General features: G+C 69.3%; 51 protein-coding genes (1 of these 51 running past the window's edge). 20 read left to right on the top strand and 31 right to left on the bottom strand.

What is annotated here, in order from left to right:
• Nucleotides 1–531: 531 nt before the first annotated feature.
• On the bottom strand, nt 532–1233 hold the full coding sequence (locus EV647_RS21210) for a hypothetical protein (protein ID WP_134005464.1): 702 nt from the start codon (nt 1231–1233) through the stop codon (nt 532–534).
• 29 nt (nt 1234–1262) lie between these two features.
• The gene (locus EV647_RS21205; protein WP_134005462.1) at nt 1263–1838 is read right to left on the bottom strand and encodes a TetR/AcrR family transcriptional regulator; all 576 of its coding nucleotides are present in this window, start codon (nt 1836–1838) and stop codon (nt 1263–1265) included.
• Between the two features lie 73 nt (nt 1839–1911).
• Here EV647_RS21205 and EV647_RS21200 point away from each other — a divergent pair, with 73 nt between their 5' ends.
• Nucleotides 1912–2268: a DoxX family protein gene (locus tag EV647_RS21200; RefSeq protein ID WP_134005460.1), complete on the top strand. Its 357-nt coding sequence runs from the start codon at nt 1912–1914 to the stop codon at nt 2266–2268.
• A gap of 19 nt (nt 2269–2287) precedes the next feature.
• On the opposite strand, the gene EV647_RS43410 is transcribed toward EV647_RS21200, so the two are convergent.
• From EV647_RS43410 to EV647_RS21185, 4 genes are all read right to left on the bottom strand, one after another.
• On the bottom strand, nt 2288–2422 hold the full coding sequence (locus tag EV647_RS43410) for a hypothetical protein (RefSeq protein ID WP_255517873.1): 135 nt from the start codon (nt 2420–2422) through the stop codon (nt 2288–2290).
• 82 nt (nt 2423–2504) lie between these two features.
• On the bottom strand, nt 2505–3395 hold the full coding sequence (locus EV647_RS21195; protein ID WP_134005458.1) for a carbohydrate ABC transporter permease: 891 nt from the start codon (nt 3393–3395) through the stop codon (nt 2505–2507).
• Between the two features lies 1 nt (nt 3396).
• A complete protein-coding gene (locus EV647_RS21190) occupies nt 3397–4326 on the bottom strand; it encodes a carbohydrate ABC transporter permease (RefSeq protein ID WP_202871257.1) in 930 nt (309 codons plus the stop codon).
• Nucleotides 4323–5675 (bottom strand): extracellular solute-binding protein, encoded by a 1353-nt coding sequence (locus EV647_RS21185; RefSeq protein ID WP_134005456.1) that lies wholly within the window; start codon nt 5673–5675, stop codon nt 4323–4325. Before EV647_RS21185 ends, EV647_RS21190 begins: the two co-directional genes overlap by 4 nt.
• A gap of 268 nt (nt 5676–5943) precedes the next feature.
• Here EV647_RS21185 and EV647_RS21180 point away from each other — a divergent pair, with 268 nt between their 5' ends.
• Both EV647_RS21180 and EV647_RS21175 read left to right on the top strand, forming a co-directional pair.
• Entirely contained in the window at nt 5944–8331 is a 2388-nt protein-coding gene (locus tag EV647_RS21180; protein WP_238177313.1) for a glycoside hydrolase family 3 N-terminal domain-containing protein, read from the top strand.
• Nucleotides 8332–8335: 4 nt separating this feature from the next.
• On the top strand, nt 8336–9382 hold the full coding sequence (locus tag EV647_RS21175; RefSeq protein WP_134005454.1) for a LacI family DNA-binding transcriptional regulator: 1047 nt from the start codon (nt 8336–8338) through the stop codon (nt 9380–9382).
• On the opposite strand, the gene EV647_RS21170 is transcribed toward EV647_RS21175, so the two are convergent.
• The 3 genes from EV647_RS21170 to EV647_RS21160 are packed head-to-tail and all read right to left on the bottom strand — an operon-like array spanning nt 9383 to nt 12016.
• Nucleotides 9383–10039: a hypothetical protein gene (locus tag EV647_RS21170; RefSeq protein ID WP_134005452.1), complete on the bottom strand. Its 657-nt coding sequence runs from the start codon at nt 10037–10039 to the stop codon at nt 9383–9385.
• Nucleotides 10036–10851: an ATP-binding cassette domain-containing protein gene (locus tag EV647_RS21165; protein ID WP_134005450.1), complete on the bottom strand. Its 816-nt coding sequence runs from the start codon at nt 10849–10851 to the stop codon at nt 10036–10038. The genes EV647_RS21170 and EV647_RS21165 overlap by 4 nt, the downstream gene beginning before the upstream one ends.
• Nucleotides 10790–12016 carry an MFS transporter gene (locus tag EV647_RS21160; RefSeq protein ID WP_166680089.1) on the bottom strand — a complete coding sequence of 409 codons (1227 nt, stop codon included), beginning with the start codon at nt 12014–12016 and terminating at the stop codon, nt 10790–10792. The genes EV647_RS21165 and EV647_RS21160 overlap by 62 nt, the downstream gene beginning before the upstream one ends.
• 59 nt (nt 12017–12075) lie before the next feature.
• On the opposite strand from EV647_RS21160, the gene EV647_RS21155 reads away from it, so the two are divergent.
• Nucleotides 12076–13044, top strand: coding sequence for a helix-turn-helix transcriptional regulator (locus tag EV647_RS21155; protein WP_134005446.1), 969 nt, complete (start codon nt 12076–12078; stop codon nt 13042–13044).
• 21 nt (nt 13045–13065) lie between these two features.
• Here the strand turns inward: EV647_RS21155 and EV647_RS21150 are convergent, their stop codons facing one another.
• Nucleotides 13066–15465: a beta-glucosidase gene (locus EV647_RS21150; protein WP_134005444.1), complete on the bottom strand. Its 2400-nt coding sequence runs from the start codon at nt 15463–15465 to the stop codon at nt 13066–13068.
• A 46-nt stretch (nt 15466–15511) separates the two neighbouring features.
• On the opposite strand from EV647_RS21150, the gene EV647_RS21145 reads away from it, so the two are divergent.
• The 4 genes from EV647_RS21145 to EV647_RS21130 all read left to right on the top strand — a co-directional run bounded on the left by EV647_RS21145 (nt 15512) and on the right by EV647_RS21130 (nt 17967).
• On the top strand, nt 15512–16096 hold the full coding sequence (locus EV647_RS21145; protein WP_134005442.1) for a TetR/AcrR family transcriptional regulator: 585 nt from the start codon (nt 15512–15514) through the stop codon (nt 16094–16096).
• Nucleotides 16097–16099: 3 nt separating this feature from the next.
• Nucleotides 16100–16906 (top strand): CPBP family intramembrane glutamic endopeptidase, encoded by an 807-nt coding sequence (locus EV647_RS21140; RefSeq protein ID WP_134005440.1) that lies wholly within the window; start codon nt 16100–16102, stop codon nt 16904–16906.
• A gap of 84 nt (nt 16907–16990) precedes the next feature.
• Nucleotides 16991–17356 (top strand): hypothetical protein, encoded by a 366-nt coding sequence (locus EV647_RS21135; protein ID WP_134005438.1) that lies wholly within the window; start codon nt 16991–16993, stop codon nt 17354–17356.
• Nucleotides 17357–17412: 56 nt separating this feature from the next.
• On the top strand, nt 17413–17967 hold the full coding sequence (locus EV647_RS21130; protein WP_134005436.1) for a GNAT family N-acetyltransferase: 555 nt from the start codon (nt 17413–17415) through the stop codon (nt 17965–17967).
• A 27-nt stretch (nt 17968–17994) separates the two neighbouring features.
• Here EV647_RS21130 and EV647_RS21125 read toward each other — a convergent pair whose 3' ends face one another.
• The 6 genes from EV647_RS21125 to EV647_RS21100 form a co-directional block, all read right to left on the bottom strand.
• Nucleotides 17995–18726: an amidohydrolase family protein gene (locus EV647_RS21125; RefSeq protein ID WP_134005434.1), complete on the bottom strand. Its 732-nt coding sequence runs from the start codon at nt 18724–18726 to the stop codon at nt 17995–17997.
• Nucleotides 18720–19448 carry a hypothetical protein gene (locus EV647_RS21120; RefSeq protein WP_134005432.1) on the bottom strand — a complete coding sequence of 243 codons (729 nt, stop codon included), beginning with the start codon at nt 19446–19448 and terminating at the stop codon, nt 18720–18722. Before EV647_RS21120 ends, EV647_RS21125 begins: the two co-directional genes overlap by 7 nt.
• Complete coding sequence (locus tag EV647_RS21115; RefSeq protein WP_134005430.1) at nt 19445–20677, bottom strand: DegT/DnrJ/EryC1/StrS aminotransferase family protein; 1233 nt, start codon at nt 20675–20677, stop codon at nt 19445–19447. Before EV647_RS21115 ends, EV647_RS21120 begins: the two co-directional genes overlap by 4 nt.
• A gap of 16 nt (nt 20678–20693) precedes the next feature.
• The gene (locus EV647_RS21110; protein WP_134005428.1) at nt 20694–22652 is read right to left on the bottom strand and encodes a hypothetical protein; all 1959 of its coding nucleotides are present in this window, start codon (nt 22650–22652) and stop codon (nt 20694–20696) included.
• On the bottom strand, nt 22649–24556 hold the full coding sequence (locus EV647_RS21105; protein ID WP_134005426.1) for a PQQ-binding-like beta-propeller repeat protein: 1908 nt from the start codon (nt 24554–24556) through the stop codon (nt 22649–22651). Before EV647_RS21105 ends, EV647_RS21110 begins: the two co-directional genes overlap by 4 nt.
• 145 nt (nt 24557–24701) lie before the next feature.
• Nucleotides 24702–25916, bottom strand: a complete 1215-nt coding sequence (locus EV647_RS21100; protein WP_134005424.1) for a helix-turn-helix domain-containing protein — start codon at nt 25914–25916, stop codon at nt 24702–24704.
• Nucleotides 25917–26004: 88 nt separating this feature from the next.
• Between EV647_RS21100 and EV647_RS21095 the strand changes: the two genes are divergently transcribed.
• Complete coding sequence (locus EV647_RS21095) at nt 26005–26619, top strand: maleylpyruvate isomerase family mycothiol-dependent enzyme (RefSeq protein ID WP_134005422.1); 615 nt, start codon at nt 26005–26007, stop codon at nt 26617–26619.
• 92 nt (nt 26620–26711) lie between these two features.
• Here the strand turns inward: EV647_RS21095 and EV647_RS21090 are convergent, their stop codons facing one another.
• From EV647_RS21090 to EV647_RS21075, 4 genes are read right to left on the bottom strand one after another with little or no spacing between them, the layout of a single operon-like run.
• Nucleotides 26712–27272, bottom strand: coding sequence for a dihydrofolate reductase family protein (locus EV647_RS21090; RefSeq protein WP_134005420.1), 561 nt, complete (start codon nt 27270–27272; stop codon nt 26712–26714).
• The gene (locus tag EV647_RS21085) at nt 27269–28501 is read right to left on the bottom strand and encodes an FAD-binding oxidoreductase (protein ID WP_134005418.1); all 1233 of its coding nucleotides are present in this window, start codon (nt 28499–28501) and stop codon (nt 27269–27271) included. Before EV647_RS21085 ends, EV647_RS21090 begins: the two co-directional genes overlap by 4 nt.
• On the bottom strand, nt 28482–29330 hold the full coding sequence (locus EV647_RS21080; RefSeq protein ID WP_134005416.1) for an AraC family transcriptional regulator: 849 nt from the start codon (nt 29328–29330) through the stop codon (nt 28482–28484). Before EV647_RS21080 ends, EV647_RS21085 begins: the two co-directional genes overlap by 20 nt.
• 50 nt (nt 29331–29380) lie before the next feature.
• Nucleotides 29381–31336: a potassium transporter Kup gene (locus EV647_RS21075; protein WP_134005414.1), complete on the bottom strand. Its 1956-nt coding sequence runs from the start codon at nt 31334–31336 to the stop codon at nt 29381–29383.
• A 97-nt stretch (nt 31337–31433) separates the two neighbouring features.
• Between EV647_RS21075 and EV647_RS21070 the strand changes: the two genes are divergently transcribed.
• From EV647_RS21070 to EV647_RS21055, 4 genes are all read left to right on the top strand, one after another.
• Nucleotides 31434–32681 (top strand): MFS transporter, encoded by a 1248-nt coding sequence (locus tag EV647_RS21070; RefSeq protein WP_134005412.1) that lies wholly within the window; start codon nt 31434–31436, stop codon nt 32679–32681.
• Complete coding sequence (gene cpt, locus EV647_RS21065; RefSeq protein ID WP_134005410.1) at nt 32678–33205, top strand: chloramphenicol phosphotransferase CPT; 528 nt, start codon at nt 32678–32680, stop codon at nt 33203–33205. Before EV647_RS21070 ends, cpt begins: the two co-directional genes overlap by 4 nt.
• A gap of 86 nt (nt 33206–33291) precedes the next feature.
• A complete protein-coding gene (locus EV647_RS21060) occupies nt 33292–33666 on the top strand; it encodes a DoxX family protein (RefSeq protein ID WP_134005408.1) in 375 nt (124 codons plus the stop codon).
• 28 nt (nt 33667–33694) lie between these two features.
• Nucleotides 33695–34285, top strand: a complete 591-nt coding sequence (locus EV647_RS21055; protein WP_134005406.1) for a TetR/AcrR family transcriptional regulator — start codon at nt 33695–33697, stop codon at nt 34283–34285.
• Here EV647_RS21055 and EV647_RS21050 read toward each other — a convergent pair.
• Nucleotides 34272–35369, bottom strand: a complete 1098-nt coding sequence (locus EV647_RS21050; RefSeq protein WP_134005404.1) for an aldo/keto reductase — start codon at nt 35367–35369, stop codon at nt 34272–34274. The genes EV647_RS21055 and EV647_RS21050 overlap by 14 nt on opposite strands.
• A gap of 79 nt (nt 35370–35448) precedes the next feature.
• Here EV647_RS21050 and EV647_RS21045 point away from each other — a divergent pair, with 79 nt between their 5' ends.
• A complete protein-coding gene (locus EV647_RS21045; RefSeq protein ID WP_202876253.1) occupies nt 35449–37395 on the top strand; it encodes a GMC family oxidoreductase in 1947 nt (648 codons plus the stop codon).
• 109 nt (nt 37396–37504) lie between these two features.
• On the opposite strand, the gene EV647_RS21040 is transcribed toward EV647_RS21045, so the two are convergent.
• Entirely contained in the window at nt 37505–38020 is a 516-nt protein-coding gene (locus EV647_RS21040; RefSeq protein WP_134005400.1) for a VOC family protein, read from the bottom strand.
• Nucleotides 38021–38060: 40 nt separating this feature from the next.
• A complete protein-coding gene (locus EV647_RS21035) occupies nt 38061–38732 on the bottom strand; it encodes a LysR family substrate-binding domain-containing protein (RefSeq protein WP_134005398.1) in 672 nt (223 codons plus the stop codon).
• 33 nt (nt 38733–38765) lie between these two features.
• On the opposite strand from EV647_RS21035, the gene EV647_RS21030 reads away from it, so the two are divergent.
• On the top strand, nt 38766–39140 hold the full coding sequence (locus EV647_RS21030) for a DUF5997 family protein (RefSeq protein ID WP_134005396.1): 375 nt from the start codon (nt 38766–38768) through the stop codon (nt 39138–39140).
• A gap of 12 nt (nt 39141–39152) precedes the next feature.
• Here the strand turns inward: EV647_RS21030 and EV647_RS21025 are convergent, their stop codons facing one another.
• A complete protein-coding gene (locus EV647_RS21025) occupies nt 39153–39884 on the bottom strand; it encodes an alanyl-tRNA editing protein (protein ID WP_134005394.1) in 732 nt (243 codons plus the stop codon).
• A gap of 76 nt (nt 39885–39960) precedes the next feature.
• Between EV647_RS21025 and EV647_RS21020 the strand changes: the two genes are divergently transcribed.
• On the top strand, nt 39961–40665 hold the full coding sequence (locus EV647_RS21020) for a hypothetical protein (protein WP_134005392.1): 705 nt from the start codon (nt 39961–39963) through the stop codon (nt 40663–40665).
• Here EV647_RS21020 and EV647_RS21015 read toward each other — a convergent pair.
• Nucleotides 40646–41803, bottom strand: a complete 1158-nt coding sequence (locus tag EV647_RS21015) for a pyridoxal phosphate-dependent aminotransferase (protein WP_134005390.1) — start codon at nt 41801–41803, stop codon at nt 40646–40648. The two genes, EV647_RS21020 and EV647_RS21015, sit on opposite strands and share 20 nt — an antisense overlap.
• Nucleotides 41804–41853: 50 nt before the next feature.
• Between EV647_RS21015 and EV647_RS21010 the strand changes: the two genes are divergently transcribed.
• Nucleotides 41854–42738: an NAD(P)-dependent oxidoreductase gene (locus EV647_RS21010; protein WP_134005388.1), complete on the top strand. Its 885-nt coding sequence runs from the start codon at nt 41854–41856 to the stop codon at nt 42736–42738.
• Here the strand turns inward: EV647_RS21010 and EV647_RS21005 are convergent.
• Nucleotides 42681–44069, bottom strand: a complete 1389-nt coding sequence (locus EV647_RS21005; RefSeq protein WP_134005386.1) for an FAD-binding oxidoreductase — start codon at nt 44067–44069, stop codon at nt 42681–42683. The two genes, EV647_RS21010 and EV647_RS21005, sit on opposite strands and share 58 nt — an antisense overlap.
• A 220-nt stretch (nt 44070–44289) precedes the next feature.
• On the opposite strand from EV647_RS21005, the gene EV647_RS21000 reads away from it, so the two are divergent.
• Nucleotides 44290–49806, top strand: coding sequence for a carboxyl transferase domain-containing protein (locus tag EV647_RS21000; RefSeq protein WP_134005384.1), 5517 nt, complete (start codon nt 44290–44292; stop codon nt 49804–49806).
• A gap of 21 nt (nt 49807–49827) precedes the next feature.
• Nucleotides 49828–51948: a transglycosylase domain-containing protein gene (locus EV647_RS20995; protein WP_134005382.1), complete on the top strand. Its 2121-nt coding sequence runs from the start codon at nt 49828–49830 to the stop codon at nt 51946–51948.
• On the opposite strand, the gene EV647_RS20990 is transcribed toward EV647_RS20995, so the two are convergent.
• The 5 genes from EV647_RS20990 to EV647_RS20970 all read right to left on the bottom strand — a co-directional run bounded on the left by EV647_RS20990 (nt 51945) and on the right by EV647_RS20970 (nt 56100).
• A complete protein-coding gene (locus EV647_RS20990; RefSeq protein WP_134005380.1) occupies nt 51945–52280 on the bottom strand; it encodes a hypothetical protein in 336 nt (111 codons plus the stop codon). The two genes, EV647_RS20995 and EV647_RS20990, sit on opposite strands and share 4 nt — an antisense overlap.
• An 80-nt stretch (nt 52281–52360) precedes the next feature.
• Nucleotides 52361–52585, bottom strand: a complete 225-nt coding sequence (gene infA / locus EV647_RS20985) for a translation initiation factor IF-1 (protein ID WP_133787024.1) — start codon at nt 52583–52585, stop codon at nt 52361–52363.
• Between the two features lie 2 nt (nt 52586–52587).
• Nucleotides 52588–53343: a GNAT family N-acetyltransferase gene (locus EV647_RS20980; RefSeq protein ID WP_134005378.1), complete on the bottom strand. Its 756-nt coding sequence runs from the start codon at nt 53341–53343 to the stop codon at nt 52588–52590.
• Nucleotides 53344–53531: 188 nt separating this feature from the next.
• Nucleotides 53532–54371, bottom strand: coding sequence for an alpha/beta fold hydrolase (locus tag EV647_RS20975; protein WP_134005376.1), 840 nt, complete (start codon nt 54369–54371; stop codon nt 53532–53534).
• 118 nt (nt 54372–54489) lie between these two features.
• Nucleotides 54490–56100, bottom strand: coding sequence for a helix-turn-helix transcriptional regulator (locus EV647_RS20970; RefSeq protein ID WP_134005374.1), 1611 nt, complete (start codon nt 56098–56100; stop codon nt 54490–54492).
• A gap of 103 nt (nt 56101–56203) precedes the next feature.
• Here EV647_RS20970 and EV647_RS20965 point away from each other — a divergent pair, with 103 nt between their 5' ends.
• Nucleotides 56204–56715 carry the beginning of an error-prone DNA polymerase gene (locus tag EV647_RS20965; RefSeq protein WP_134005372.1) on the top strand. Its footprint extends 2920 nt past the window's final position, so the window shows 512 of its 3432 coding nt (coding positions 1–512); it begins with the start codon at nt 56204–56206; its stop codon lies off the right edge, out of view.

Here is a 56715-nt window from a genome sequence, read left to right as displayed (position 1 = left end):
CCGTGCAGCCGGATGTGACGGCGGCGTTTGACCCCCGAGCGGTTCGGCCGCGGTGGCCCGGTAGAACACTTGCGCGACGGGCGTCCGCCAGTCGATCAGCAGCGGGTTGTAGTCGTCGTCGAACAACCCGATCCGGCCGATGTGGAACCGGTCGCCGGCCGTCTCGTCGATCCGCCCGAAACACAATCCGCGTTCCACCGCCGACAATTGCGAGAACCGCCCGGAGAACAGATCCGTGAACGACTCCCGCTCCGACCGGGCCTGATCCGTCCCGGTAGTTTCCTCGACCTGCACCCGGCCCAGTTCGCCACGCGCCTTTTCGCGCAGCACATCGAGCCGTTCGTACATGATCGTCACTTCGCCTTGCTCTGCAGCGATCTCCTGCTCCAGCACTCCTGCCCCCGATCCCGTTGTTGCTTTCACCGAAAGGCTCTGATATTCTGAACCTAGAAGCCCGGAGAGGGCTTCTTTTTTGTTTTCCGGCACAAACACACAACGGTACCTATTTCCGCGGCGGCGGGCAACGCCGGGTCAGCCGGCGTTCCAGATGACGACGTCGAACGTGGTTTTGACCTCCAGCCCAGTGGCCACCGAGGTGACCTTGAGTCTGGCGATGTTCTGCTCGCTGGTGCGTATGCACAGCACGGTTCTCTTCGACAGCTTCGCCGGCTCCCGGCTGCCAAAGGTGTCGACTGCTGCCGAGCATTCGGCGTACCCCGGCAGAGTGCTGGTCGCGCCGGACCACTGCGCGACCAGAGTGCCGTTCGAGGACAGCAGTTCGTGGTTCAGCTCCATGGCCACGTCGCCGTTGTAGGAATAGCCGACACGCTCGGGTGGTGCGGCGTCCAGGTCCTTGGGCTCGGTGTCGAGCAGGAGCGCGCCCTTCCACAGTTGAGTTGCGACAAGAGAGGTGCTGGGGATCGCGGCCGGAGGCGAGGTCCGGCTGGGTGCCGGGGTCTGCGGCGGGGGCGGCGTCGTAGTCGGAGTGGTAGTCGGAGTGGTGGAAGGGGTCGTAATCGGTGCCGCTGGCGACGTAGGCGCTGAACTCGACGAAGTAGGTGCCACGGACGGGCCGGCGACGGTGGTGCTGTCATTGCCCGAGGAGACGAGGAGAGGTACCAACGCGGCGATCAGAGCGGCGACGATCGACGCCGCGGCAGCGATCCAGGCACTTCGCTGATGTCTGTCGAACCAGCTGTTCGCATCGGGTTTCTCGTCCGCCAAAGCACTCATCACCCCACTGGCCAACCGGACCGTCGAGGTTAGCAGTCCGTGAGTCCACGAGCACTGCCCGGATTCAGTACGCGGGTGATGACGTCTGCGACCATGCGGCGGGGGATGGGGCGGTGGGCGACGAAGTGGCGGTAGAAGAACGGGCTGGTGAGGAGGTCCGTGGTCAGTTCGGGGTCGGTGTCGGGTGGGAGTTCGCCCCGGTCGCGGCCGCGTTCGAGGACTGTGAGCAGCGGCTCGCGGCGGCGGTTCGTGAGGTCGGTGTGGAGTTTCGAGAGGGCGGGATCACGTTCGGCAGCGTCGATGAACGCCGCGAGCAGCCGGGGGAACGGCGTACGTTCGAGCAGCGTCACGAACGCGTTCAGGATCTCCGTGACGTCCTTGGCGACCGAGCCGGTGTCGGGCGTCGGGAACGGACGATAGGTCGCGTCCATCGCGTCCACCAGCAGCGCGCCCGTGGTCGGCCAGCGCCGGTACAGCGTGGCCTTGCTCGCGCCGGCCCGCCGCGCGACGGCCTCCATCGTGAATCCGGCCAGCCCGGCCTCGTCCAGTACGTCGAGCGCGGCCGTCAGCATCCGCTGTCGCGCGCCGGCTCCCCGCGAGACCATTAATCCACCTCCATCGAAACGCTATCGTACCGTTAGTGAAGAGTACGGGTCCGTTTCGATAGAAGGTGATCCGATGAGGACCACGACGTACTGGACAGTGACCTCGATCGTGGTGGGGGAGTGTGCCGTCGGCGGCGCGATGGATCTGTTCCGGATGGCGCCCTTCTACCCGATGCTGATCGACCTCGGATATCCGAGCTACCTGTCCACGATCCTCGGTACGGCGAAACTCGCAGCTGCAGTGGTGATCGCCGTACCGCGGCTGCCGCGGCTGAAGGAGTGGGCGTACGCCGGTGTGCTGATCAACATGACCGGCGCGGCGGCCTCGAACGCCGCCGCGCACAAGTACACCGGGATGATCGCCCCCGGCGCGTTCGCCGTACTGGCGCTTGCGTCGTGGGCGATCCGGCCCCGGAGCAGGAGGCTCTGACAATCTGCCGAAGCCGGCCTCAGCCGCCCAGCGAGATGATGCCCGCCTCGACGGGCCCGGACTTGCCGTACTGCGCTCCCGTGATCACGAAGACCAGACGCCGTGCCGGCGTCGGGTACGGCGCTCTGCTTGGCCCGCGTCCGGCCGCCGTCATCACTGCGGTAGAGCGGAAACCCGGGCCTCCACCGCCTTGGTAGGTCGCGAGCAGGCTGTGCGAGTTGCCCGGCGCCGCGGCTCTACCGGCTGAAGCCGGCGGTCAGGCCGCCGAGCAGTTGCCGGCGACTCACGGCGTACAGAATCACGATCGGTAGCGTGGTGAGGACGACCGAGGCGAGCACCGCCGGGACGTTCACGCTGTACTGACCCTGAAAGCTCCACAGCGCCAGCGGAAGCGTGCGCTTGTCGGGACTCTGGGTGAGGATCAGCGGCAGGATGAACCCGTTCCACACGCCGAGGCCGTTGTAGATGCTGACGGTCACCAGGGCCGGGCGGGTCAACGGCAGCGCGAGCTTGCGCATCATGCCCCACTCGGTCGCGCCGTCGACCCGCATCGACTCGAAGAGTTCCTTCGGTACGTCGCGGATGAAGTTCGCGAGCACGAGTACGGACAGCGGGATCGCGAACGCCACCGAAGGCAGGATCAGCGCCAGCAGGCTGTCGTACAGGTGCATGCGGATGATCAGCAGGTAGACCGGGATGATCGTCGCCTGCAGCGGGATCGCCAGCCCCATCAGGAACAGACCGTTGACCCCGGCAAGGAACCTGCTGCCGGCGCCGCGGATGATCGCGTACGCCGCCATGAACGAGATCGCGACCGCCGGGATGATCGTGCCGACCGTGACGATCACGCTGTTCAGGAAGTACCGCGGGAAGTCGGACTCGATGACCAGCTTGTAGTTGTTCGTGGTCGGCGCGGACGGCAGCGCGAACGGGTTCTGGCTGAAGTACGCGCTCTGGTCCTTGAAGCTGGTGACCACGATCCAGTACAGCGGGATCAGCACGATCGCCAGCCAGATCCAGCCGGCCAGTCCGCCGAACCAGTTCAGCTGGAGCAGTTTGTGGGCCCGGACGGGTCCGCTGCGCCGGGCGCGGGTCGTCGTACCGCTGCTGGTGGTCGCCACTGCCATGTCACGCACCTTCCTGCTGGCTGGCCGTCGTACTGCCGCCGAGGCGCCGCAGGATCAGCGCGAGCGCGAGGCCGAGCAGCACGATCAGGGCGGCGATCACGCTCGCCGGACCCATCTGGTTGGACATGAAGCCGCGCTTGTACATGTCCAGCGCGAGCACCCGGGTGGCGTCACCGGGACCGCCCGCGGTCAGGACGAAGATCAGGTCGAAGAACGTCAGCGAACCGACCACCATCAGCGTCGACGACGTGATGATCGTGTACTTCAGTTGCGGCACCGTGATGCTGAAGAACTGCCGGATCCGCCCGGCGCCGTCGATCGACGCCGCCTCGTACATCGTGGTCGGGATCGCCCGGACGCCGCCTTGGTAGATCAGCGAGTGGAACGGGATGAACTGCCAGGACACGATGAAGATCAGCACGCCGATCGCGAGGTCGCTCCTACCGAGCCAGTCCTGGGTGAGGAAACCGATCTTCAGGCCGGCACCGAGCCCGAAGTTCGGGTCGAGCAACGCCTTGTAGGTGATCGCGATCGCGGTCGAGCTGAGCAGCAGCGGGATGAAGTACAGCACCGCGAGGAACGCGCGGTACCGCTGCCGGCCGGCCAGGAAGGTGCCGAGCAGCAGGCTCATCGGGGTCTGCACGGCCCACGAGAGGATCATGATCTCGAAGGTCACCAGGATGCTGTGCGGCAACTGGGAGTCGGAGAGCACGGACTTCCAGTTCGACAGCCCGGCGGCGTGGATCGCGCCGAGTCCGTCCCACTGGGTGAAGCTCAGGACGAGTACGCCGATCAGGGGGATGACGCCGAACAGGACGAACAGCAAGAGTGCGGGCAGCACCATCCAGGCGACGGCACCGCTCCGCCCGACGCCGGACGACGGACGTTGTGCGGTGGCCGCCGGCGCGACGGGCGGAGCGGTTACTGTCACTGGCCGATCACCGCGTTCATGTTCGTGGCGAACTGCTGCGGGGAGATCGACAGCTGGAAGAGCTTGGCGATGTTGTCGAGCAGCGTCTCGGCCTGGGTCGGGCTGAGGGCCTGGTCCCAGGACTGGGCGAAGTTCTTCGCGTTCGCCGCGGTGTCGTAGACGAAGTTCAGCCACGCGGAGTCGTTCTTGTCGGTGATCGACGCGAGCTTGTCCTTCGCGCTCTTCACGACCGGGATGTTGCCGGACTTCACCCAGGCCTCCACCGTGGCGTCGTCGAGAGTGTTGTTCGCGATGAACTTCTTCGCGGTCGCCTTCTCGGCGTCGGTCGCCTTGGACGAGATCGACATGTACTGACCCGGGTTGCCGACCGTGTCGCTCGGGTCGCCCTTGCCGCCGTCGACCGGCGGGAAGTTCATGTACCCGAGGTGCCCGCCGGTCACGAAGTCGCCACCGGACGACTTCATGTTCCCGTAGGTCCAGGCGCCGTGCAGCATCATCGCGGCCTTGCCGGTGAACAGCAGCGCCTGGTCGGCGTTGGAGTCGGCGGTGATCGAGGAGAAGCCCTTGACGAACCCGTTCGCCTTGATCAGCTTCTGCATCTCCTCGAGGGCCTTGAGCGCGGACGGGTCCGACCAGCCGTCCTTCTTGCCGTCGAAGATGTTCTGGAAGACCTCGCTGCCGCCGATCCGGTCGAACAGGAACTCCAGCCACATCATGTTGGTCCAGCGCGACTGGCCGCCGAGCGAGAACGGCGCGATGCCCTTGTCGTTGAACTTCGGCACCAGGTCCATGATGTCGCCCCAGGACTGCGGGGGCTCCGCGCCGATCTTCTCGAACGCGCGCTTGTCGTAGAACAGCACGATCGGGGTGACGGTCTCTCCCGGCACCGCGTAGATCTTGCCGTTGACGGTGGCCGCCGTGAACGCGGACGGAAAGATCGAGTTCTTCAGGTCGGCCTGCTCTTTGGTGAGCCAGTCGGTCAGGTCCTCGACCTGGTTGGCTTCGACATACGCCTTCAGGCCGCCGCCGCCCCAGCCCCAGATCAGCGTCGGGCCCTGGCCGGCGCCGATGGCGGTCTTGATCTTCTGCTTGAACGCGTCGTTCTGGAACTCGGTGGTCTTGAGTTTGGTGTCCGGGTTCGCGTCGTTGAACCGCTTGACCTGCGCCTCCCGGATGCCCTGCTGCGGCTGTCCGGTGAGGAACCAGTACGTCGCCCCGCTGCCGGCGCCGCCGGCCCCGGCGGTCGAACCGGGCGTGCTCTTCGGCCCGGAGCTGCCGCACGCGGCGAGACCGGCCGCCAGTGCGCCACCGCCGACCAGGCCGAGGAAGTTACGCCGAGATGTCGTCATGGGATCCACAGTGATCTCCGTACTCCGTGCTGCCCCCACAGGTTGCGGAAGCACCTGCCGATATGACTTGTTTTCGAAACATAGATTTCGGAGATACTGCTGTCAAGACTTGAACTAAGCAGACTTTGGGGTCACAGTGAGGTCACGTAATCGCCTGTTAGCACAGGGGATTCATCGATCTACGGCGGATCGGCCGGGTCGACCGGAGAGCTTCGAAAAGTTTTCGATAATTGCTCACCGAATGGAACGTTCATCAAGGGAGATTTTCTTGTCCATCTCGACTGACCGGCCCTGGCGCGACCCGGCGCTGCCCGCCGCCGAGCGGGCCGGGCTGCTGCTGGCGGCGATGACGCTGGAGGAGAAGATCGCGCAGCTCGGCAGTCGCTGGGCCGGCAACGACATGGCCGACCACGAACTTGCCGAGCGGTCACCGGACGAGACGATCAACGTCGCACCGATGGAGGACGTGTTCTCGGTCGGCGGTTCGCTGTCCCTGGAGGAGTCGAGTCGCGACGGGCTCGGCCATCTCACCCGGGTCTGGGGCAGTTACCCACAGACGGTCGAGGAGGGTGTCGCCGAGGTTGTCCGGCAGCACGAGGTGGTGCTGAACGAGTCGCGGCTCGGTGTGCCGGCGCTGGTCCACGAGGAGTGCCTCACCGGATTCACGACGTACGGCGCGACTGTCTATCCGGCCTCGATCGCGTGGGGTGCGACGTTCGACCCGTCGCTGGTCGAGCGGATGGCGGCGGCGATCGGGCGCGACATGGCGGCGGTCGGTGTGCACCAGGGACTGTCGCCGGTGCTCGACGTCGTGCGTGACTATCGCTGGGGCCGCGTCGAGGAGACGATGGGCGAGGACCCTTATCTGGTAGGGATCCTGGGGTCGGCGTACGTGCGTGGTCTGCAGAGCGCGGGCGTCATCGCGACGCTGAAACACTTCGCCGGGTACTCCGCGTCGCGCGCCGGGCGGAACCACGGCCCGGTGTCGATGGGGCGTCGCGAGTTGCTCGACATCATCCTGCCGACGTTCGAGACCGCGATCGCGACGGCCGGTGCCGGGTCGGTGATGAGCTCGTACGCCGACCTCGACGGGCTGCCCGCCAGCGCGGATCCGTGGCTGTTCACCGACGTACTGCGGGAGGACTGGGGATTCGAGGGGACGGTCGTCTCCGACTACTGGGCGGTGCCGTTCCTGGCGTCGATGCACCGGGTGGCAGCGGACAACGCGGACGCGGGGGTCCTCGCGTTGACCGCAGGGACCGATGTCGAGCTGCCGGACACGATCGGGTACCTGAGCCTGCTGGACAAGGTGAAGGCGGGGGAGGTGTCCGAGGATCTGATCGACCGCGCGGCGCGGCGAGTGCTGCTGCAGAAGGCCGAGCTCGGTCTGCTGGACGAGGACTGGACTCCGCAGCGCTCCGTGCAGTCCGGCGTCGATCTGGATTCGGCGGAGAATCGGGCGATCGCATCGGAGCTGGCCGAGAAGTCGGTCGTGTTGCTGGACGCCGGCTCGGTGCTGCCGCTTTCTGGTGTCGCGAAGGTCGCCGTTGTCGGGCCGTGTGCTGATGATCCGCGGACGTTGATGGGCTGTTACGCGTTCCCGAATCACGTGCTTCCGCGGTATCCCGAGCTTGGGCCGGGGATCTCGATCGTCGCTCCGTTCGAGGCCTTGCGCAACGAGTTGGCCGGCGTCGACGTGTCGTACGCCAAGGGTTGTGAGGTGACCGGCGACGATCGCTCCGGGTTCGCCGCGGCTGTCGCCGCAGCCGAGGACTCAGAGGTCTGTGTCGCCTTCGTGGGCGACCTGTCCGGGCTGTTCGGGCATGGGACGTCGGGCGAAGGCTGCGATGCGGAGGATCTGCGGCTGCCTGGGGTGCAGGGCGAGCTGCTGGAAGCGTTGCTCGACACGGGCAAGCCCGTCGTCGTGGTGGTGGTGTCAGGGCGGCCTTATGCGCTGGGACTGTTCGCGGATCGGGTTGCCGGGCTGGTGCAGGCGTTCATCCCGGGACAGGAAGGTGCGGCGGCGATTGCCGGCGTACTGAGTGGGCGGATCGTGCCGAGCGGGAAGCTGCCGGTGCAGATCCCGCGGCATGTCGGTGGGCAGCCCGGTACGTACCTGCAGCCGGCGCTCGGGAGTGTCGAGAGCGAGGGCATCAGCGGGCTCGAGACCCGGCCGCTGTACCCGTTCGGGTACGGGGCGTCGTACACGGACTTCACGATCGCCGATCTCCGGTTGAGCGTGCCGGAGATCGGCACCGACGGCGAGTTCACGGCCACCGTACGGGTGGCGAACACCGGTGACCGGGGTGGCGACGAGGTCGTGCAGCTCTACCTGCGCGACGTCGTCGCCCGGGTCGCGCGGCCGTTGAAGCTGCTGACCGGGTTCGCGCGGGTGTCGCTCGAGCCGGGTCAGACGGTCGACGTCACGTTCCGGGTGCACGCGGATCGCACGGCGTACACGGGACCCGATCTGCGCCGGATCGTCGAGCCCGGCGACGTCGAAGTGATGGTGGGCACGTCGTCACTGGACCTGCCGTGTCGTGCGATGCTGCGGGTCACCGGGGATGTGAGGGTGGTCGGACACGACCGGGTCCTGACGACTCCGGTCACAATCAGCAAGGCTGTGTTGACTAGCGAGGAGGGTGGAGGAGGGTGATGAGATGTCGCCGTTGAAGGGTCGCGTCACCCTGGCCACGGTGGCCGGATCGGCCGGGGTCTCGGTCGCCACGGTCTCCAAGGTGCTGAACGGGCGCAGCGACGTCTCGCCGTCGACCCGCGCGCGGGTGCAGGACGTCCTCGAGAAGCACGGGTACGTCGGGCGCCGACCGGAGCCGGTCCAGCACGAGACGGTCGAACTCTTCTACCAAGGCGTTCTGAACAGCTACTCGGTCGAGGTGATCCAGGGCGTACTCGACGCGGGCGCGGCGGCCGGGGTCGAGGTCGTACTCAGCTCCCGGCCGCCGCACCCGAGCCGGCACTCGGCGGGTCGGGCGGCCCCCTGGGTACGGGACCTGATCGCGTCCGGCCGCCGGGCCGCGGTCGGGATCACCAGCGAGTTGTCCGACGCCGACCTGGCCGCGTTGTCCCGGGCGCGGCTGCCGTTGGTGATCATCGACCCGGCCGACGTACCGCAGCCCGACATCACGAGCGTCGGGTCGACGAACTTCGCGGGCGGGATGTCCGCGACGCAGCACCTGCTCGACCTCGGGCACCGGCGGATCGGGTACATCGGCGGGCCGCCGACGTCGGCCTGCAACCAGGCCCGGATGAGCGGGTTCCGCAGCGCGATGGACGCCGTCGGCGCCGAGGTGCCGAAGGACTACATCTGGCTGAGCAACTTCCTGTACGACGACGGTCTGGCCGGCGGATCGATGATGCTCGACCTGCCCGACCGGCCGACGGCGATCTTCGCCGGCTGCGACGAGATCGCGGTCGGCGTGATGGAGGCGGCGCGCGCCCGCGGTCTGCGGATCCCGGACGACCTGAGCGTGGTCGGCTTCGACGACACCCAGGTGGCACGGCATGCGTCTCCGCAGTTGACGACGGTGAAGCAGCCACTGCGCGAGATCGGCGCCGTCGCCGTACGCACCGCGCTCCAGTTGGCAGCGGGGGAGCCCGTCGCCTCACACCACGTCGAGCTGGCGACAACCCTCATCGTCCGTGGCTCAGCCGCCCCGCACGGCCTGTCCTCGGTCGCCGCTTCCTGATCATTCCTTGCGATCGGCGAGGAGTTTCGTCGCGAGGACGGCGGCCGCGAGCAGGATCGCGGAGAGCGCGGCCAGCAGGGTGAGTGGTACGGCGTTCGCGGCGGCTGACTTCTCGTCGGACAGCACGGTCATGATCGGACGGATCGGGGAGATCCAGCGGAGGAGCAGTACGGCGAGGATCGCGGCGGCCGCGGTGAGCATCGCGACCCCGATCCGCGGGATCACGAGACGCGAGCAGAGCAGGCCGATGGCGATCCCGACCATCGCCGCGCCGAGTTGGGCGGCCGCTCCGACGGCGAGGTCGGCGGCGGTGACGGCGTGCTTGCCGGTGACGATCGGATAGACGAGACCGATCACCAGGAGCGGTACGCACCAGGTGATCACAACGGCGACCGTCATGGTCAGGACGCGCAGCGAGCTGCCGATCATCACCAGCGTGATCTTCCGCTGGGTCGGATCCTCGTGGTTGACGATGCTGACGGTGAGCCACGTCGTACAGACAAGCATCGCCAGCACACAGAACGAGTACGACGACTGCAGCGGGCCGTTGTCGGACGTCGTACCGACGGCCATCGCGGCGAGGAAGATCAGCGTCGGCGGGAGGTACCGCTGCGAGAGGAGAACACTGGTCAGCAGGTAACGGTAGAGCGCGCTCACTCGGACTTCACCCGCCGTACGCTGACGACCGACCAGCCGTGGTTCAGGGCGGTCAGCAGGGCGGCGTCGTGACGGCCGGTCGGCAGCAGCACGGTCACCCCGGCGCCGGTACGCCGAACCTCGAGGACGTCGGGGTGATGGTTCCAGTCGATGTCTGCGGCGGGGATCAGGTGGAGCTCGGTGAGAGCGGTTTGCCGGCGCAGCGAAGTCAGTTTGCCGTGATCGAGTTCGCAGACGCGGGTTGCGGTCGAGCGGACGACTTCGGCGGAGTGTTCGGTGAAGGCGACTGCGGCGCCTTGCTCCGCGGTCTCGGTGAGGAGTTCGCGCAGGGTCGAGTGAGCGGTCGCGTCCAGGCCGGCCCAGGGCTCGTCGAGTACGAGCAACTGTGGCGGATCGAGCAGAGCCTGCGCGAGGGCGACCTTCTGCGCGTTGCCTTTCGACAGTTTGCGCATCGGGGTGTCCGCGCCGCCGGAGAGTGCGAGGCGGTCGAGCAACTCGAGAGAGCGGTCTCTCGCCGTTCGCGTACTGAGTCCACGGATCCGCCCCATGTGCCGCAGGTACGCCGAGGCCGACAGGCGATCGTGCGACGTGAACACATCGGGCACGTAGCTGACGACGTCGGCGTTGCGCTGCACCGTTCCCGCGGACGGTCGCGACAGACCGACCATCAGCCGCAACACGGTGGACTTGCCGGAACCGTTCGCGCCGACCAGAGCGAGCAGTTCACCGGCGTTCAGTTGCAGGTCGACGTCAGCCAGGATCTCCCGGCGCCCGTACCGCTTGGACACCTTCCGCAACCGAACCACTTCCATGCGGCGAGCCTATCCGGGCAAGCGGTCGAGTCAGGGCGATCGAGACCATCAGGGATGCGGCTGCGAACACGGTGATCGCCGGGGCGGCCGCAGTCAGGTCGGCCAGCGCACCGGCCAGGATCGCGACCACACCGAAGGTCGTCATCCGCAGCGCGGACTCCAGCCCGAGCACCTGTCCTCGCAACTCCTCCGGCGTGAGGTCGACGAGGATCTCCTGCTGAGCGAGCGACGCGGCGTAACCGCTGCTCCCGACCGCGACCAGGACACAGAGCACCGCGAGCGGGAGACCGAACGCGAAACCCAGAAACGGTACGGCGAGCAGGAACCGCAACCAGCGGGCCGCGGTGCGGCGACCATGCCGGCTCAGGTAGCGGCCGACGACGAGGTCCCCGGTCATCATCCCGGCGGCGCCTGCGGCAAGCAGCCAGCCCGCGCGCGAACCGGCGTACGGGACGAAGAGAGCTTCGCAGCCGACGATCAGGCCGTTCGGGAGCGTGAGCGCCAGGAGCAGCGGGCGGGTGCGGGCCTGTGACAGGAGGACGCGGTTGCCGCGCCACGTCTCGGCGAGGCCGGTACGCGCGACCCGGCGCGGGGCCCGGTCGCGCAGGCCGAAGCGGATGACCGGTACTGCGAGGGCGGCACAGGCTGTCGCGATCCAGAGCACGGTCGACGGGGCGACCGCCTGCAGGAGGACGCCTGCGATGCCGAAGCCGGCGATCTGCATCGCGCCGACCGACAGGTTCATCGCGGACCGGCCGAGGACGAACTGGTCCGAGTGCACGACCTCGCCGAGCAGACCCCAGCGGACGCCGGCCCCGATCGAGAGCCCGTACGCGACCGCGAGCGACAGCACGAGCCGCAGACCGGCGGAGAGCCCGAACGCCGCTTGGACGCCGACCGCAACGGTCGAGAGAACCGAGAGCAGCGTGAGCACCTGGCGGGGACGCGCCGTGTCCGCGGCGGACATCAGCGTGGAAACGCCGAGAACCTGCGCGAGCGACGGTCCGAACATGATGGCCGCGGCGAGTAACGCGGACCCGGTGGCGGCATCGACCAGGATCGCGAGCGTCAGGCTCGTCATCGTCGAGGACGCGTTGCCCAGCGCGCTGCCGATCCACAGGTTCCGGAACTCCCGGTTGGCGAAGATCGCCCGGTACGTGCTCATGTTCGGCAGCATCGACCGCCGTGCTCGCGTCGCCTACAGTTTCGGGTGGAGGCGAAACGTTGTCCGAGTTCCTGGTCGATGCCGACACCCTCGTGAACGCGCGGTTCGGTACGTCGCAGCTCACCGAGACCGTGTCGGCGCTGAAGCTGCTGCGCATGCCGGTGGAGCCGTGGTTCCGGCCGTGGAAGGACACGCACAGCGCCGCGTTCGAGGCTGCGGTGGCGGCGAACCCGATCTGGTCGGCGTTGCTGCAGAGCGCCTTCGGGCGTAGCTGGGTCGCTGACTTCCTGACCGTGCCTCCGCTCGAACCGGATCTCACGCTGGACGCGGAACTCGAGTACCTGACCTCGCTCGACGACGACCACATCCGCGCGGACCTCAGCGTCGTACGGACCCCTTTGCCGCCGATCGTGCTCTCGTCGTCCGGGCTGGCCGCGGAGGCGGCGGAGTTGCTGCGGTGGGTGTGGCGGACGACGGTCGAGCCGGAGTGGCCGCGGCGGTTGCGGGTGCTGCAGGCCGACATCGTGTCGCGGACGTCGCGCCTCAGCGAGCAGGGGTGGTCCGGCGTACTGCGAGGTCTCGGACCCGATGTGCGGTGGCTCGGTGACGGACGGATCCAGGTGAACCGCTGGGACTATCCGACGACCGACGTGCGCGGGCGCGACCTGATGTTCATCGCGGCGCACACCCAACGCGTCAACGTCAGTTGGCGGCTCCCGGATCGATTCGCACTGACATACCCCGTGACCGGGATCTTCGCGACCACCGAAACGCCGGCCGAACCGCTGGTGCAGCTGCTCGGCCGCAACCGGGCCCGCATCCTGGTCGAGGCCGCCGAGCCGGTGAGCACGACGTTCCTCGTGGCCACGACCGGCCTGTCGCTCGCCACGATCTCGGACCACCTGCGGGTCCTGACCGACGCCGGGCTGCTCGAACGCCGCCGTTCCGGCCGATCAGTTCTGTACTGGCAGTCCGACACCGGCCGCCGGGTCGTCCGGCGACCGGCGTCGAACCGCCCCGAGCCCTGATGAGCTCGTGCAGCCGGGCAGCTAACGGACCTGGAGCTCCGTGGAGAGCGGGAGGTCCGAAACCGACGAGCCGGCTCGGATCGTGAAGACACCGGGTTCGACGGTCCAGCCATCGGCCCAGTGCTCGAAGGTGTGCTCGTGCAGGTTGACCGTGACCTCACGGGCCTGACCAGCGTCGAGGCGTACGACGGTGAACCCGGCCAGCCAGCGGACCGGGCGATCCACAGTGCTCTCGGGACGTTCGACGTACACCTGGACGACATGCTTGCCGGCGCGGTCGCCGGTGTTGCGCACGATCAGCGCGACGGACGACGGGTCGTTCGCGCGCAGGTCGGAGAGCTCCCACGTGGTGTACCCGAGACCGTGACCGAACTCGTACGCCGGCTCGGTCCCCGCCTTGAGCCAGGCGCGATAACCGATGTGGATGCCCTCGTCGTACCGCACGACGCCGTTCTCCGGCGTCACGTTGAAGACCGGGACGTCCTCCTCCTCACGCGGCCACGTGGTCGGGAGACGACCACCCGGCTCGGTACGGCCGAGGAGAACGTCGGAGAGCGCGTCCCCGTATTCCTGACCGCCGAAGTACGTCGCGAGCACCGCGGCGACGTCGTCCCGCCAGGGGAGGAGGACCGGGGATCCCGCGTTCACGACCACGACCGTTCGCGGGTTCGCGGCCGCGACCGCGCGGACCAGGTCGTCCTGCCGGCTCGGGAGCGCGAGCGAGGTGCGGTCGTAGCCCTCGGACTCGACCTTCGAGTTGGTGCCGACGACCACCAGCGCCACATCGGCGTCCCGGGCCGCGGCGACGGCTTCGTCGATCAGGGCCTGCGGGTCGTCGTTGCCCGGTTCGACACCGACCGTGATGCTGAGCGCGTTGCTCAGGCCGCCCTCGACCTTGGGCAGGTCGAGCTCGACGCGTACGTCGATCGGCGTACCGGCCTCGACCTCGAGTGGCGTCGAGATCGACGGCGGGGAGAGCAGCGCGGCACCCAGGTCGTTGCCGACCGGGACCGCGGTGTCCTCGCGGAGAAGCTTGCCGTCGGCAAAGATCCGGCCGCGGCCGACCGACGCGAAGCCGAGCTGGATTGCACCGGACTCGCTCGGTGTCCAGGTGGTGCGGAACTCGAAGACCGCCGACTCGCCGATCGGCGCGTTGCCGCCGAGATACACGAGCGCGCTGGAGAAACGGTCCTCGGCGAACAGCTCGGACCCGTCGGCGCCGAGGAACCGCACGCGGGCGCCCGGCTGACCGGACTGCGGGCTGGTCATCGTGGCCGGCGGGAGCTCGGCGACACCGTCCTGGACGACCGCGCCGATCGAGTAGGTGATCTCGGCGTTCGGGAGCGCCTTACGCAACCCGTCAAGCGGCGAGACGACCTTCTCCGGAATCACGGTCGCGCTGCCGCCGCCCTGCGTGCGGGCGTCGCGGGCGTTGTGACCGATAACGGCTACCTTCTGCGGGTCATGCCAGGGGAGCGCGCCCTCGTTGCGGAGCAGGACCGTGCCTTCCGCGGCCGCCGTACGGGCGAAGGCGATGCCGTCGACCTGCGGCGGGTCGGCCGGCTTCTCGAAGCCCTCGAGGGCGCCGACACGGGCCGCGAGCGCGAGCAGGCGACGGACCTTGCGGTCGATCGCGTCCTCCTTGATCTCACCGGACCGAACGGCCTCGACGAGCGCGTCACCCCAGGCTCCGACGGGGCCGGGCATCGCCAGGTCCTGCGAGTGCTTCGCGCTCTCCAGGCTGCGTACGGCGGTCCAGTCGCTGACGACCACACCGTCGAAGCCCCAGTCGGTGTTGAGCGGGGTCTCGAGCAGGTCGTTCTCCGACGCGGTCGCGCCGTTGATCGAGTTGTAGGCGCTCATCACCAGCCACGCCTTCGACTCGGTGACCGCTTTCTCGAAGGCCAGCAGGTACACCTCCCGCAGCGTGCGTTCGTCGACCACGACGTTCGCGGTGAAGCGGTCGGTCTCGAAGTCGTTCGCCACGTAGTGCTTCGGGGTGGCGCCGACGCCGAGCTCCTGCACGCCGGCGACGTACGCGGCGGCCAGGTCCGCGGTCAGGACCGGGTCCTCGCTGAACGCCTCGAAGTGCCGGCCACCGAGCGGCGAACGGTGCAGGTTGATCGTCGGGCCGAGCACCACGTCGACGTTCTTCCGGCGCGCCTCGAGCGCCGACACCACGCCGTACCGATGGGCGATGCCGACGTCCCAGGACGACGAGAGAGCGGTCGCCGACGGGAGATTCAGCGACGGGTCGCGCTCGTCCCAGACCGCGCCGCGGACGCCGCTCGGTCCGTCGGACAGCACCATCGAACGCAGCCCGATCGCGGGCAGCGGGTGGGTGGACCAGAAGTCCTGGCCGGTCAGGATCCGGACCTTCTCCTCGAGGGAGAGCCGGCCGAGCAGGTCGTCGAAGTTCATGGCGACGACTGTACGTCTGAAAACCAAGTGATGCTAGGTTTTGAATATGGCCAATTCACGGGGTCCGTACGCGAAAGGCGTCGCCAAGCGCGCCGAGATCCTGCGGGCCGCGCTGGAGGTGATCGCACGGCACGGGTACCGGAAGACGTCGACGCGTGAACTGGCCGCGGCGGCCGGACTCAGCGAGGCCGGGATGCTGCACTACTTCGGCTCGAAGGAGCAGCTGTTCGAGGCGGTGCTGCGGGCCCGTGACGAGGCCGACCTGGCACGGTTCGAGACCGGTGACCCCATCGACAACCTGACCGCGATCGTCCGCCACAACGGATCGGTGCCGGGCCTTGTGCAGTTGTACTCCACGTTCTCCGCCGAGGCCGGCGACCCGGAACACGGTTCTCACCAGTACTTCGTGGAGCGGTACGCCGGGATTCGCGCGGCCCTCGCCGACGCGGTCCGCGCCCGTCAGGCCGACGGGACCCTCAACGCGTCGGCCGACCCGGAAACGATCGCGACCCTGCTGATCGCGCTGTCCGACGGTCTCCAGGTGCAGTCGCAGTACGAGCTGCAGGCCGACACCGCCGAGCTCTTCAGCCACCTGCTCGACCTGCTGGGTGGTCCCACGCGGGATAGTTGAGCCATGACGAGCCCCGCCGACAACCCGCCCCCACCGGTAGCAGAGGCTGTGGATTCCGGCGTCAGTCGGTCGGTGCTCTCGCGGGAGGTCTGGCTGGTGCTGGCGTTGTCGCTGGGGGCGTCCGGGGTGGCGGCGATCATCTCGTTCACCGGCGTGCTCACCTCGGCGAAACCGATCAGCGGGCAGACCGCTGTGATCGTCGGATCGCGCGCGCCGGGCCGCCCGTGGCTGGACCTGGCGTGGCAGATCTTCGCGGTGGTCACCGCGTTGGTGCCGGTCGCGCTGGTCGGTCACCTGCTCGCGCGGGGCAGAGAGTCGTTCCGGACGATCGGGTTCGACCTGCAGGACAGGATGCGCGACCTCGGACGCGGTACGGCGATCGCGGCCGCCGTCGGGGGAGCGGGCCTGCTGTTCTACATCGGTGCACACGCGACCGGCGTGAACCTGACGGTGGACCCGTCGCAGCTGCCCGACCACTGGTGGCGGATCCCGATCCTGATCGCGGTCTCCGTGCAGAACGCCGTACTCGAGGAAGTCATCGTGCTCGGGTACCTGAACCACCGGCTCGACCAACTCGGCTGGTCGGTACGCCGGGCCACCGTGACGAGCTCGTTGCTGCGCGGTTCGTACCACCTCTACCAGGGGCTCGGCGGGTTCGCGGGAAACGTGGTCATGGGCGTGATCTTCACCTACCTGTACCGGCGGTGGGGCCGGATCATGCCGCTCGTCGTCGCGCACACCCTGATCGACACGGCCGCCCTGATCGGGGCGACGTACCTGCTCGGCAAAGTCTCCTGGTTGCCCAGCTGAGCACCAGTTGACCACCAGTTGAGCATTGGTCAACTGTCAAGACTGACACGTAACCGATCATGGCCTGAACGGGTTGTTGGTGTCGTGACAGTCAACGGGGAAATCACCAGTCCGCCGGAGATCGATGCCGGCCTGGCCGCCGCGGCGCTGGCCGTGTTCGCGCACCGGCACGAGGTCGTCCATCTGCTGTACGCCGCCACGGACGAGCCGGACGCGCTCGCCCGGATCGGCGGCCTGCTGAAGGTCGACGAGGCGGCCATCGCACGGGTTCTGGACCAGCCGCTGCGCTGGATGCTTCCGCAGTTCCGCGCCGAACTGGAGACGATCGCGGCGGCGCCGGGCTCGCCCGGCGCCGCAACCGCGAGCGCCGCCACCAGGTCCGCCGCCAAGTCGTCCGGCGGGGCTCCGGCGGGCGGTCCCTCGGATCTGCAGCCGGCGGCGACCAACTGAGCCCGCGGCACCGGTAACACCGGCAGGACGGACCGCTCCATCGGTAGGTTGGAGCGGTGCACACGCATGGGCGGGACATCCTGGAGATCGCGGACGAACTGGCCACGGCGTACGTCGAGGTGTTCACGGCGCCGCCGTTCGAGCACCGCGATCCCGAGGAGACCCGGATCGCGTTCCGGAAGCGGCTCGAGACCGATGCGGAGCGGGACGGGTTCCAGGCGTGGATCGAGCGGTCGGAGGACGGCCGGATCGCCGGGTTCCTGACCGGATGGACGACGCCGGCGCCGTTCCGGACCGACCGGTCGTACGGGAGCGTCCTCGACCGGATCGGCCGCGAGCAGGTCGAGGAGCTGCTGATCGGCGCGTACGAGGTGGACGAGCTCGGCGTACTGCAGCACGCCCGCGGTACCGGCCTGGCCCGGCGTCTCCTCGAGACCGCCACGCGCCACCACAACCGCGCTTGGCTCCTCGCCTGGAACCAGAACCACGACGCCGTCGCGTTCTACCGGCACCTCGGCTGGCAGGAGCCCGAGGTCCGCGGGCCTGAAACCGACATCCTGGTGTTCGTGGCCGGCGCCCCCGATCTCCGGAAAGAATCCGTCACCAGCTGACGAATTCTCACCGGAAACCCGCGGTCGTCAGAGCCCGAACAGGGCGATGGCGTTGCGGTGGGTGACGGCCTCGTGCTCGTCGGGGGTGAGGTCGGCGGCCTCGAGAGCGCCGAGCGCGACCGACGGATCGATGAGCGTGGCGTCGGTGCCGAACATCATCCGGCCGGGGTCGATCCGGTCCAGGATCCAGCGGATCCGGTTGGCCTCGGGCGCGGACCAGCACGGCTCGAACCAGACCCGGTCGCAGCGGTCCGCCGCTTCGGGGACCCGGGGCCAGCCGTTCGCGCCCATGTGACCGGCGAGCACCCGCGCCCCCGGGACCCGGGCAGCGACGTCGGCGAGATCGACGACGGTGTCGCCCCAGGTGTGGACGAGGGTGGGCAGCCCGTACTCGGTGGTGAGCTCGATCGCGGCCTGCATCGCGGGCGACGTCATCGGCGTCCGGCTGTACTCGGTGTGGATCTTGGCACCGACCCACCGCGTCCGCCCGTCGCCGGCAAGGAGCTCGTCGAGGTCGGTCCGGGCCTCGTCGAGACGGCGCGGGTCCACGACGATCATCCCGCGCAGCCGCGGATCGGCCGGGAGTTGCTCGGCGAGGGAGCGGTTGCCGAGCGGAGCGTCGTACACGATGGCCTCGATCGCCGAGACCAGTTGGAGGTCGATGCCGAACCGGTTGAGGCCGTCGATGTTGGTGTCGATACTCGCGACGTCCATCGAGAAGAACCACGGTCCCCAGTGCGCGTGTACGTCGATCAGCATGCGGGCTCCAGCAGAGTCGTGAGACTGCGGCTTCCGGCCTGGGCGATCTCGTCCGGGCTGAGCTTGGACGAGAGCAGCCGGCGGATCACCGAGCGGGTCTCGTGGAACGGCGTCCGGCACCCGAGCACCAGGCGCTCGGCGCCGACCTCCGCGGCCACGATCTCCAGCGAGTCCGGTCCGGTGAGCATCCGGGTGGAGGTGTGGAACCCGGGCTCGGACCGGGCCAGCAGGACGAAGTCGCCGAGATAGTAGAAGTGCGTGTCGAGGAACACCACGCGCGCGCCGAGCCCGCGCAGCGCCGGGCCCACCTTGCGGACGTCGCCCTCGGTGAAGATCGTCAGCCCGGCGTCGACGAGCAGCTGCGCGACGTGCCCGAAGGCCGGGTACGTCGGCTCGACGCTCTGCGCGGTCGGCGCCAGCCGGATCGCCCGCGGCGGCGTGTCACTGGCCAGCTGACGCTCCAGTTCCTTCTCCGCGCCGAGCGGATCACGCAGGTCGAGCACCGGGCACGTCGACCAGCCGTTGCCATCAGCAACCTGCCGCGCCTCGTCGTTCCCGGACGGTACGTCGAAGTGCACCGCCCGCAGCCCGGACACCACGCCGCCGGAGATACCGCTCTCCGCGAACACCTTCGCGACGTTCTCGGGCCGCCCCCAGCGCCCCGTCGTCACGTCGTGCCCGACCAGAACGTCGCAGTCGAGCAGCAGGGGATTCTCGGTCATGATGCCTTCCGGGACAGGGCTTGGTGGACCTTGCGGATTGCGGTGACGATGTCGTCGACGTCGGATTCGCTGTAGTTCTCGTTCCAGCCGAGGACGAGCAGTTTGCGGTCGATGAGTTCCTCGGCGTTCGGGCACAGGCCGGCCGGGTACGAGACGTCCTGCAGCGGGAATCCGGACCGGCCGTACGTGATCCGCTCGCGGACGGCAGGTGCGGCGTACAGCGGGCTGGTCAGGTACCCGCCGTTCGCCGGCACACCCTCGGCGGTCAGCGCCGCGGCCCATTCGCGCATGTCGCCGGCCGCCTCGGAGATGATCAGCGGGTACTGCCAGTACACGTGGTCCTGCCCGTCGGGCGGGGCGGTGACGCCGACCAGATCCGCGATCCCGGCCGTCGCCCGCAATGCCGCCGTACGACGGTCCTGGACGACGCCACGTAGACGGTTCAGTTGGGCGCGAGTGACCGAGGCGACGAGTTCGGTCATGCGGTAGTTCAGCGCGAGGAACAGGTAGGTCCGCTCGTCGGTGTCGCGTGGCCAGCCCTTGTCGGCGAACAACCGCATCCGGCGGGCGTGCTGCGCGTCGTCGGTCACCGTCAGACCGCCGTCGCCGGCGCTGATGTGCTTGGTCTGCTGGAGACTGAAGCATCCGATGTGCCCGATCCGGCCGACGAACGTGTCGCCGACCGGCGCGAGATACGCCTGCGCGCAGTCCTCGATCAGCAGGATCCCGTGCTGGTCGCAGAGCTCACGCAGCTCCCGGACGGCGGCCGGCTTTCCGAACAGGTGCACGACGATCACGGCCTTCGTGCGCGGCGTGATCGCGGCGGCCACGGTCTCGGGCGTCAGGTTTCCCGTGATCGGGTCGACGTCCGCGAACACCGGAACGGCGTTCTGCATCATGATCGGAAACACGGTGCCCATGTCACTGATCGGCGTGGTGATGATCTCGTCGCCGGGATCGGGGTTCACGGCGGCGACCGCCAGGTGCAGCGCCGCCGTTCCCGAACTGCAGGCGACGGCGTGGCCGGCGCCGAGCAGGGACGCGAACTCGAGCTCGAGCGCGGGAACCTCCGTTCCCCAGGTCGCCGAGAGCATGCCGCTGCGCAGCACCCGCTCGACCGCCTTGATCTCGTCGTCGCCGAAGCGCCGGCCGCTGGCGTTCATCACCGACGGCAGCGGGTCCGTGCGGACCGGCGTACCGCCGTCACGGGCAAGCTGACTGTTCTCCATCAGACGATTCCTTTGCTTACGGCAACGGCAACTGGACGAGATCGCGGTCGGCGAGACCCCAGACCGAGTGCTCGGCCGTCTGCTGCACACTGCGGACCGGGGTCAGCTGCGGCACGGTGTACCACCCGTCGCCGAGCTTGTTCACGAGCAGTTTCGCCGTGCTGAGGCCCGGGCCCAGCTGGTACAGGTTCCCGCCGAAGTTCGTTTCACAGTAGACGCCGGTCCGGTCAGTGTGGATCTGGCCGTACCCGGACAGCTTGTTCGCGCCGCGGACGACGGCGCGCGTGCGTAGGTCGTACGTGAACCAGCCGCCGCTGGTGCGCTTCAGAACGCCGTACAGGATGCCGTCGTGAACAGCGACGCTCTGGATCGAGCGTTCTCCGGCGAGTGGCTCGGCGGCCCAGAGCAGTTCGCGGCGACCCACATCGAATGCCGCGATCGCCGCCGAGGTGCGCGTCGGCGGGATGCCACCGCCGCCGACCACATCCCCGCCGAGGTACGCGATACCGTCGACGATCGAGACCGACAGGACGCTCTGGTCCGGGAGTACGCCGTAGTGCACGTCGAGTTCACCGGTGCGTACGTCGAGCAAGGTCAGGGCGCCGGTCAGCTTCCCGGTGCCCGGTGCGGAGGCGATCGCGAGCAGCTTCGACTTCGGGTCGTACGCGGCCTGCCACGGCCGGATCTGCTCGTGACCGATCGTGCCGAAACTGTGCACCTCCTTGGTCCGCGGGTTGATCCGGACCACCTCGGTGCTCGGATACAGCGCGGAGTACAGCTCGCCCCGGACCCAGTTCAGTGTCTTGGCCTCACCGGCGACCCGGAACCGGCGCGCGACGCCGGTGTCGATCGCGTGCTCGGTGACGACCCAGTGCCCGCCGACGTACACGTGCGGGTCGCCGATCACCATCGACTGCGGCTTGTCCGGCGCGGGCGTGAACCCGGCGTCGACGAGATCGAGCAGCTCGAACTCACCCGTTCCGACATCGAGCCACCACAGCACGCCGGACCCGGTCGAGCCGAGCAGCGTGCTCGCGTCGAGCATCACGAGACGGCGATGCTCGTCCGCCGGCGCCGGCGTCGCCACCTCCGTGAGACTGGTGTCCTGCGGCCCGCACGACCACACCGTCCCCGACGTCCGAGTGGTCAGGTACGTCGTGCCGTCCGCGGCGACCGTGATCGCGTCGACGCTCGACTGGCCCTCGGGCAACGGCACACTGCGTACGTCGCTGCCGTCGAGCGCCATGCTCAGCAGCGCCTGGCTGCTGCCCACGTAGATCCGGTCGCCGGCGCCCGCGAACGGGCCGAAGTTCTGCCCGCGGGACGCCTCGGGCGTGATATCGCGGAAGACCCCGGTACTCCGGTCGTACCCGACCAACTGCGACGGCGTGTAGATCCCGGCGTACACGTAGTTGCCTGCGGCCCCGACGTAGCGCCCGTACTGCGCTCCGGGAACGGGGGCGCCGAGCTGAGTGGCTGTGTTCGTCGCGGGATCGATCTGCCAGACGGCGCCGTTGGGACAGCTGACCGCGAATACCTGGCCGTCGGGTGCCGTTGTCATGTCCCAGACGAAGCCGCCGGGACCGGCCAGCGCTCTTACGTGGCTCACTGATCCGTCGGCCGGGTCGAAGCAGTAGACGTCGGCAGTCGGATAGAGCCCGCAGTAAACCTTGCCCGCGGCAGCCGTGATGCCCCAGCCGCCTTCGCCGGTCGGCAGCTCGACCGTCCTGGTCACGCGGTGGGTGGTCAGGTCGACCTCGGTCAGCCTCGGCGGCACGATGCCGCGGCTGATGACGTAGGCGTGTCCGTCGTGCACCGCCATCGCGACGACGGCGGCCGTGACGACGGCAGGGCCGAACGTAGGCAGCGTGGAACCGTCGATGGGTCCGTCCTCCGCGTGAGCAGTGGCTGGGAGAGTGGTCAGGGCGCCGGTCGCCAGCGCTCCGGCGAGAGCGGTACGGCGGGAGATGATCATCGGAGCCCTCCGATGCGGACGAGATCGCGGCCCTTGATCGTGTAGAGCGCGTTCCCGTCGTACGACGTGGTGATCAGCGGGTAGCTGTAGACCTGCGCTCCCAGGCCGTCGACCACGGTGCTCACGGCCGGGGCGCCGGTGGGGTTCGGCGTGATCTTGAAGACGCGCTTGTTGTCGGTGCCGTAGAGGCCGGTGCGGGCGATCGTGAGCTGGCTCTGACCGGTGCCGAGCGTCGCGCTCGTGACGAGCTTGCCGGTCCCTGGATCGAGGACGGCGAGCCGGCCGTCGTCCGTGGTCGCGTACAGCCGGCCGCGGTAGAGGGCGAGATCGCTGTAGGTCTGCGCTCCGGACAGCGGGGCGGTCTCCCAGAGCACCTTGTTGCGGCGCTGGTCGAACGCAACGACGGTTGCCTCGGGCAAGATCGGGTCCGTGCCGAGGCTGTTGCGGGTCGCGCCGCCGAGGAACGCGACGCCGTCGGCAGTCGTCACGGAGCGGACCGACTGGTGCGGTACGACGCCGCGGTGCACCTCGCGGTCGCCGCTGACCAGGTGCTGTTCGACGAGTGTTCCGTCGTACTTGCCGTAGTCGGGTTCGGTGGAGACCAGCCACGTCTGCGAGCGGTCGTCGTACGCGGCGTCTGTCGGGCGGGTCTGCTCGTTGCCGACCTGGCCGAGTTCGTGCAGGTCGGTGCCGTCGGGGTTCATCTGCCAGAGACGGGCCAGTGTGTAGACGCCCAGATACACGCTCTTCCCGACCGGCGTCATAGTCTTCGCCTCGCCGGGCAGGAACGTGCGGGTGCTGGTGCCGGCGGCGAGATCGTGGACCTGGACGCCGGCCTTGCCGCTGACCAGGACGGACGACGGCGTGGCGGCGAGCGCCATCACCTGTTCGGGCGCGGGCGGCAGACCTGCCTGGCCGAGATCGGTGCCGGTGAAGGTCCCGCTCGCCTCGTCGAAGTCGACGACCTGGCTGGTCAGCTCGGCCCGTATGGTGCCGCTCGCCGACCCCTCGACGAAGATCCGGTTGAAGTACGCACCGTCGTACGGCGAACCGAGGCGCGTCAGCGCGTTGTCGCGGTACCGGTAGAGCGTGCCGGACGGTCGGGTACCGAGGTAGATGTCGTCGCCGCTGAGGGTGATCGCGGTGACGTACTGGTCCCCGCCGGGCGTCTGCACCTCGACCGGGTTGCTCAGGTCCGTGGTGTCGAACACGAGCATCGTGCCGGTGGGGGAGAGGCCCGCGGCGAGCCTCGTCCCGTCGAGGGCGAGAGTGGCGACGAACGTGCGGTCCGCGTACTTGGCGGGCAGTACATCGCGGCGTTCGCCGGTCGCGCGGTCGATGGCGATCAGGTGCGCCTTCGTGCCGACGCCGGCGTAGATCGTGGTGGCGTCGGCCGCGATGCTGCGGACGTACTGCTCACCGGCGATGGCGGCGCCGTACGACTTGGTCGCGCCGGTGGCCGGGTCGTATTCGTGGACCCCGCCGTCGGGATAGGTACCGACGACGATCTTGCCGTCCGGGGTCGCGGCGATCGACCAGACGAACGGGCCGAACTGCGCGACCTTGGTCGCGGCGCCGGTGATCGTGTCGACCCTGTAGACGTCGCCGGGGGTGTAGAGGCCGATGTACAGGTCGGTGCCGATATGGGTCATGGCCCACGCCCCGGCGCCGGTCGGCAGGGAGAACTTGCGGTCGACGGTCTTGCCGACCGGGTCGAACGCACCGACCTGGACGGGCGAGACGCCGGAGGTGATGGTCCAGATCCGGTCGCCGACCTGCTCGGCGACGCTGGTCGAGGTCACGGCAGACGCCGGACCGAGGCTGGTGACGGTCGGAGTTTCGGTCCCGACCGGAACAGTCGCCTCAGCTTGAGCGGCAGCGCTGTTGAGAGAAGAAGTGCTCACCAATCCTGTGCAGATGAGCAGAGCGGCAATCATTCCCCGTGCGAATCGCTTGTCCACAAGGCCTCCCGGGACAGTGCGCACCGAATTACGGTCATGGCTGAAATTAGCCGGACGCGCGTCAGTGCGTCAACCGCTGGGGAAATACTCAGAGATGAACGCGGTAGACCACGAGCGGGCGGCCGCTGCCGGTGCCGAGCTGGGTGCCGGTGGCATCCGCCAACCCGGCGCGCTCGAGGCGGTTCAGGACGCGGCGCGCGGTCCGCGGCTGGATGCCGAGGTAGTCGGCCACGGAACGGGTGGTCAGCCCGTCCTCCGGGGTGGCGCGGACGAGCTCCTGCAGCCGTTCGAGCGTCGCCTTCGAGAGGCCCGCGCGTTGCGCGAGCAACTGCAGTTTCGAGCGCTGCTGGGCCCGTGGCGGTGCGCCGCCGACCAGCACGAGATCGATGTCGTTGCGCAGCGACACGACGGCCGCCGTACGTCCGGCGGTCTTCGCCCGGCCGAGCGCGCGGCGGGCCAGCGCCTCGGTCTCGGTCCCGGACCCGCCGATGCCGAACCCGATCCGGACCGGTCCGAACTGCTCCTTCAACCGGGTCAGCATGCTGAGCTCGGTGAACGCCGCGGTCGCCTGTTCGAGCGGTCCGCGCGTCGCCACCACGAGCCAGCGCTTGTCGTCGTACCGGATGACGCTGCCGCCGAGAGAGCCGGCTTCGCGCCGCAGAGCGCTCTCTGCGTCCGGAGAAATCTCCACCAGGCCGAGCGCGATCTGCGCATCGTCACTGCGCAGAGCGTCGTGGACCAGGAGCAGACTGTTCACCGCCGAACGGACCGAGTGCACCGACGGCGCCAGCCGGAGAGTGGTCTGCTCGGTCCGGAGTTTCTCGTACGCCGACCGCAGACAGGTGATCGCGACGGTCGCGCCGGCCTCGTGGTGGAACGCGACGATCTCGTCGAGGCTCAGGCCCGGCCGGTACGGCAGCACGCGGACACCGCGCATCGGGAGCCCGACCTCGTCGAACGTCTCCCGGACGTCGCCCTCGTCGAGTACGTCGATGCTGAGTGACGTCACGTCGTGCCCCTCGCGGAGCAGCTGGACCAGGGCGCGCATCAGGGTCGCGCCCGTGTACTCGACGTGCGCGGCGGGGCGGTCCAGGAGGTCCTGCGCGGCGGCGATCTGGTACGGGACGACGCCGGTGAACAGCCACGCGTCGACGCTGCCCGGCGCGTCGGCCATCACCTTGGGGGTGTCGGTCTCCCGGCGGTACCGGAGCGGGACCACCTCGACGCCACGGAGCCCTTTGATGATCCGGCTGGTGGAGGTGACCAGGTCCGACGGTCCTACTACTCCGATCGTCGTCACCACGTGTGGGCCCCCTCCTTCATGGGGGTCAGTCTCACCACAAGACCCCACCGCTGCAAGAACCCGCGCCGTGGTCGGTTACGTTCGCTTCATGGAGCGCGTTCTTGGGTGGATCGACGAGGGTACGGCGCTGTGCCGCGAAGCACTGGGCGACCTCGAGGCGCCGTCGCTGCTGCCGGGATGGTCACGGCGGCATGTCGCGGCGCATCTGTCGCTGAACGCCGAGGCACTGGGGAACCTGGTGGAGTGGGCGCGGACCGGCGAGGAGCGCCCGATGTACCCGTCGCGCGAGGCGCGGGACGCGGACATCGAGGCCGGTACGTCGAGGTCGGCCGATGAGCTGCGGTCGTGGTTCGAGGCGGCGACGACCGGGCTGAGCGCGTCGATGGCGACGCTCACGGACGCGCAGTGGCAGGCGGAGGTCCGCACGTCGCGGGGCGAGCCGATACCGGCGACCAGGATCCCCTGGATGCGCTCCCGCGAGGTGATGATCCACGCCGTAGACCTCGGCACCGGCCTCACCTTCGCCGATCTCCCCACGGACTTCCTCGAAGCCCTGTGCGAAGACATCCGCACCGAACGCGGCGACGTACCCAAGGTCAACGGCCCCCTCCCCGAGATCGCCGCCTACCTGACCGGCCGCCCGTACACCAATGTCACCGGCCCGGAAGGCAACGCCGCACACCCCCTCGCACCCTGGCTCTGAAGTAGGGCGCAGGCGGGTTGGGGAGGATTTCCCGCCCAGAACGGGAAACAACCCTCCCCAAGTGCCTCACTTCCCGCGTGCCCACGGCGGGGTCATTTGAGGATGCGGTAGCGGAGGTGGGTTACGTCGCGGGCGGGGAGTTGGCGGACTTGTTCGAGCTCGATGTACTCGGCGGGGAGGTTGTCGAAGAGGCGGCGGCCCTGGCCGAGGAGGACGTTGACGACGTGCAGTTCGAGCTCGTCGAGGAGGCCGGCGCGAAGGAGGGACTGGGCCGCACCGGCACCGTGGACCATCACGTCCCGGTCGCCGGCGGCCGCCAACGCCTGGGCGGCGCAGTCGGCGACGTCGGAAACGTAGACAGCGCTCCCCGGCGGTACGTCGTCCTCGGCGACGTGGTGGGTGAGGATGAACATCGGTACGCCGTCGTGGTGGTCGCCGTTCCAGCGGCCGGCGTGCTCGTAGGTACGGCGGCCCGCGATGAGAGCCCCGGTGGCGAGCGACTCGCGGACCACCTGCCCGCTCGGCCCGTCGGAGTGGCGGTCGTCGAGCCAGTTGAACAGGCGGAACCCGCCGCGTCCCATCGGATTCTCGGGACTGTCGTCGGGGCCGACCACGAATCCGTCGAGCGACATCGACATGTAGAGCCGGATCATCTCGGACCTCCTAGTGATTGGGGGAAATGAAACACGTTGGAGGGGTCGTACTTGGCCTTGATGTCGCGGAGGCGGGGGAAGTTCGGGCCGTGGTAGGAGGTGTGCGCGTCGGTCAGGTCGGGGTCGGGGAAGTTCGGGTAGACGCCACCCGAGGCGTAGGCGTGGGCGATGAACCAGGAGCGGCGTACGGCGTTGCGGTCGGGGCCGGCGTTTTCCAGGAGGAAGCGCTCTGTGCGGTGCGCGAAGGCTGTCGCGTCGACGGGCACGCGGTTGTAGACGCCGCCCATCGGGGTGAAGTTGAGTTCGCAGCCGGCGTTGAGGAGTTGGGTGATGGCGTCCGGTGGCAGCGGGTCGCGGAAGAACTCGGACTTGCTGTGGATGATGCGGTTGTCCGGTCCGCCTTCCGAGAGGCTGGCCTTGAGCTCGGGCCAGGTGAGGCCGGCGAGGAGGTCGATCTCGGGGGCGAGGGTGGCAAGAGGGCCGGGGTCGAGGGCGGTGAGGGTGGCGCCGAAGACCTGCACGTGGTTGGCGTTGACGGTCAGGCTGGCGGTGAGCTCGTCCGGTGCGTCGGGGGCCCAGGACTGCCAGGCGGCGATCACCTCTGCGGCGCGGCTGCGTGGCCAAGTGAGTTTGAAGCGGGTCGCGGTGGGTGACGGTACGGCGTTGAAGACGAGCGACGTGACCACGCCGAACTGGCCGCCTCCCGCACCGCGGAGTGCCCAGAACAGGTCGGACTCTCGCTCCGCGTCGCAGGTGAGGACGTTGCCGTCCGCGAGTACGACGGTTGCGGCGACGAGGCGATCGCAGGTCAGTCCGTACCGGCGCCCGAGCAACCCGAGCCCGCCTCCCAGTGTCAGCCCCGCGATCCCAACCGTCGGCCCACACCCCGCCGGAATCGTCAGCCCGTACTTGTGCAACCCCCGGTAGACGGAAGCAAGCCGAGCCCCCGCCCCGATCGTCGCGAGGGCCGCAGTGGGCTCGACTGAGATCGTGGCGAGGGGTGACAGGTCGAGCATGAGGCCTGTGGTGGAGGAGCGGGCGGCGAAGCAGTGGCCGCCGCCGCGGGGAGTTACGGGGAGGTTGGCAGAGCGGGCATACGCGAGCGCCTCGATCACGTCGGACGACGAGGAGCAACGCGCGATCGCCGCGGGGCGGATGTCGTCGTACAAGGGCAGCGCGGGTTTCCGCAGTACGTCGTACAGCGAGTGGTCAGGCCCGATCAGGTCCATGGGCTGACGTTAGGACGGCGCGACCGGGCTGTGCTTGAACGAAACGGTCGTACCACCCGGCAAGGAACGGCCGGTACGACGCCGAGTGGTCGTGACCGCAGTCGCAGCGATCCGCCTTGTCGCCGAGCAGTTCGCGCGGGGTCACCCCGGTCAGCCGCACGCACTCCCGGGTCAGATGCGCGTGGTCGGCGTACCCGGTCTCGGCCGCGAGATCCGACAGCCCGCTCCCGAACCCGGCCTGCGCCAACGCGAGATACCCCTGGAACCGCAGTGTCCGCTGCAGCGCCTTCGGCCCGGCCCCCGTCGCCGTCAGGCACCGCCGCCGCAACTGACTCTCCGACAACGCCAACTCGTCCGCCAGTTGAGCAATCCCTGTCGGCTCCCACGGCATCAACCGCCGCACGAGCTCCGCCACGACAGGATCCGGCCGAAGCGGCCGCCCGGCCAGGTACCGCTGGACCGCGAGCAACGCCGTCTGCGGATCAGCGGCATCGGCCACCGCGCACCCGAGAGCGTCCGCCGCAGGACCCCACAGCCCCACCGCACAATCGACCAGTTCGTCCGCCGGTACGCCGAGCATCGGCGTCCCCGCGCCCGGCATGAACCGCACGCCGACGATCGTCGTCCGCGGCGGAATCACCTGCAGCTGTGCCCGGGTCAGCGGCCCGATCAGCCGCGGTACGCCGCCGACCGGGCAATGCAGTTCGACCCCGCCCGTCGGCAGATCACGCTGCGGGTAGGGCTGCGATCCGGTGCGCTGGATCCAGACCGTACGGACGAGACCGGCGAGTGCGGGCACCGGCGCGCTCTCGTCGTACGTCTGCTCCATCCGCCACACCTCCAGGCGCGTCAAATCTCGATGCTCAAATCTCCGGGGGTCTACAACTCGATGTGGGAGCCGATGATGACCGTGCGGTCGCGGGGGAGACCGAAGTGTTCGGCGGCGTCGGCGGTGATGTGCGAGGTGGCGAGGAACAGTTGCTTGCGCCAGCCCGCCATCGTGGCGGCCTTGCCCCGGCGGAGCTCGATCTTGGACAGGAAGTACGACGCCTTGTCGAGATCGAGCGGACCTTCGGACTCGTCCGGCTCCAGCTGCGCGAGGGCGCTCGGTACGTCGGGGGCCTCCATGTACCCGAACTTGATCGTGACGTGCGTGATGCCGTCGTCGGCGTACCCGAGGTCGTTGACCGTGACCCGATCCTCCTCGGCGACCCGCGGTACCGGCTCGGTGTCGATCGCCACGATCACCACGTGCTCGTGCCGGACCTGGTTGTGCTCGACGTTCGCCCGCAGCGCGAGCGGAGCGCTGACGCCGCCGCGGTTCAGGAAGATCGCCGTCCCCGGGACGGTGCGGATCGGCATCGTGCCGGAGCGCATCTGGTCGATGAACTCCTGCAGTGAACCCTCGGCGCGTTCCCGCTCGGCCGTCACGACCTCGCGGCCGCGCTGCCAGGTCGTCATCACGGTGAACGCGGTGAGCGCGATCAGCAGCGGCAGCCACGCGCCGTGCACCAGCTTGGTCAGGTTCGCTCCGATGAACAGCAGGTCGACGGCGAGCAGCGGGACCGCGCCGAGCGCGATCAGCCACTTCGGCACGTTCCAGCGGTAGTGGGCGACGTAGAAGAACAGCAAGGTGGTGATGCTGATCGTGCCGGTCACCGTCATGCCGTACGCGTACGCCAGGGCGGCCGAGCTGCGGAACGCGAAGATCAGCGTGAGGACCGAGACGAACAACAGCCAGTTCACGAAGGGGACGTAGATCTGGCCGACTGTCGTCGCCGAGGTGTGCGTCACGCGGAGTCGCGGCAGGTACCCGAGCCGGGCGGCCTGGGACGCGACCGAGTAGGCGCCGGTGATCACCGCCTGCGACGCGATGACGGTCGCCGCCGTCGCGAGCAGCACGAGCGGCAGCCGGCCCCAGTCCGGGACGAGCAGGAAGAACGGGCTGCTGATGTTCGCGTGGTCCTTCAGGATCAGCGCGCCCTGACCCATGTAGTTCAGGGTGCCGGCGGGCAGGACGAGGAACAGCCAGCCGCGGCTGATCGCCTTGCGGCCGAAATGCCCCATGTCGGCGTACAGCGCCTCGGCGCCGGTGACCGCGAGCACGATCGCCGCGAGCGCGAAGAACGCGATGTGGAAGTGCCCGGCCAGGAACCCGATCGCGTACGTCGGGGACAGCGCCTCGAGAATCGCCGGGTGCTCGACGATGCCGACGATGCCCGCCGCGCCGATCACCGTGAACCAGGCGATCATCACCGGCCCGAAGACCCGGCCGACCGTCTCCGTCCCGCGGCGCTGGACCAGGAACAGCACGATGATGATCACCGCGGTGATCGGTACGACGTACTCGCCCAGCGACGGTTCGACGACTTTGAGACCCTCGACCGCGGACAGCACCGAGATCGCCGGGGTGATCATGCCGTCGCCGAAGAACAGCGACGCCCCGAACAGACCGACCGCGGCGAGGACGGTCGCGGCGCGGCGGCGGCCCGGGTGCGTGGCACGCCAGCGGCGCAGCAGCGTGATGAGCGCCATCACGCCGCCCTCGCCGTCGTTGTCCGCGTGCATCGCCAGCAGGATGTAGGTGGCGGTGACGATGATCATCACCGACCAGAAGATCAGCGACACCACGCCGTACACGTTGTGGTCGCTCACCGGCACCGGGTGTGGATCCTCAGGGTTGAACACCGTCTGCAGGGTGTAGATCGGGCTGGTCCCGATATCCCCGAAGACGACACCGAGTGCGCCGACGACCACTGCGAGTTTGGCCGTGTTGTGGGCGTTGGGCGCGTGCGTTTCCGCAGCCTCCGCCGTTTCCGCCTGCTGATCCGTCACGTCCCCGGACGATACCCGCCCGGGGGAGCCAGGGTCCTGTCTGGTGATCCAGCGCTGCGCATGTCGAGCTGTCCGCCGCGGCTCCGACGTACCGGGTATGACAGCCGAGCGAGTACTGCGGACCTATCTCACGTTGACCGTGGTGTCGACGGGTGCGTCGTCGATGATCTGGGGCATCAACACGCTGTTCCTGCTCGACGCCGGATTGAGCATCGGGAAGACCTTCGCCGCGAACGCGTTCTTCACCGCCGGCATGGTGCTGTTCGAGGTGCCGACCGGTGTTGTCGCGGACACGGTCGGGCGGCGTGCGTCGTACCTCCTGGGCACGGCCACCCTGATCGGGACCACGCTGCTCTACCTGGCGCTGTGGCGGACCCACGCGCCGTTCGCGCTCTGGGCGGTGGTGTCGATGCTGCTCGGTCTCGGGTTCACGTTCTTCAGCGGCGCGACCGAGGCCTGGCTGGTCGACGGGCTGCACGCGACCGGGTACGACGGGTCGCTGGACGCGGCGTTCGCGAAGGGACAGATGGCGAACGGGATCGCGATGATGGGCGGCTCGATCGGCGGCGGCGTGCTGGCGCAGCTGACGAACCTGGGGATGCCGTACGTCGTTCGCGCGTTGTTGCTGATGGCCACGTTCGTGGTGGCGTGGCGGTCGATGCGGGACATCGGCTTCACCCCGGCGCCGCGGACGTCGGTGCGGGTCGAGATGGCCGGGATCGTCCGGGCGTCGCTCCGGCACGGGCTGCTCAACCGGCGGGTCCGCTGGGTGATGCTGGCCGGACCGTTCACGGCCGGGGTGAGCGTCTACGGCTTCTACGCCGCGCAGCCGTATCTGCTCCAGCTCTACGGGCACACCGGCTCGTACGCGATCGCCGGTCTGTCGGCCGGGATCGTCGCCGGTGCACAGATCGCCGGCGGCGCGTCCGCGTCGTACGTCTCCCGTCTGATCCACGACCGGATCGGGATCCTGATCGGAGCGATCGTCGCCTCGGGCATCGTGATCGCGGTGATGGGAGTCGTGACGTCGTTCGGGGTCGCGCTGGTGCTGCTGATGGTGTGGGGCACGTTGTTCGCCGCGATGTCGCCGGTGCGGCAGGCGTACCTGAACAGCCACATCCCGTCGGCGCAGCGGGCGACGGTGCTGTCGTTCGACAGCCTGCTCGGCTCGGCCGGTGGGGTCGTGATCCAGCCGACACTCGGTCGCTCCGCGGACCTCTGGGGGTACGGACCGGCGTACCTGGTCTCAGCCGGGATCCAGGCGCTGGCGGTGCCGTTCCTCGGGTTGGCGCGGCGGAAACCTGTCGAAGGTGCTGTGGATGAACCTCTAGCCTTGCGGGCGTGACGGCTCGACTGATCATCATCAACGGTGGGTCCAGTTCCGGGAAGACCGGGATCGTGCGGTGTCTGCAGGCGGTGCTGCCGGAGCCCTGGCTCGGGTTCAGCGTCGACGACTTCGTGGACGCGCTGCCGGCCGTGATGGACGGCGGCCTCGAGATCGGGCCGGACGGCGAGGTGTCGGTCGGGCCCGCGTTCCGGGAGCTGGACGCCGCCTGGACCGCCGGGATCGTGGCGATGTGCCAGGCCGGCGGCCGGGTGATCGTCGACGACGTGTTCCTCGGCGGCGCCGGCTCGCAGCAGCGCTGGCGGGACGCGATCGGCGACGTCGAGGCAATCTTCGTCGGCGTCCACTGCGCCCCGGAGATCGCCGCGGGCCGCGAGCTCGCGCGCGGCAACCGCACCCGCGGCATGGCCGAGCAGCAGGCGTACGTCGTCCACGAGGGCGTCACGTACGACGTCGAGGTGGACAGCTCGCACGCGGAGTCCGTCGAGTGCGCCCGCGCGATCGCCACCTACCTCGCTCCGTAGTGGATCCGTAGTCGTCACGGATGCCCGCTGCGGGCGGCCGGCGGGATCTTCGTCGTACCGGAAACACGACGACGAAGGAGAAGCTCATGAGTACGACGGTGACGACCCGCCGGACCGTCCGTCCGCGGACCGTGGCGCTGTGGGTGGTGCAGGCGATCCTGGCCCTGCTGTTCGTGATGGCGGCCGTGCCGAAACTGACCGGCGACCCGCTGATGGTCGATATGTTCGCCGAGATCGGTGCCGGGCAGTGGCTGCGGTACCTGGTCGGGACGCTCGAACTCGCCGGGGCCATCGGTCTGCTGATCCCGCGCCTGTGCCGGCCGGCCGCGCTCGGTCTCGTAGCACTGATGGTCGGCGCCGGCGCCACCAACCTGTTCCTGTTCGGGGCGTCGCCGGCGATCCCGCTGGCATACCTGGCAGTCGCCGCGGCAGTGGTCTGGTTCCGCAGACCTGCAAGGTGACCGTGGACCATTGGGTACATTTGAGGATGTGCTGACGGCGAAGGGTGCGGCGACGCGGGAGCGGATCGTGGCGGCGGCTGCGGCCGAGATCCGCGAGCGTGGGATCAGTGCTGTGAAGCTGGACGACATCGGCCGGCGCAGCCGGACCGGCAAGAGTCAGCTCTTTCATTACTTCCCGGACGGCAAGGAACAGTTGCTGCTCGCGGTTGCCGAGCGCGAGGCCGAGCAGGTTCTCGAGGACCAGGAGCCGCACCTCGGGCAGCTGACCAGCTGGGACGCGTGGCGCGACTGGCGGGACGCCGTCGTCGAGAAGTACCGGCGGCAGGGCGTGAACTGTCCGCTCGGCGTACTGATCACCGAGATCGGCCGGCACACCCCGGCCGCGCAGGCGGTGACCGCCCAGTTGCTCGCGCAGTGGCAGCGCCGGCTCGAAGTCGGCATCGAGGAGATGAAGGCCGCGGGCGAGATCCGTGCCGCTGTGGATCCCGCCCGCGCCTCGGCCGCCCTGATCGCCGCGATCCAGGGCGGCGTCGCGATCCTGATGTCATCGGGAACGTCGACGCATCTGGAGTACGCGCTCGACCTGTGCCTGGACTACCTGCGGACTAACGCCAGTTGACGACCGGCGGCCGGTAGCCGGCCGGCTTGTCGGCGACCTTCGCCCCCGGGTTGATGATCCAGTTCTGGTACTCCGGTGTGAACATCCGGTAGACCGACGACGGCGGTACGGCGCTCGCGTCGTCGAGGGTCGCGCGCAACTCGGCCGGCAACTCGAACCCGAGGGCCGCGATGCTGGACTCCAGTTGCTCCGGACGGCTCGCGCCGACGATCGCGGACGCGACACCAGGCTGCGTTGCGGCCCAGTTGACCGCTACCTGGGCCATCGTCACGCCAAGCTTCTCCGCCACGTCCCGCATGGTCGTCAACAGGTCCCACTCCTGGCCGGACCAGGTCCGCCCGGTCGCGCCGTCGCCGGTGAGACGGCCTTCGCCTGCGATCTGCTGGGTGTCGTCGCGCTGGTACTTCCCGGTCAGGAATCCACCGCCGAGCGGGCTCCACGCGGTGACGCCCAGTCCGAGTTGCTGCGCGACCGGTACGTGCTCGGTCTCGATCGTCCGCTCGATCAGCGAGTACGGCAGCTGCAGGCTGACCATCGGGGTCAGTGAATGCGCGTCGGCGAGAGTCTGCGCGCGAGCGGCGTACCAGGCGGGTACGTCGGACAGTCCGGCGTACCTGATCTTGCCGGCGCGGGCGAGGTCGTCGAGGGTTCGCAGTACCTCGTCGACCGGGGTGATGCGGTCCCAGGTGTGCAGTAGGAAGAGGTCGACGTAGTCGGTGCCGAGTCGGCGCAGGGACTCGTCCAGCGCGCGGATGAGGTGCTTGCGGCTGTTGCCGCCCGCGTTCGGGTCGCCGGTGTCGACGCTGTTGGTCGCCTTCGTGGTGAGCACCATCCGCTCCCGGACGCCCGCCTCGGCAATCAACCGGCCGAGGATCCGTTCGCTCTCACCCGCGGTGTAGAAGTCGGCGGTGTCGATGAAGTTGCCGCCGGCCTCGATATAGGCCCGGAAGATCGCCCGCGCCTCGTCCTCGGTCTTGCCGTACGGCGCGTGGAACCCGGCTTGCCCGAAGTTCATGGTGCCCAGTGCGAGCCGGCTGACACGCAGCCCCGACCGCCCGAGCAGGTAGTAGTCATCTAGTGCCATACCCACAGAGTTCCTCGGCAAAAATGGACCCGCAAGTACAAAGCTGCGGGCGGCGGTGACGCGTGCAAGGATTTTGCGCGTGCGCTTGTCTGAGGAGCAGCGGAGTGAGTTGGAGCGGTTGGCGGAGTTCGTGCTGCCGGGGGAGGGATGGGCGGCGGCTGGTTTTGTCGAGCGTGTGCTGACGGAGGATCGGCCGGACTGGGTCGGGCGGGTCGAGCGTGCGCTGGCGGACGAGGCGGGTGCAGATCGGCCCTGGCTGGTGCGGCTGATTGCGCAGGGGTACTACGCGGAGCCGGCGACCTGGGAGACGGTCGGGTGGCGGAGCGTGGAGTTTGCGCCGGTGCAGACCGAGTTGCGGGTGACGCCTCGGGACGCGCTGAGGGAGCGGTACGACGTTGTGGTGGTCGGCTCGGGCGCCGGTGGGGGTGCGGCCGCACAGGTGCTGGCGGAGTCAGGACGGTCGGTGCTGGTCGTGGAGCTGGGCAGCTACCCGTCGACGGAGTCGTTGGCGCGCGATCACCTGCGGAATCCGCGGTCCGTGGCGGGTCTGCCGGCGCTGACGGATCCCGACCCGGCGGGGCGGCCACGGGTGTCAGTGGTGGACGGTGTGCGAAGCGAGGTGCTGCCGCCGGACGGTGGGTGGGGGAACAACGCGTTCACGGTCGGCGGCGGCACGCGGGTGTACGGCGCGCAGGCATGGCGGTTCGTGCCGCAGGACTTCCGGATGGCCACGACGTACGGCGTACCGGAGGGAAGTGCGCTGGCCGATTGGCCGATTTCCTACGACGAGTTGGAGCCCTACTACTCGTTGGCGGAGCAACGGTTCGGGGTGAGTGGCGGTGGCGTGGACCCGTGGCACGGGCCGCGGTCCATCCCGCTGCCGATGCCGCCGTTGCCCAGGACCGGGCCGGCTGATCTGCTGGCGGGAGCCGCCGAGCGGCTCGGGTGGGGGACTCTCGACGTACCGCTGCTGATCAACTCGGTCGACTACCAAGGGCGCTCCGGATGCGTTCGGTGCGGTCTGTGCGTCGGGTTCGCCTGCCCGGTGGAAGCTAAGGCCGGAACGCACAACACCGCGCTGCCCGCAGCGCTCGCGACCGGGAACTGCACGCTGGTCACCGAGACGACGGCCGAGCGACTCGTCACCGACGCGACCGGCCGGGTCGTCGGCGTCGCGCTGGTCGCGAGCGACGGGTACGGCGGGATCTGGCGTCGGACCGTTTGGTGTGAAGAGGTGGTGGTCGCGGCGGGTGCTTCGGAAACACCACGGTTGCTCTTGAACAGCGCTCACGACGGCGAGCCGCACGGGATCGGCAACAACCAGGATCAGGTCGGCCGGCATCTGCAGGCGCATGTGTACGCCGGAGCGGTCGGGCTGTTCGAGGACGAGGTGGTCGATCTTGTCGGGCCCGGTGTCTCGATCGCGACCTGCGACTTCCGGCACGGGAACGACGGGATCGTCGGCGGTGGCATGCTCGCCAACGAGTTCGTGCCGACGCCTGCCGCGGTGTACGACTATCTGACCGGCGCCGGGCTGATCCCGCGGGCCGGTGCGGAGAGCGTGCAGGCGATGCGGCGTGAGATACGGCGGATGCTCCGGGTCGTCGGCCCGATCCAGGAGGTCACGTCGGCGGACTCCCGCGTCCGCGTCGATCCGTCCGTCGTCGACCGGTTCGGTAATCCGGTGGTGGTGACGAGTGGGTCGATCCATCCCGAGGACCTCCGCGCCCATCAGTTCATGAGTGCCAAAGCAAAGGCCTGGCTCGAGGAAGCGGGTGCGGTCCGGACGTCCGTCGGCGAGGTCCGCACGGTGGGGTCCGCCAGCACCGGGCAGCATCAGGCGGGGACCTGCAGGATGGGCGACGACCCGGCCCGATCGGTCACCGATCCCCACGGCCGGGTCTGGGGCCACGACAACCTGTGGATCACCGACGCCTCCGTCCACGTCACCAACGGAGGCGTCAACCCAGTCCTCACCGTCCTGGCCGGTGCACTACGGATCGCAGAACAGATCACCCGCGGCTGAAGCTGCCGTAACGACAGGACGTAGTCCTATACGTAGACGCCGTTGCCCGCGTGAGCCGGCCGAGAGTTGACCCCGATCGCCGGACACGTCCTGTCGTTAGCGCCCCAGATCAGCCGACGCGGGAGATGCCTACTCCGCTGCGGGCCTCGCGACCGTACTTCGTGATTTCGGCGGGAAGGTTGAGGCGGGAGATGCCGGTCTTGTTGCGGTCCTCGTCGGTGAGGAGATCGGCGGGGATGATCCAGACGATCTCGAACTCGAGGCCGTCGGGGTCCTTGCCGTACAGGGACTTCGTGGTCCCGTGGTCGGACGCGCCGACCAGGGCGTCGTGCTCGCTGAGCTTGCCCGCCAGGACCTCGAGGTCGCCGAGGGTGTCGACCTCCCAGGCCAAGTGGTAGAGGCCGACCGTCGTCCGCCCGGCGCCCGACGGTCCGGCCTGCGACCCGATCTGGAACAGGCCCAGGTCGTGGTCGTTGCTCGACCCGGGCGCCCGGAGGAACGCCGCGCCGGGGATGGCGTCGCCGGTCTCGGTGTAGCCGAAGCCGAGGACGTCTCGGTAGAACGCGACGCTCGCCGCGACGTCGCGCACATACAGGACCGCGTGGTTCAACCGGAAGATCGCCATACCGATGATGTTAGTTGAAGACTCAACTTATTTCCAGTGGCTAGCGCCGGCGACGGGATTTCTTCGGCCGGGCCGGCTTGGAAGGCTGGGCGGCGGGCTTCTTCTGCCGTTGGGGCGTGGCGGGCCCGCGGGTGCTGTTCGCGGTCCGGCCGCGGACGATGCCGATGAAGTGCTCGACCAGTTCGCTGGTCTCGTCCTCCGGCCAGCTCAGCGCGACCTGCGACTCCGGTCCGCCGGTCAGCGGGCGGTAGGTCAGGTCCTTGCGGTGGTGCAGCCGGGCCAGCGACTGCGGGACCACCAGCAGCCCGGTGCCCATGGCAACCAGCTCGATCGCGTCGCCGGTGCGGGCCGGGCGCTCGTCGATCAGCCGGCCGGGTGGGCGGTCCCAGTCGAGTACGTCGTCCTGCGGGTGCAGCATCAGCTCGTCCGCGAGGTCGTCGACGGTGACCTCCTCGGCCGCGGTGATCAGGTGGTCCTTGGGCACCACGACGACCGTCTGCTCGACGTACAGCGGGATCGCGTGCAGTCCGGTGCGGTCGATCGGGAGGCGCAGGAGGACGGAGTCGGCGTCACCCCGGCGTACCAGATCGGGGGCTTCGGCGGCGGAGACCTGGACGAGTTCGAGCGGGACGCGGGGGAGTCGCTCCGTCCAGATCCGAACCCATTTGGCGGGTGTCACGCCGGGGACGTAGCCCAGCCGGAATCCGGTCACGGCTCTGAGGTTACCGGGCGTTACGCTGCTGCCATGACGGCGCGCAAGACACCCCAGACCATGAAGCCTGCCACGGCGGCGAAGAAGCTGGACGTGTACCTCCCGGCCACGCCTGCGGAGTTCCAGGAGGGTGTCGTGTCCCGGGACGAGCTGAACGCGCTGCAGGCCGACCCGCCCGAGTGGTTGCGGGAGCTCCGGCGTACCGGGCCGCACCCGCGGTCGGTGGTGGCGGCCAGGCTCGGCGTCTCGATCAGTGGCCTGGCCCGGGCCGGGATCACCGAGGCGCTGACCACGGACGACATCGAGGCCATCCGGGACGAGAACCCGGACTGGCTGCAGCACGAACGTGCGACGCTGGCGGAGGTCCGGCGGCAAGAGGCGGAGCTGAAGAAGAAGCCGCGCCCGTAACTCCGTCCGCCGTCAGGTGATCCGGACGCGGAGACGGCGGAAGCCTCTGCCTTTGCTCTCCATCTTGACGACCTCCATGCGGCCGATCAGCGCGGTCGAAGCGACGTGCGTGCCGCCGTCGGCCTGGGTGTCGAGGCCGGCGATGTCGACGATCCGGACGATCTCGATATCGGGCGGCAGCAGGTTCGTCGCCGTCCGGATGATGTCCGGGATCGCGAACGCCTCCTCGCGCGGGAGAAAGCTGGTCGTGATCCTCCGGTCGGTGCGGATCTCCGCGTTGACCGCCTCCGCGACCCGGTCCTTGAAGTCGGGCGGTACGTCGGCCAGATCGAAGTCCATCCGCGCCGACAACGGTTCCATGTTCCCGCCCGTGACGAGGGCTCCGAAGTCGCGGAACACCACTCCGGTCAGCACATGCAGCCCGGAGTGCGTCCGCATCAGCTGAGTACGCCGCTCGTCGTCGAGCGCCCCGCGCACCGCGGTCCCGGCCGCCGGCACCGGGTCCTCCTCGTGCGGCACCAGGTACAGGTCGTCACCCTTGGTCGTCCCAATGATCCGCGTCCGTACGCCGCCCCACAGCAGCACACCCTGGTCCGGCGGCTGCCCGCCGCCACCGGGGTAGAACGCGGACCGGTCGAGCACGATCCCGCGCTCCGGATCCACGCCGACGACCGTCGCGTCCCACTCGCGGACCGAGGCGTCGTCTAGGTCGAGCCGATGTGTATGCCCGTGCTGGTTGCTCATGATCAGCCCACTGTGTCACACGGCGCCACACGGCTGACCCCGCCCGACCCGACACTGTCAGGAGGGGGTGGAGACCATGCAGATCATCGAGAACAGCATCGTGGGGACCAGGTCCGCCGTACTGCGGCTGACCAGGCGCGGCGGTGGCCCGGCCATCGTGATCTTCCCGATGCTGCACGTGGCGGACCCCCGGTTCTTCCGCGCGGTCGAGTCCCGCCTGCGCGAGTGCGACCTGCTCGTCGTCGAAGGAATCCAGGGTGAGTCGGCGGCGGCCGACGGGCTGACGGCGACGTACAGGGTGATGCCGGTGAACGAGGAGTCCGGGCTGGTCGAGGACGACATTCCGTACGGCGACCTCGGCGTACCGCTCGTCGCCCCGGACCTCTCGGGGGAGGAGTTCCAGGAGGGTTTTCAGAAGTTGTCGTGGAAGGTCCGGGCGCTGACCTGGGCCTCGGTTCCGGTGGTGTCGATCGGCCAGTTCTTCGCCGGGCGGCGCACGCTGCTGTCACCCGACATCGAGGTCAACGATCTCCCGACGGCGCAGGACGAGTTGCGCAGTGAGCAGTGGGACGATTTCCTCGACCTGTTGCTCGACCGCCGCGACGGCCGAGCCGTCGCAGCGGTCGCCGAGGTCGTCCGGGAGCGTGGCGACGAGGACATCGAGGTCGCGGTCGTGTACGGCGCCCGGCACGTTCCGGGGATCCTGCGCGGGCTGTACGGGCTCGGGTACCGGGTGGTCAGCGCTGACTGGTTGGTGGTGGTCAGCGCACAAGAGTCGTGAACGCGTCGAGGGCCTTGCGGATGTTTTCGACCGAGTTGGCGTACGAGAAACGCAGGTGGTTCTCGCCGTAGATGCCGAACGAGGTACCGGGCAGGCACGCGACCCCGGCCTCGTCGAGCAACCTGTCCGACAGGGTCGCCGCCGACACGCCGAGCTCGCTGATGTTCGGGAACGCGTAGAACGCTCCACCCGGTTCCACACACGACACACCCGGTACGGCGTTGAGCCCGGAGACGATCACCTCGCGCCGTTCGCGGAACGCCTCGAGCATCCGGTCGACGTCGTCCCACGGCCCTTCGAGGGCTGCGATCGCGGCGTGCTGGCTGAACGCCGACGTACACGACACCGAGTTGATCATCAGCCGCGTCACCGGCTCCACCAGCGGCTCCGGGAACACGCCGAAGCCCAGTCGCCAGCCCGTCATCGCGAACGTCTTCGACCAGCCGTCGAGAAGGACGGTCCGGGAAGCCATTCCGTCGACGTCGAGCACGCTGTGGTGCTCACCGTCGTACCGCAGCGCCCAGTAGACCTCGTCGCTCAGGACGACGAGGTCGTGCTCGATCGCGATCTCGGCGATCGCCTGCAGCTGTTCGGGCGTCGACGCGCTGCCGCACGGGTTGTGCGGGGAGTTGAGGATCAGCAGCTTGGTCCGGTCCGTCACCAGCGACCGCAGTTCCTCGGGGTCGATGACGAAGCCGTTCTCCTCGCGCAGCGGCACCGGCACCGGCGTCGCGCCGGCGAAGGACGCGATCGAGGCGTACATCGGGAACCCGGGGTCCGGATAGAGGACCTCGTCGCCCTCCTCGCAGAGCGCCAGGATCGTGAAGAACATGATCGGCTTCGCGCCGGGCGTGATCAGCACCCGGTCGGGCGTCGTGCGCAGCCGGCCGGTGCGCTCCAGGAAGTCCGCGACCGCGGTCCGCAGCTCGGGGATACCGGGCGCCGGCACGTAGTGGGTGAACCCCTTGTCCAGGGCCTGCTGCGCGGCGGCGATCACGTGCGGCGGCGTGTCGAAGTCCGGTTCGCCGATCTCGAGGTGCACGATCTCGCGACCCCGTGCCTCCAGGGCCTTCGCTTTCGCCAGAACCTCGAACGCAGACTCGGTTCCCAGCCGATCCATCCGGCCAGCAAGTTTCACGATGTGTCCTTCCGCCGTGGCTTCTCACACCCTAGTGCGATGATCGCGTGGTGAACGAAGCGAGGCGGGTTGCAGTCACCGGAAGCAGCGGCAAGCTCGGCAGAGCGGTCGTCGATCACCTGGCGGACCACGGTTGGGACGTGGTCGCACTCGACCAGGCCGCACCGGCGCGCGCCGACGTGACGTCGACGCGGCTGGATCTGACCGATTTCGGCCAGACCTACGAGGCGATCGCCGGGATCGACGACCGGCACGACGGTGTCGACGCGGTCGTGCACCTCGCCGCGATCCCGGCGCCGGGCCTGCGGCCGAACGCGGCGACGTTCCAGAACAACATGACGGTGACGTACAACGTGTTCTCGGCGGCGCTGCGAGCCGGCGTCCGCAACATCGTGTGGGCGTCGAGCGAGACCGTGCTGGGCCTGCCGTTCGACGAGTTCCCGCCGTACGTGCCGGTGGACGAGGACTATCCGCCGCGGCCGAACAGCACGTATTCGCTGGTCAAGACGCTCGAGGAGGAGCTGGCCCGGCAGCTGTGCCGGTGGCATCCGGACCTGAAGCTGATCGGGCTGCGCTTCTCCAACGTGATGTACCCGGAGGACTACGCGCGGTTCCCGGCGTTCGACGCGGACGCCCACGCCCGCAAGTGGAACCTCTGGGGCTACATCGACGCCCGCGACGGCGCACAGGCCGTCCGCAAGGCGCTCGAGTACGGCGTGACCGGGACGGACGTGTTCATCGTCGCGAACGCCGACACGGTGATGTCCCGGCCGAACGAGGAGCTCCTCGCCGAGGTGTTCCCCGGCGTAGCAGTGAAGCGCCCGTTCGGCCCGAACGAGACGTTGCTGTCGATCGAGAAGGCGCGCCGCCTGCTCGGTTACGAACCCGAGTTCTCCTGGCGGGGTCCGAACGGGAACAGCGTGTCAGGGTCGTAGGTCGACCGTACGTCGGCCAGCCGCGCGAACGTGTCCGCCGGCCACGACTTCTCGTACGACCCCGGCAGTGCGAACCCGCCGGCGAAGTTCACCGTGGTCTCCTCGGACACCCACGGCTCGAGCCGCCCGAGGATCCCGTCGACCGTTGCCGGGAGCACCTTTTCGAACAGGCTCGGGTCCGGTACGCCGATCAGCGTCAGCGTGCACGCCCCACTCCGCCCGCCGACCGCGCTGCCCTCGGGGACGTCGCGTTCCGTCGCGCCGCCGAGGTGCCGGAGCTCGACCGCGACCAGCGGGAGCTGCTGCTCCGGGCCGGCCACGTCCAGGAACGTGGCGATGAACTCGGCGTCCAGCTCGGCGAGCATCAGCCCGCGGTCCCACGACGGCGTCGGGTCCTTCGGGTCGTTGTGGATCAGCGCGATGTCGGTCGCCGGCATCTCGCCGACGGCGTCGATCAGCGCCGGAGCGGCGTCGCGGATCGGCTGGAAGAGCCGCTTGCCGTCGGCCGCGTCACCGACGTACGCGAAACGCACGCTCAGCACCGTCTTGCCGCGCAGCGGTTCGGGGATGAACTCGAGCGGCGGCAGCCGCAGGATCACGACCGACGAGTTTGCGCTCTCCGGCAGCGCGTTCGTCCACTCGGCCCAGGTGGTCAGCGCGGACGCGATGTGCTCCGCGTCGAAGAACACCGAACCGCCGTACAGCGTGCGCAGCTCGACCAGCCCGAAGTCCATCTCGGTGACGATGCCGAAGCCGCCCTTGCCGCCGCGCAACGCCCAGAACAGGTCCGGGTGCTCGGTCTCGTTCGCGGTCACCACTTCACCGGCTGCCGTCACGACCCGGAACTCACGTGCCCAGTCGGACGAGAAGCCATACGTCCGGGCGAGCGGGCCGAGGCCGCCGCCGAGTGTGTACCCGATGCAGCCGACGGCGTCGGACGCGCCGGTGATCGGTGCCAGCCCGTACGGCGCGGCCGCGGCGATCACCTCGGCCCACTGGGTGCCCGCCGCGATGTGCGCGACCTGCTCCTCGGCGTCCACGGTCACGCCGGTCATCCGCCGGGTGGTCACCACGATCCCGCCCCGCATCGGGTTCGGGATGCCGTGGCCGGTCGCCAGCACGCGGACCGGCGTACCGGTCTCCGCCGCGGCGCGGACCACCGCGACGGCGTCGGCCTCGGACATCAGCCCGACCACGACGTCCGGCGTGTGCGTCACCGCCAGGTTGAACCCGGACAGCTCCTCGTCGTACCCCTTGTCACCCGGTGCCAGCACCGGTCCGGCGACCTCGCCCCGCAGCCGGTCGATCAACGCGTCGGTCACGTTCTTCATCCCCTCCCAGAAGCCCTGCCCTGGAGGTTTCCACACCCTGGGGTCAGGGCCACAGCCGGGTGTCGGCGGGGGTGGTAGCAGGGCTGGAAACACGCCTAGGAGGGGGGCCGACTCGACGGTAACGGCGATGGGCTGAAAACCTGTGCCAGCGACACCTGTCTCCTGCGATCCAGGGGAGAGGTCTGTCCGCGCAACTCAGGGTGAGACACGGAGGCGGTCGATGTTCAAGCGTATCGCAATAGTGAACCGGGGTGAAGCCGCGATGCGGCTGATCAACGCGGTCCGCGAAGTCAACGCCGAAGGCGGTGACCCGATCGAGACCGTGGCCTTGTTCACCGACGGCGAGCGGACGGCGACCTTCGTGCGGGCGGCGGACATCACGTACCCGCTCGGGCCGGCGTCGGCCCGGCCGTACCTGGACCGGAAGGTCCTGGAGCGCGCGCTCCGCGAGACCGGGGCGGACGCCGCCTGGGTCGGCTGGGGATTCGTCGCCGAGGACCCGGCGTTCGCGGAGCTGTGCGACCGGATCGGCGTGACCTTCATCGGCCCGTCGGCCGACGCGATGCGCAAGCTCGGCGACAAGATCGGCTCGAAGCTGATCGCCGAGGAGGTCGGCGTACCGGTCGCGCCGTGGAGCCGCGGAGCGGTCGAGTCGCTGGACGCGGCGCTCGCGGCGGCCGAGCGGATCGGGTACCCGTTGATGCTCAAGGCAACGGCCGGCGGCGGTGGCCGCGGCATCCGGGTGGTGCGCTCCGCCGACGAGCTCTCCGACGCGTACGCGCGGACCAGTGACGAGGCGGCCCGTGCGTTCGGCAGCGGTGTCGTGTTCCTCGAACGGCTCGTCACCGGTGCGCGGCACGTCGAGGTCCAGGTGATCGCGGACGGCGAAGGTACGGCGTGGGCGCTCGGCGTCCGGGACTGCTCGGTGCAGCGCCGCAACCAGAAGGTGATCGAGGAGTCCGCGTCCCCGCTGCTGTCCGCGTCCCAGGTCGACGACCTGAAGGCGTCGGCCGAGCGGCTGGCGATCGCGGTCGGGTACCGGGGCGCCGCGACGGTCGAGTTCCTGTACCACCCGGGGGAGAAGTCGTTCGCGTTCCTCGAGGTGAACACCCGGCTCCAGGTCGAGCACCCGATCACCGAGCTGACCACCGGGTTCGACCTGGTGAAGGCCCAGTTGCACGTCGCGTCCGGCGGCCGCCTGGAGGGCGTGCGGCCGATCGAGAGCGGCCACGCGGTCGAGGCCCGGCTGAACGCCGAGGACCCGGACCGCGACTTCGCGCCGTCGCCCGGGCGGATCGCCGTACTCGACCTTCCGGCCGGACCCGGCATCCGGGTCGACACCGGCGTGAGCGCGGGGGACAGCATCCCGGCGGACTTCGACTCGATGATCGCGAAGATCATCGGGTACGGGCGGACCCGCGAGGAGGCGCTCGCGCGGCTGCGGCGTGCGATGCAGGCGACGACCGTCCTGATCGAGGGCGGCGCGACCAACAAGAGCTTCATCCTCGAGCTGCTCGACCAGCCCGAGGTGATCGACGGCAGCGCCGACACCGGCTGGATCGACCGCGTCCGCGGTGAGGGCCGGCTGGTCTCGCACCGGCACTCCGGTATCGCCCTGGTCGCGGCCGCGATCGAGGGGTACGAGGACGCCGAGCAGGTCGAGCGCACCCGGTTGTACGAGACCGCGCACGGCGGTCGCCCGCAGGTCCAGCACGAGGTCGGTCGCGCGATCGACCTGAAGCTGCGTGGCGCGAGCTACCGGGTGACGGTGGCGCGGATCGGTCCGGAGCGGTTCCGTGTCGGCGTCGGCAACGGCAACGACCACCTCAAGGTGGTGGACGCCGAGCTGGAGCGGCTGGACGAGTACCGGAGCCGGCTGGTCGTCGGCGGGCAGCGGTTCCGCCTGGTGACCGCGACCCACGGCCCGGTGCACCTGGTCGAGGTCGACGGCGTCACGCACCGCGTGAGTCGCGACGAGGGCGGCGTACTGCGTTCGCCTGCCCCGGCGCTTGTGGTGGCGACGCCGGTGCAGACCGGGGCCGAGGTCGAGGCCGGCGCCCCGGTGCTGGTGCTCGAGAGCATGAAGATGGAGACGGTGCTGTACGCGCCGTTCAAGGCGACCGTGAAGGAGTTGCTGGTCTCGACCGGCAGCCAGGTGGAGACGGGCGCACCCCTGCTCCGGCTGGAGCCGCTCGCGGACGACGCGGCCGCAGTGGAGGCTGCTCCGGTGCAGAACGGCGTACAGCTCGATCTGCCGAACGGGACCGGGGAGAAGTCCGCGGCCGAGCGGCTGGAGCGCGGGCTGGACGATCTGCGCAGCATGCTGCTCGGGTTCGACATCGATCCGCAGGACGAGGGCGGCATGCTGGCCGACTACCTCGCCGCGCGGTCCGAGCTCGCGCATCAGCGCTCCGGGCCGCCGATCGGTCCGGAGATCGAGCTGCTGACGGTGTTCGCGGACTTCGCCGAGCTGAGCCGCAACCGGCCGGCCGGGACGGACACCACCCTCGAGAACCGGGTGCACAGCCCGCGCGAGTATTTCTACACGTACCTGCAGAGCCTGGATCCGGACCGCGGTGGCCTGCCGGCCGAGTTCCAGGCCCGATTGACCCGGGTGCTGAGCCACTACGGGGTGACAGGTCTGGAGCGGAGCCCTGAGCTGGAGGAGGCGGTCTTCCGGATCTTCCTGGCGCAGCAGCGCTCGAGTCCCGACGTACTGCTGGTGACGTCCGTGCTGCAGCGGTGGATCGCCGAGCCGCTGCCGGAGGCGCCACTGGACGAGTGCGTGCACGAGCTGCTGGACCGGCTGGTGCTGGCCACGCAGCTGCGGTTCCCGGTCGTCGGTGACCTGGCCCGGAGTGTGCGGTTCCGGTGGTTCGACCAGCCGCAGGTCGACGCCGAGCGCGCGTCGATCATCGCGGGCGTGGGCGACGAGGTCGCCGACCTGGCGACGCTCCCGGACTCGCCGGAGCGGCAGCGGCGCATCGACGCGCTGGCCGCGATCCCGGAGCCGATCGTCCGGTTCCTCGCCGAGCGGCTGGAAGGCGGCTGGGGCGAGCGGGAGCCGATGCTCGAGGTGCTCGTCCGGCGGCACTACCGCGAGTACGAGCTGCACGACCTGCGCGAGTTCGCCGTCGACGGGCGGCCGTTCGCGACCGCCGACTACTCGATCGACGACCGCCCGAGCCACCTCGTCACGACGGTCGGGACGGTCGCCGAACTGGCGGACCGGGACAGCGGCCTGTCGCGCGCCCTGACCGACCGGATCGACGCCCGTACGGCGGGCCACGAGGCCGTCGTCGAGCTCTACCTGTACGGCCCGGACCTGCCGGACTCGCAGCAGGACGCCGCGGACCTGTACCGCCGGATGGTCGCCGACCTTCCGGTCGCCCAGCGGGTACGCCGGATCTCGGTCGCGGTCGCCCCGGGACAGGGCCGGCCGGTCTCCTACTTCACGTACCGCCCGGCCGGCGGGTCGATGACCGAGGACGACAACGTCCGCGGCGTGCACCCGATGGTCGGCCGTCGCCTGAACCTGTGGCGGCTGCGCGACTTCCGCATCACCCGTCTCGACGCGCCGGAGGACGTGCTCCTCTACTACTGCGTCGCCCGCGACAACGAGGCCGACCGGCGGCTCGTCGCGCTCGCCCAGGTACGCCAGTTCGTCGTCGTCCGGGACGAGGACGGGCAGGTCACGTCGCTGCCGCACGCGGAGCGCGCGATCTCGAACTGCCTCGAGGCGATCCGCCGGGCCCGGACCGCCCGCGGCGCGGCCGGCGCCAAGCTGGACATGAACCACGTCTGGGTGCAGATCTGGCCGGTGGTCGACGTCCAGGTCGACGAGGTGACCGCGCTGCAGCGCAACATCGCCCCGATGACCGCGGGCGCCGGGATCGAGGAGGTCCTGGTGCAGGGCGACGTGGTCGCGCCGGACGGCTCGATCAACCCGGTCGCGGCCCGGTTCTACTACCAGCACGGCGCCGGCGTCGTGACGTCGATCGAGCAGCCGCCGACCGGGCGGTTGCTGCCGCTCGACGACTACGCGCAGAAGGTGCAGCGGTCCCGGCGGCGGAACACGATCTACCCGTACGAGGTCAGCGGCATGGTCGCCGGCCAGGGCGGTTCGTTCGTCGAGCACGACCTCGACGACGCCGGTCGCCTGGTCCCGGTGGAGCGGGCGAAGGGCCTGAACAAGGCCGGCATCATCGTCGGCATCGTCACCACGCCGACCACGCGGTACCCCGAGGGCGTCACCCGGGTCGCGATGAGCGGCGACCCGACCATGGCGCTCGGCGCGGTGGCCGAGGCGGAGTGCTCGCGGATCATCGCGGCACTCGACCTGGCCGAGCAGATGAGAGTGCCGGTCGAGTGGTACTCGCTGTCCGCCGGTGCCCGGATCTCGATGGACTCCGGCACCGAGAACATGGACTGGGTCGCGAAGGCGCTGAAGCGGATCGTCGAGTTCACCCAGGCCGGCGGCGAGATCAACGTCGTGGTCGCGGGGATCAACGTCGGCGCGCAGCCGTACTGGAACGCCGAGGCGACGATGCTGATGCACACCAAGGGCATCTTGGTGATGACGCCGGACAGCGCGATGGTGCTGACCGGCAAGCAGACACTGGACTTCTCCGGCAGCGTCTCGGCCGAGGACAACTTCGGCATCGGCGGCTACGACCGGGTGATGGGCCCGAACGGGCAGGCGCAGTACTGGGCGCCGGACCTGAAGGGCGCCCGGGACGTGCTGATGACGCACTACGACCACACGTACGTCGCACCGGGGGAGCAGGGTCCGCGACGGGCGCAGACGTCCGACCCGGTGGATCGCGATGTCACGCCGTACCCGCACGACGTCGCCGGCAGCGACTTCAAGACGATCGGCGAGATCTTCTCGGCGACGACGAACCCGGACCGGAAGAAGGCGTTCGACATCCGCACGCTGATGCGGGCCGTCACCGACCAGGACCACCCGGTGCTGGAGCGCTGGGCCGGGATGGCCGACGCCGACACGGCGGTCGTGCAGGACGCGCGGCTCGGCGGGTTCCCGGTGTGTCTGGTCGGGATCGAGTCGCGGTCGGTGCCGCGGCGCGGCTTCCCGCCCACCGACGGGCCGGACACGTACACCGCCGGCACGCTGTTCCCGCGGTCGTCGAAGAAGGTCGCGCGGGCGATCAACTCGGCCAGCGGGAACCGGCCGCTGGTGGTGCTGGCGAACCTGTCCGGGTTCGACGGGTCACCGGACTCGATGCGGAACCTGCAGCTCGAGTACGGCGCCGAGATCGGGCGCGCGATCGTGAACTTCCGCGGGCCGATCGTGTTCTGCGTGGTCTCGCGGTACCACGGCGGCGCGTTCGTGGTGTTCTCGAAGTCGCTGAACCCGTCGATGACGGTGCTCGCGGTGGAGGGATCGTTCGCCTCGGTGCTCGGCGGCGCGCCGGCGGCTGCGGTGGTGTTCGCGGCCGAGGTGGACGCGCGGACCGCCGCGGATCCGCGGGTGGCGTCGCTGGCCGAGCGGGTCGGCGCGGCCGCCGGTGCGGAGCGGGCGGCCCTGGCCACGGAGCTCGCGGACGTGCGAACCGTCGTACGGGCAGAGAAACTGGGCGAGGTCGCGACCGAGTTCGACCGGGTGCACAGCATCGAGCGAGCCCGCGAGGTCGGGTCCGTGGACGCCGTGATCAGTGCCCGCGAACTGCGGCCGAAGTTGATCGAGGCAATCAATTCCGGGGTACCCGGGGCTTGATCGCTCGACTAGCCTGGAGGTATGCGTACCGGCAGGGGCGGTCGCAGTAAAGCTCGCTCGTTGATTTTGTTCATCGGCGTGAGCGTGCTGTCAGGTGCCCTGGCGGCCGGCCTCGCGATCCCGTTCGCGGGCTTCGCCGGCCGGGGCTCCGAGCAGGTCGTGACGACCGTGGAGAGTCTGCCGCAGGAGTTCGAGAGCGAGCCGCTGGCCGTCCGCACGCGCATCCTGGCGGCGGACGGGACGCTGGTCGCGACCCTGTACGAGCAGAACCGGGTGCCGGTGCCGCTGAGTTCGATCAGCCCGATCATGCGCAAGGCGATCGTGGCGATCGAGGACTCCCGGTTCTACGAGCACGGCGCGCTCGACCTGAAGGGCACGCTGCGGGCGATGGTGCGCAACCAGAGCGGCGGCGAGGTGCAGCAGGGCGGGTCGAGCATCACCCAGCAGTACGTGAAGATGAGCCTGGTCGAGAAGGCGAAGACCGCGGCCGAGCGGGCGAAGGCGACCGAAGTCTCGTACAAACGCAAGCTCACCGAGTTGCGGTACGCGATCGGGGTCGAGAGCGAGCTGTCCAAGGACGAGATCCTCGAGCGGTACCTGAACCTGGCGAACTTCGGCGACGGCACGTACGGCGTCCAGACCGCGGCCCAGCACTACTTCCGGACCGCGGCCGACAAGCTCACGCTCCCACAGGCCGCGCTGCTGGCCGGACTGGTGAAGAACCCGTCGGGCTACGACCCGACCAACGACCTGGGCCGCGCCAAGGCTCGCCGCGACCTGGTGATCAAGCGGATGCTCGAACTCGGCGTGATCACGGTGGGGCAGGCGAACCACGCGCTCCGGACGCCGGTGATCGACCTGGCGAAGGTCGAGCCGGTGCCGAACGGGTGCGCCAACTCGCGGTACCCGTTCTACTGCGACTACGTGGTCTCCAAGCTGCTCGCGAACCCGGCGCTCGGCGCGACCGTCAAGGACCGCGACCACTACCTGAAGACAGGCGGGCTGCTGATCCGGACCTCGATCGACCCGAAGATCCAGGCCGCGGCGCAGGCGTCGATCGACAAGCACAGCAAGCGCACCGACTCCGCGATCGCCGCTATCAGCGTCGTCGAGCCCGGCACCGGCCTGGTGAAGGCGATGGTGCAGAGCCGCCCGTACGGCAACGGGAAGTTCCACACGAACTACAACTACAACGTCGAGAAGTCGTACGCCGGCGGGTACGGCGGGTTCCAGAACGGCTCGACGATGAAGGCGTTCACGATCGCGGCAGCGCTGTCCAAGGGCATCCCGATGGACTACCGGATCAACTCGCCGGACCAGATCGACCTGAGCAACAAGAAGTTCCGGACCTGCAAGGGCTGGACGCGTGACCCGACGTACCGGCCGAAGAACTCGACGCGCAGCGGGAACCTGACGATGGTCGAGGCCGCGCGGTACTCCACGAACACGTACTTCCTGCAGCTGTCGGAGCGGACCGGGCTGTGCTCGATCGCGACGATCGCGGCCAAGCTCGGGATGTACAACGGCCAGACCGGCGAGCCGCTCGACCAGGTGATCTCGATGACGCTCGGGGTCGGGTACGTGACGCCGCTGATGCTCTCGAACGCCTACGCGACGTTCGCGGCGCGCGGGAAGTACTGCGAGACGCTGGTCGTGACGTCGGTCCGGGACAAGGCGGGGCGTCCGATCCCCGGTCCCGGGATCAACTGCAAGCAGGTCCTCCCGCGGGCGGTCGCGGACGGCGTGAACCGGGTGCTGAGCGCGGTCATGATGCCGGGCGGGACCGGCGGCCGGCTGCGCTTCGGCACCCGCGACATGGCCGGCAAGACCGGAACCATCCAGCAGAACCTGGCCGTCTGGTACGCCGGTTACACCCCGAATCTGGCCGCCGCCGCGGTGGTCGCGGACGCGAACCTGCCGTACACCAACCTGATGTACCGGCACACGCTGAACGGCAGGGACATCGCCGACCCGACCGGCTCCGGCACCGCCGGCCCGCTCTGGCAGACCGCGATGCAGGGCGCCCTCCGCGGCCTCCCGGTCGAACGGTTCGTCGCGCCGCCGAAGAGGCTGATCGGCGACCCGAACCCGAAGCCGGCCGAGCCCGGGAAGAAACCCAGACCCAAGCCGAAACCGCGCTAAAGGGGTCTGAGGTCCGATCCCGGGACCCAGGTGATCTGCCCCTCCTGGTCACGGAACCGCCCCAGCCAGACCCCCTTGTCGCGGATCCAGACGTCCAGCTCGCCGGTCGACCAGGTCGCCCGCTGCACCGGCTGCGCGGGATCGACGTGCCGTACGGCGTCCGCCGCGCGGGGACCGTGGGCGTCGTACTGCACGTCGAGATCGGCGGCGAGCTCCCGCGCCTGCGCCTCGTCGTCGATACCTGTTGCACGCCACCCGTTGACCGCACCGTCCCAGACGCCGAACCTGTTGGATCCGTCGTCGGACGGCCGAACCGTGAACCGACCAAGCATGTTTTCAGATTACCGCTTCATCGAACACATGTTCTAGTCTTGATCCGAGCGGGAGGTGTGTGCGATGGGCGACAGTGCCGTCAGTTGCGGTACCGGAAGATGATCCGGCCCCGGGTCAGGTCGTAGGGGCTGAGCTCCACGAGGACGCGGTCCTCGGGGAGGATCTTGATGTAGTTCTTCCGGATCTTTCCGCTGATATGGGCGAGGACCTTGTGCCCGTTGGCGAGCTCGACCCGGAAGTTGGCGTTCCGGAGGCACTCGACGACGGTGCCCTCGACCTCGATGCCGCCTGCTGTTCTGGGCATCGTCAGGCCGCCTGTCCCGGCCGGCGGACCAGTTCCAGGCTGCAGCCCGTACGGCGCGCGCCCAGCCCCTCGAACAGCGCCAGCGCCGCCGTGTTGGTTTCGTCGACCTCCGCGGTGGCGGCTTCGAATCCCCAGCTGTGCAGACCGTCCAGCACGTGATCGAGTAATGCCCGGGCGATACCGCGCCGTTGCTCGGCCGCCCGTACGGCGACGAGCCCGATGCGCGGGCGCCGGGTCATCGTGGCTACCCGGACCAGGCCGACGTACCGACCGTCCCGCACCGCGACCGTGTAGTTCGACGGGTCGATCGGCCTCGTGCCGCCTTGCCAGGGCAGCACCTCTGCGGGCATCGTCTGGCAGCCGGCTCCTGCCTCGACCTCGTCGCGAATCGCCTGGTCCAACTCACGCAGCGGAGCCTCGTCGGCGGTCGTGATGACCACCCCCGATGGCACGGTCGCCCGGGAAGGGCCGGTGGGTACGACGAACTCCGCTTCGCGGCGTGATGTCGTGAATCCCGCGAGTACCCAATTGGTCAGGAGGTCGTGGTCCGTCTCGTCGACCACGGTGTACTGCGGTTGGTCAGCCACCATGGCGGCGGCGAGCCGGTTGAAGACGGTGTCGCGCCAGGTGTCGATGCTGAGGAAGGTCCGGCCGTCGAGGCGCCGCGTCGCGTGACCGCGGCCGACGACCAGGTCGTTCTCGATCGCGTGCCATTGGTTGCCGGCGACGCGAGAGATCGTGAAAGGCGAAGTGTGCATAGGTGTTTCCTTTCGGGAGTGCTTCTCGAGGCGCTCCCGGCGACACCTACGTCAATCGCCCGCCCGTGACCACGGGAAGGGGAGCACCCACTGCGCTACAGCGTTCATCGGGGCATCACCTCCACGTGCGAATGTCACGGACCACGGCACGGTACCAATCCGCTCACCACACCGGCCAGCCATTTACTTCAGACTGGTTGCCGGGCCGATTCGAAGAAGGAGATCAGTTCGTCAGCGAGAGGGCTCGGGGCGACCAGTGGAGCGAAGTGGCCGACGTCCGGCAGTTCACGGATGTGTACGTCGGTGACGTACTGGGCGATGTACCGGGCCGCGTCGGTGAACCAACTGTCGAGCAGGGTCTGTCGGCCCCGGAGGAGCAGGACCGGTACGCCGATCGTCCTGAGCGCCTCGGGGTCGGTGGATCGGGGTCCCTCGTAGGCCGCGTCGGCCTGGATGAACCGGAACATCGCCGGGGTGCAGCCTGCCCATCGCACGAAGAAGTCCCTCTCCTGCAAGGCGGCGACCTCCTCGTCGGTGCAGATCCACGGGGCGAACGCGCGCATCGCGTCCACGAAGCGCCCTTCCGCGGTCGCCGTACCCATTGTCGCCAGGGCGGCGAACGTCCGGGCGCGGTCTTCGTCTCGCATCACCGACATTACGGCGGGCTCGTGGGCGGCGACGGCCGCCACGGATCCGCTGCGTGCGGCCGCGCCGAGTACCCATGCTCCGCTGCCCGACCAACCCACCAGGCAGACCGGCTCTCCGATGCTCTCCACGAACGCAGCGACGTCCTCCTCCAGGCGCACGGGCGAGTGGTTCGGGTTGTCACCCGACAGCCCGCGGCCGCGGGTGCTGGGGAGGTAGCAGGTGAACCGGTCGGTGAGGTGGGGGAGGAGCGCCTCCCAGGCGAGGTCGCCGTCACCGATCCCGCCGTGGACCAGCACCAGCGCCGGCCCTCGGCCCAGCACTCGTCCGGCGATGTCGGTGCCGTCCGCGGAGACGGCTCGGTGGATCCGCTCGTCAGTCATGATGATCCCCTCCTGAACAGGTGCGTGTACCGAGACGGTAGGGCGCGCGCGGCCGCCCCGGCATCGGTGCGATTGACCAACTGCCGGCGAGCGGTCTACGCGGTTGTGCGTAGCCGCGTCACCGACCGGCTGTCAGCCCGTGGTCGATGGCGTAGCGCGCGGCCTGCGTCCGCGAGGCGACACCGATCTTGTGGAAGGCGTTCGTCAGGTGCCGCGCGACCGTGCGGTCGCTGATGTGCAGCGCCTGGCCGATCTCCCGGTTGGAGCGGCCGTCGGCCACGAGTGCCAGCACCTCGCACTCGCGTCCGGTCAACCTGTCGGGCGAGCCTGGTGGCTGCCGGTAGGCTCCCAGTCGCTCGAATGTCGTCTCGGCCCGCGCGACCTCCGCGGCGGCGGACGTCTCGTCGCCGAGCGCCCGATACGCGACAGCGAGCCGGACACAGATCGCGGCCGCGTCGTACGCCGCGCCGAGTTCGTGCCAGCGCCGGCACGCGTCGCGAAGTACGGGAAGTGCCTCCTCAGCGCGATCCTTGGCCAGCAGCACCGTGCCGTGTGCCGTGGCTGCCATCGCCTCGAGCCCCGACGTGGCGTACCTCGATGCCGTCGCTGCCAGCTCCGAGGCTGCGTCCGACGCATCGTCCAGCCGGCCCGCGGCGATCGCGATCTCGACCGCGGCAGACCAGAGCGGGGCCCGCCGCAATGGGTCGGGGCCGGCTGCGGCCACGGCCGAGCGAACCGCCGTCGCGGCGGCCACGGGCTGGTTCTTCCGGAGCTGCAAGAGGGCACGTCCCGGCTGCGGGTCCCGCCCGCGGGCATGTGCCTCGTCGTACGCATCGGCGGCGCTCGGGTCGCCACGCAACCGGCGTACCTCGGCTACCACGTACCAGGCCTCCGCGGCGTAGTCGATCCGGTTGACGTCCAGGTCTGCCGCGACCCGCAGCGCGGTTCGCTCGGCCTCGTCCCACTCGCCGCGGAGCAACTGAAGCTGGGCCCGGTGCACCGCGCACAAGCCTCCGAACGCGACGGCGGCGGGGAAGCCGGCCAGCCACTGCTCGGTCAGGCCGATCCAGCGGCTCATCCGGCGGATGTCGGCGACCTCGTGACAGGTCGCGATGGTGTGGCAGTAGAGGGTGCCCGATGCGAACGGGTCGAGCCGGCCGTCCAGGACGGTGACCATCGCCTCGTCGAGCAACTTCAGCCCGTCGGCCACCTGGCCGGACCTGATCAGGGCGCGGCCTTCGCCGTTCAGGCCCAGAGCCACCAGGTCGGGCTGGCCGAGCCAGCGGCCGAGATCCTGTGTCCGGCGGGCCGCCTCCGCCGCCGCCCCGGGCCGGCCGGCCTGCAGGTTCGCCTCCACCTCCGTCAGGTGCAGCAGGTATCCGTGCACCTTGCACTCGGGTACTCCCTGCAGCAGACGTCCGGCGCGGCCGATCCAGCCCATGCCCTGTGGCTCGTCGCCGCGTCCCAGGTGGAAGATGCCCAGCACCATGGCGGTCCATGCGGCCTCGACCGGCCGGGAGCCGGCCAGGAAGGCGTCGCACGCAGCGGCGTTCAGCCGCAGGGTGTCCTCGATCCGGCCGAGCCACCACGCGGCGTCGGCGTACGCGGCGAGATCGTCCGCGGTGAGCCGCTCGGTCGCGACCACGTCGAAGAGCGCCGCGGCGGTGGCCCAGTCCGTTGCCGTACAGGCCTGCCGCGCCAGGGTGAGGTTGTCCGTGTGCTCGTCCACCCGCCGCGTCCCCTCGACTTACCAGCAGGCTACCTCCCGGGGTTCGGGGCGCCGGTCGAACCTATGTTCTAATATGGTTCTAGGTGATGTTCGGGAGTGGCGCATGGGCTACGACAATCCGCCGATCAAGTGGTCGGAGCTGGAGCGCAAGCTGTCGGACCGCTCGCGCCCGGGCAGCCACGGCGGCCGTCCGGTCACGGGCGACGGCGGGGACAGCCCTGCGTGGTCGCAGCATCGTGGGCCGTATGTGCCTTCGAAGACTCTGGCCGCCAGGCCGGAACATTCGGTGCCGTACGCCGAGCTCCACGTCCACTCGAACTTCTCCTTCCTGGACGGCGCCTCGCAACCGGAGGACCTGGTCGAGGCCGCCGTCCGGCAGGGGCTGCACGCGCTGGCGCTGACCGATCACGACGGGTTCTACGGCGCGGCCCGGTTCGCCGAGGCCGCGGCGGCGTACTCGCTGCCGACCGTGTTCGGGGCGGAGCTGTCGCTGGGGCTGACCGGCCCGCAGAACGGGGTGGCGGATCCTGAAGGCAGTCATCTGCTGGTGCTGGCCGAGGGGCAGGAGGGGTACCACAGGCTGGCCGGTGAGATCACCGAGGCGCAGCTGGCCGG

The organism is Kribbella sp. VKM Ac-2566 (genome assembly GCF_004366005.1).
In the GTDB taxonomy this organism is placed as follows: Bacteria; Actinomycetota; Actinomycetes; order Propionibacteriales; family Kribbellaceae; genus Kribbella; species Kribbella pratensis.
The sequence above is the reverse complement of the archived record's forward strand: the minus strand, read 5'-3'. Positions and strand labels throughout refer to the sequence as shown.

What these genes read in the sequence shown, in the direction of transcription:
- EV647_RS20995 (WP_134005382.1), top strand. Translation starts at nt 49,828, where the DNA reads ATGCGTACCGGCAGGGGCGGTCGCAGTAAAGCTCGCTCGTTGATTTTG.
- EV647_RS43410 (WP_255517873.1), bottom strand. Translation starts at nt 2,422, where the DNA reads ATGACGGCGGCCGGACGCGGGCCAAGCAGAGCGCCGTACCCGACGCCG.
- EV647_RS21160 (WP_166680089.1), bottom strand. Translation starts at nt 12,016, where the DNA reads ATGAGCACGTACCGGGCGATCTTCGCCAACCGGGAGTTCCGGAACCTG.
- EV647_RS21145 (WP_134005442.1), top strand. Translation starts at nt 15,512, where the DNA reads ATGGCCAATTCACGGGGTCCGTACGCGAAAGGCGTCGCCAAGCGCGCC.
- EV647_RS21205 (WP_134005462.1), bottom strand. Translation starts at nt 1,838, where the DNA reads ATGGTCTCGCGGGGAGCCGGCGCGCGACAGCGGATGCTGACGGCCGCG.
- EV647_RS21125 (WP_134005434.1), bottom strand. Translation starts at nt 18,726, where the DNA reads ATGCTGATCGACGTACACGCGCACTGGGGACCGTGGTTCTTCTCGATG.
- EV647_RS21090 (WP_134005420.1), bottom strand. Translation starts at nt 27,272, where the DNA reads ATGATCCGGCTCTACATGTCGATGTCGCTCGACGGATTCGTGGTCGGC.
- EV647_RS21070 (WP_134005412.1), top strand. Translation starts at nt 31,434, where the DNA reads ATGACAGCCGAGCGAGTACTGCGGACCTATCTCACGTTGACCGTGGTG.
- EV647_RS21120 (WP_134005432.1), bottom strand. Translation starts at nt 19,448, where the DNA reads ATGACCGAGAATCCCCTGCTGCTCGACTGCGACGTTCTGGTCGGGCAC.
- EV647_RS21110 (WP_134005428.1), bottom strand. Translation starts at nt 22,652, where the DNA reads ATGATCATCTCCCGCCGTACCGCTCTCGCCGGAGCGCTGGCGACCGGC.
- EV647_RS21025 (WP_134005394.1), bottom strand. Translation starts at nt 39,884, where the DNA reads ATGAGCAACCAGCACGGGCATACACATCGGCTCGACCTAGACGACGCC.
- EV647_RS21030 (WP_134005396.1), top strand. Translation starts at nt 38,766, where the DNA reads ATGACGGCGCGCAAGACACCCCAGACCATGAAGCCTGCCACGGCGGCG.
- EV647_RS21210 (WP_134005464.1), bottom strand. Translation starts at nt 1,233, where the DNA reads ATGAGTGCTTTGGCGGACGAGAAACCCGATGCGAACAGCTGGTTCGAC.
- EV647_RS21200 (WP_134005460.1), top strand. Translation starts at nt 1,912, where the DNA reads ATGAGGACCACGACGTACTGGACAGTGACCTCGATCGTGGTGGGGGAG.
- EV647_RS21175 (WP_134005454.1), top strand. Translation starts at nt 8,336, where the DNA reads ATGTCGCCGTTGAAGGGTCGCGTCACCCTGGCCACGGTGGCCGGATCG.
- EV647_RS21005 (WP_134005386.1), bottom strand. Translation starts at nt 44,069, where the DNA reads ATGAAGAACGTGACCGACGCGTTGATCGACCGGCTGCGGGGCGAGGTC.
- EV647_RS21060 (WP_134005408.1), top strand. Translation starts at nt 33,292, where the DNA reads ATGAGTACGACGGTGACGACCCGCCGGACCGTCCGTCCGCGGACCGTG.
- EV647_RS21185 (WP_134005456.1), bottom strand. Translation starts at nt 5,675, where the DNA reads ATGACGACATCTCGGCGTAACTTCCTCGGCCTGGTCGGCGGTGGCGCA.
- EV647_RS21020 (WP_134005392.1), top strand. Translation starts at nt 39,961, where the DNA reads ATGCAGATCATCGAGAACAGCATCGTGGGGACCAGGTCCGCCGTACTG.
- EV647_RS21095 (WP_134005422.1), top strand. Translation starts at nt 26,005, where the DNA reads ATGGAGCGCGTTCTTGGGTGGATCGACGAGGGTACGGCGCTGTGCCGC.
- EV647_RS21165 (WP_134005450.1), bottom strand. Translation starts at nt 10,851, where the DNA reads ATGGAAGTGGTTCGGTTGCGGAAGGTGTCCAAGCGGTACGGGCGCCGG.
- EV647_RS21140 (WP_134005440.1), top strand. Translation starts at nt 16,100, where the DNA reads ATGACGAGCCCCGCCGACAACCCGCCCCCACCGGTAGCAGAGGCTGTG.
- EV647_RS21000 (WP_134005384.1), top strand. Translation starts at nt 44,290, where the DNA reads ATGTTCAAGCGTATCGCAATAGTGAACCGGGGTGAAGCCGCGATGCGG.
- EV647_RS21195 (WP_134005458.1), bottom strand. Translation starts at nt 3,395, where the DNA reads ATGGCAGTGGCGACCACCAGCAGCGGTACGACGACCCGCGCCCGGCGC.
- EV647_RS21080 (WP_134005416.1), bottom strand. Translation starts at nt 29,330, where the DNA reads ATGGAGCAGACGTACGACGAGAGCGCGCCGGTGCCCGCACTCGCCGGT.
- EV647_RS21050 (WP_134005404.1), bottom strand. Translation starts at nt 35,369, where the DNA reads ATGGCACTAGATGACTACTACCTGCTCGGGCGGTCGGGGCTGCGTGTC.
- EV647_RS21040 (WP_134005400.1), bottom strand. Translation starts at nt 38,020, where the DNA reads ATGGCGATCTTCCGGTTGAACCACGCGGTCCTGTATGTGCGCGACGTC.
- infA (WP_133787024.1), bottom strand. Translation starts at nt 52,585, where the DNA reads ATGCCCAGAACAGCAGGCGGCATCGAGGTCGAGGGCACCGTCGTCGAG.
- EV647_RS21085 (WP_134005418.1), bottom strand. Translation starts at nt 28,501, where the DNA reads ATGGACCTGATCGGGCCTGACCACTCGCTGTACGACGTACTGCGGAAA.
- EV647_RS20990 (WP_134005380.1), bottom strand. Translation starts at nt 52,280, where the DNA reads ATGCTTGGTCGGTTCACGGTTCGGCCGTCCGACGACGGATCCAACAGG.
- EV647_RS20975 (WP_134005376.1), bottom strand. Translation starts at nt 54,371, where the DNA reads ATGACTGACGAGCGGATCCACCGAGCCGTCTCCGCGGACGGCACCGAC.
- EV647_RS21150 (WP_134005444.1), bottom strand. Translation starts at nt 15,465, where the DNA reads ATGAACTTCGACGACCTGCTCGGCCGGCTCTCCCTCGAGGAGAAGGTC.
- EV647_RS21115 (WP_134005430.1), bottom strand. Translation starts at nt 20,677, where the DNA reads ATGGAGAACAGTCAGCTTGCCCGTGACGGCGGTACGCCGGTCCGCACG.
- EV647_RS20980 (WP_134005378.1), bottom strand. Translation starts at nt 53,343, where the DNA reads ATGCACACTTCGCCTTTCACGATCTCTCGCGTCGCCGGCAACCAATGG.